The organism is Paenibacillus hunanensis (assembly GCF_014645615.1).
GTDB lineage: Bacteria > Bacillota > Bacilli > Paenibacillales > Paenibacillaceae > Saccharibacillus > Saccharibacillus hunanensis.
The window spans coordinates 288357-346027 of record NZ_BMMB01000002.1 but is presented as its reverse complement, the minus strand read 5'-3'; the positions used below and the strand labels follow the sequence as shown (position 1 = coordinate 346027).

48 protein-coding genes (2 of these 48 cut by a window edge) are annotated in these 57671 nt (G+C 46.6%); 25 read left to right on the top strand and 23 right to left on the bottom strand.

Going from position 1 to position 57671, the window contains the following annotated elements:
• Both IEX62_RS04970 and IEX62_RS04965 read left to right on the top strand, forming a co-directional pair.
• Positions 1–712 carry the final stretch of an ABC transporter ATP-binding protein gene (locus IEX62_RS04970; RefSeq protein ID WP_308422628.1) on the top strand. Its footprint begins 1181 nt before the window's first position, so the window shows 712 of its 1893 coding nt (coding positions 1182–1893); its start codon lies off the left edge, out of view; the stop codon is at positions 710–712.
• 680 nt (positions 713–1392) lie between these two features.
• Positions 1393–1806: a hypothetical protein gene (locus IEX62_RS04965; RefSeq protein WP_188774309.1), complete on the top strand. Its 414-nt coding sequence runs from the start codon at positions 1393–1395 to the stop codon at positions 1804–1806.
• An 82-nt stretch (positions 1807–1888) separates the two neighbouring features.
• Here IEX62_RS04965 and IEX62_RS04960 read toward each other — a convergent pair whose 3' ends face one another.
• A complete protein-coding gene (locus IEX62_RS04960) occupies positions 1889–2635 on the bottom strand; it encodes a DNA-3-methyladenine glycosylase family protein (RefSeq protein ID WP_229685621.1) in 747 nt (248 codons plus the stop codon).
• Positions 2636–3151: 516 nt separating this feature from the next.
• A complete protein-coding gene (locus IEX62_RS04955) occupies positions 3152–4018 on the bottom strand; it encodes a YitT family protein (RefSeq protein ID WP_188774308.1) in 867 nt (288 codons plus the stop codon).
• Between the two features lie 512 nt (positions 4019–4530).
• On the opposite strand from IEX62_RS04955, the gene IEX62_RS04950 reads away from it, so the two are divergent.
• Both IEX62_RS04950 and IEX62_RS04945 read left to right on the top strand, forming a co-directional pair.
• The gene (locus tag IEX62_RS04950; RefSeq protein WP_188774307.1) at positions 4531–5427 is read left to right on the top strand and encodes a diacylglycerol/lipid kinase family protein; all 897 of its coding nucleotides are present in this window, start codon (positions 4531–4533) and stop codon (positions 5425–5427) included.
• 304 nt (positions 5428–5731) lie between these two features.
• Entirely contained in the window at positions 5732–6691 is a 960-nt protein-coding gene (locus tag IEX62_RS04945) for a nucleoside hydrolase (protein WP_188774306.1), read from the top strand.
• 923 nt (positions 6692–7614) lie between these two features.
• Here IEX62_RS04945 and cobA read toward each other — a convergent pair.
• The 3 genes from cobA to nirB all read right to left on the bottom strand — a co-directional run bounded on the left by cobA (position 7615) and on the right by nirB (position 11442).
• Entirely contained in the window at positions 7615–8406 is a 792-nt protein-coding gene (gene cobA, locus IEX62_RS04940) for a uroporphyrinogen-III C-methyltransferase (RefSeq protein ID WP_229685620.1), read from the bottom strand.
• 229 nt (positions 8407–8635) lie between these two features.
• Entirely contained in the window at positions 8636–8968 is a 333-nt protein-coding gene (gene nirD, locus IEX62_RS04935; protein ID WP_188774305.1) for a nitrite reductase small subunit NirD, read from the bottom strand.
• Positions 8969–8985: 17 nt separating this feature from the next.
• Entirely contained in the window at positions 8986–11442 is a 2457-nt protein-coding gene (nirB, locus tag IEX62_RS04930; protein WP_188774304.1) for a nitrite reductase large subunit NirB, read from the bottom strand.
• 610 nt (positions 11443–12052) lie between these two features.
• Here nirB and IEX62_RS04925 point away from each other — a divergent pair.
• Both IEX62_RS04925 and IEX62_RS04920 read left to right on the top strand, forming a co-directional pair.
• The gene (locus IEX62_RS04925; RefSeq protein ID WP_188774303.1) at positions 12053–12658 is read left to right on the top strand and encodes an ANTAR domain-containing response regulator; all 606 of its coding nucleotides are present in this window, start codon (positions 12053–12055) and stop codon (positions 12656–12658) included.
• A gap of 22 nt (positions 12659–12680) precedes the next feature.
• The gene (locus IEX62_RS04920; protein ID WP_188774302.1) at positions 12681–13745 is read left to right on the top strand and encodes an anthranilate phosphoribosyltransferase; all 1065 of its coding nucleotides are present in this window, start codon (positions 12681–12683) and stop codon (positions 13743–13745) included.
• A 576-nt stretch (positions 13746–14321) separates the two neighbouring features.
• Here IEX62_RS04920 and IEX62_RS04915 read toward each other — a convergent pair.
• The 3 genes from IEX62_RS04915 to bacA form a co-directional block, all read right to left on the bottom strand.
• Positions 14322–15689, bottom strand: coding sequence for a hemolysin family protein (locus IEX62_RS04915; RefSeq protein ID WP_188774301.1), 1368 nt, complete (start codon positions 15687–15689; stop codon positions 14322–14324).
• A 113-nt stretch (positions 15690–15802) separates the two neighbouring features.
• Positions 15803–16162: a hypothetical protein gene (locus IEX62_RS04910; RefSeq protein WP_188774300.1), complete on the bottom strand. Its 360-nt coding sequence runs from the start codon at positions 16160–16162 to the stop codon at positions 15803–15805.
• Positions 16163–16636: 474 nt separating this feature from the next.
• Positions 16637–17473 (bottom strand): undecaprenyl-diphosphate phosphatase, encoded by an 837-nt coding sequence (gene bacA, locus IEX62_RS04905; protein ID WP_188774299.1) that lies wholly within the window; start codon positions 17471–17473, stop codon positions 16637–16639.
• 535 nt (positions 17474–18008) lie between these two features.
• Here bacA and IEX62_RS04900 point away from each other — a divergent pair.
• Positions 18009–18776 (top strand): AIM24 family protein, encoded by a 768-nt coding sequence (locus IEX62_RS04900; protein WP_188774298.1) that lies wholly within the window; start codon positions 18009–18011, stop codon positions 18774–18776.
• A gap of 102 nt (positions 18777–18878) precedes the next feature.
• On the top strand, positions 18879–19361 hold the full coding sequence (locus IEX62_RS04895) for a Dps family protein (protein ID WP_188774297.1): 483 nt from the start codon (positions 18879–18881) through the stop codon (positions 19359–19361).
• An 89-nt stretch (positions 19362–19450) separates the two neighbouring features.
• Here IEX62_RS04895 and IEX62_RS04890 read toward each other — a convergent pair whose 3' ends face one another.
• Positions 19451–19993 carry a hypothetical protein gene (locus tag IEX62_RS04890; protein ID WP_188774296.1) on the bottom strand — a complete coding sequence of 181 codons (543 nt, stop codon included), beginning with the start codon at positions 19991–19993 and terminating at the stop codon, positions 19451–19453.
• A gap of 345 nt (positions 19994–20338) precedes the next feature.
• Here IEX62_RS04890 and IEX62_RS04885 point away from each other — a divergent pair, with 345 nt between their 5' ends.
• Positions 20339–21532, top strand: a complete 1194-nt coding sequence (locus tag IEX62_RS04885; protein ID WP_188774295.1) for a nitric oxide synthase oxygenase — start codon at positions 20339–20341, stop codon at positions 21530–21532.
• A gap of 18 nt (positions 21533–21550) precedes the next feature.
• Positions 21551–22927: a TrkH family potassium uptake protein gene (locus IEX62_RS04880; protein WP_188774294.1), complete on the top strand. Its 1377-nt coding sequence runs from the start codon at positions 21551–21553 to the stop codon at positions 22925–22927.
• 365 nt (positions 22928–23292) lie between these two features.
• On the opposite strand, the gene IEX62_RS04875 is transcribed toward IEX62_RS04880, so the two are convergent.
• Both IEX62_RS04875 and IEX62_RS04870 read right to left on the bottom strand, forming a co-directional pair.
• Positions 23293–23961, bottom strand: a complete 669-nt coding sequence (locus IEX62_RS04875) for an amino acid ABC transporter permease (protein ID WP_188774293.1) — start codon at positions 23959–23961, stop codon at positions 23293–23295.
• Positions 23962–23975: 14 nt separating this feature from the next.
• Complete coding sequence (locus IEX62_RS04870) at positions 23976–24833, bottom strand: basic amino acid ABC transporter substrate-binding protein (protein WP_229685618.1); 858 nt, start codon at positions 24831–24833, stop codon at positions 23976–23978.
• Between the two features lie 268 nt (positions 24834–25101).
• On the opposite strand from IEX62_RS04870, the gene IEX62_RS04865 reads away from it, so the two are divergent.
• The 3 genes from IEX62_RS04865 to IEX62_RS04855 all read left to right on the top strand — a co-directional run bounded on the left by IEX62_RS04865 (position 25102) and on the right by IEX62_RS04855 (position 29903).
• On the top strand, positions 25102–26055 hold the full coding sequence (locus tag IEX62_RS04865) for an aminopeptidase (protein WP_188774292.1): 954 nt from the start codon (positions 25102–25104) through the stop codon (positions 26053–26055).
• A 62-nt stretch (positions 26056–26117) separates the two neighbouring features.
• Positions 26118–27656, top strand: a complete 1539-nt coding sequence (locus IEX62_RS04860) for a PucR family transcriptional regulator (RefSeq protein ID WP_188774291.1) — start codon at positions 26118–26120, stop codon at positions 27654–27656.
• A 549-nt stretch (positions 27657–28205) separates the two neighbouring features.
• Complete coding sequence (locus IEX62_RS04855) at positions 28206–29903, top strand: methyl-accepting chemotaxis protein (protein WP_188774290.1); 1698 nt, start codon at positions 28206–28208, stop codon at positions 29901–29903.
• Between the two features lie 286 nt (positions 29904–30189).
• On the opposite strand, the gene IEX62_RS04850 is transcribed toward IEX62_RS04855, so the two are convergent.
• Positions 30190–30789, bottom strand: a complete 600-nt coding sequence (locus IEX62_RS04850) for an LOG family protein (RefSeq protein WP_188774289.1) — start codon at positions 30787–30789, stop codon at positions 30190–30192.
• An 820-nt stretch (positions 30790–31609) separates the two neighbouring features.
• Complete coding sequence (locus IEX62_RS04845; protein ID WP_188774288.1) at positions 31610–32329, bottom strand: 3-ketoacyl-ACP reductase; 720 nt, start codon at positions 32327–32329, stop codon at positions 31610–31612.
• 226 nt (positions 32330–32555) lie between these two features.
• Between IEX62_RS04845 and IEX62_RS04840 the strand changes: the two genes are divergently transcribed.
• Together IEX62_RS04840 and IEX62_RS04835 are read left to right on the top strand one after the other, a co-directional pair.
• Positions 32556–33041 (top strand): hypothetical protein, encoded by a 486-nt coding sequence (locus IEX62_RS04840; protein ID WP_188774287.1) that lies wholly within the window; start codon positions 32556–32558, stop codon positions 33039–33041.
• A 50-nt stretch (positions 33042–33091) separates the two neighbouring features.
• Positions 33092–33553, top strand: a complete 462-nt coding sequence (locus tag IEX62_RS04835) for an NUDIX hydrolase (RefSeq protein ID WP_188774286.1) — start codon at positions 33092–33094, stop codon at positions 33551–33553.
• 210 nt (positions 33554–33763) lie between these two features.
• On the opposite strand, the gene IEX62_RS04830 is transcribed toward IEX62_RS04835, so the two are convergent.
• Positions 33764–35059, bottom strand: coding sequence for a homocysteine synthase (locus tag IEX62_RS04830; RefSeq protein ID WP_188774285.1), 1296 nt, complete (start codon positions 35057–35059; stop codon positions 33764–33766).
• A 587-nt stretch (positions 35060–35646) separates the two neighbouring features.
• Entirely contained in the window at positions 35647–37935 is a 2289-nt protein-coding gene (locus IEX62_RS04825) for a hypothetical protein (protein ID WP_188774284.1), read from the bottom strand.
• 127 nt (positions 37936–38062) lie between these two features.
• Between IEX62_RS04825 and IEX62_RS04820 the strand changes: the two genes are divergently transcribed.
• Positions 38063–38401 (top strand): YrhK family protein, encoded by a 339-nt coding sequence (locus tag IEX62_RS04820; RefSeq protein ID WP_188774283.1) that lies wholly within the window; start codon positions 38063–38065, stop codon positions 38399–38401.
• 161 nt (positions 38402–38562) lie between these two features.
• Here IEX62_RS04820 and IEX62_RS04815 read toward each other — a convergent pair whose 3' ends face one another.
• A complete protein-coding gene (locus IEX62_RS04815; protein WP_229685617.1) occupies positions 38563–39504 on the bottom strand; it encodes an AraC family transcriptional regulator in 942 nt (313 codons plus the stop codon).
• A gap of 172 nt (positions 39505–39676) precedes the next feature.
• Between IEX62_RS04815 and IEX62_RS04810 the strand changes: the two genes are divergently transcribed.
• Positions 39677–39946, top strand: coding sequence for an Atu4866 domain-containing protein (locus tag IEX62_RS04810; protein ID WP_188774282.1), 270 nt, complete (start codon positions 39677–39679; stop codon positions 39944–39946).
• A gap of 61 nt (positions 39947–40007) precedes the next feature.
• Positions 40008–40745, top strand: a complete 738-nt coding sequence (locus tag IEX62_RS04805) for an SDR family oxidoreductase (protein ID WP_188774584.1) — start codon at positions 40008–40010, stop codon at positions 40743–40745.
• Positions 40746–41098: 353 nt separating this feature from the next.
• On the opposite strand, the gene IEX62_RS04800 is transcribed toward IEX62_RS04805, so the two are convergent.
• Complete coding sequence (locus IEX62_RS04800; protein WP_188774281.1) at positions 41099–42661, bottom strand: FAD-dependent oxidoreductase; 1563 nt, start codon at positions 42659–42661, stop codon at positions 41099–41101.
• Between the two features lie 288 nt (positions 42662–42949).
• Here IEX62_RS04800 and IEX62_RS04795 point away from each other — a divergent pair, with 288 nt between their 5' ends.
• Entirely contained in the window at positions 42950–43162 is a 213-nt protein-coding gene (locus IEX62_RS04795) for a hypothetical protein (protein WP_188774280.1), read from the top strand.
• Positions 43163–43401: 239 nt separating this feature from the next.
• Here IEX62_RS04795 and IEX62_RS04790 read toward each other — a convergent pair whose 3' ends face one another.
• Positions 43402–43896 carry a pyridoxamine 5'-phosphate oxidase family protein gene (locus tag IEX62_RS04790; protein ID WP_188774279.1) on the bottom strand — a complete coding sequence of 165 codons (495 nt, stop codon included), beginning with the start codon at positions 43894–43896 and terminating at the stop codon, positions 43402–43404.
• Positions 43897–44472: 576 nt separating this feature from the next.
• Between IEX62_RS04790 and IEX62_RS04785 the strand changes: the two genes are divergently transcribed.
• Complete coding sequence (locus IEX62_RS04785) at positions 44473–45051, top strand: VanZ family protein (RefSeq protein WP_188774278.1); 579 nt, start codon at positions 44473–44475, stop codon at positions 45049–45051.
• A gap of 711 nt (positions 45052–45762) precedes the next feature.
• Complete coding sequence (abc-f, locus tag IEX62_RS04780; protein ID WP_188774277.1) at positions 45763–47397, top strand: ribosomal protection-like ABC-F family protein; 1635 nt, start codon at positions 45763–45765, stop codon at positions 47395–47397.
• 129 nt (positions 47398–47526) lie between these two features.
• Here abc-f and IEX62_RS04775 read toward each other — a convergent pair whose 3' ends face one another.
• The 5 genes from IEX62_RS04775 to IEX62_RS04755 all read right to left on the bottom strand — a co-directional run bounded on the left by IEX62_RS04775 (position 47527) and on the right by IEX62_RS04755 (position 53421).
• Entirely contained in the window at positions 47527–48942 is a 1416-nt protein-coding gene (locus tag IEX62_RS04775) for a DNA-binding protein (protein WP_188774276.1), read from the bottom strand.
• A 297-nt stretch (positions 48943–49239) separates the two neighbouring features.
• Positions 49240–50076 carry a hypothetical protein gene (locus IEX62_RS04770; RefSeq protein WP_188774275.1) on the bottom strand — a complete coding sequence of 279 codons (837 nt, stop codon included), beginning with the start codon at positions 50074–50076 and terminating at the stop codon, positions 49240–49242.
• Between the two features lie 57 nt (positions 50077–50133).
• Positions 50134–50574 carry a hypothetical protein gene (locus tag IEX62_RS04765; protein ID WP_188774274.1) on the bottom strand — a complete coding sequence of 147 codons (441 nt, stop codon included), beginning with the start codon at positions 50572–50574 and terminating at the stop codon, positions 50134–50136.
• Positions 50575–50625: 51 nt separating this feature from the next.
• Positions 50626–51948, bottom strand: coding sequence for a hypothetical protein (locus tag IEX62_RS04760; RefSeq protein ID WP_188774273.1), 1323 nt, complete (start codon positions 51946–51948; stop codon positions 50626–50628).
• 27 nt (positions 51949–51975) lie between these two features.
• Positions 51976–53421, bottom strand: a complete 1446-nt coding sequence (locus tag IEX62_RS04755; RefSeq protein WP_188774272.1) for a hypothetical protein — start codon at positions 53419–53421, stop codon at positions 51976–51978.
• Between the two features lie 1223 nt (positions 53422–54644).
• Here IEX62_RS04755 and IEX62_RS04750 point away from each other — a divergent pair.
• The 4 genes from IEX62_RS04750 to IEX62_RS04735 all read left to right on the top strand — a co-directional run.
• Positions 54645–54872 (top strand): hypothetical protein, encoded by a 228-nt coding sequence (locus IEX62_RS04750; protein ID WP_188774271.1) that lies wholly within the window; start codon positions 54645–54647, stop codon positions 54870–54872.
• Between the two features lie 592 nt (positions 54873–55464).
• Positions 55465–56064 (top strand): TerD family protein, encoded by a 600-nt coding sequence (locus tag IEX62_RS04745; RefSeq protein WP_188774270.1) that lies wholly within the window; start codon positions 55465–55467, stop codon positions 56062–56064.
• A 129-nt stretch (positions 56065–56193) separates the two neighbouring features.
• Positions 56194–56772, top strand: a complete 579-nt coding sequence (locus IEX62_RS04740; protein WP_188774269.1) for a TerD family protein — start codon at positions 56194–56196, stop codon at positions 56770–56772.
• 203 nt (positions 56773–56975) lie between these two features.
• Positions 56976–57671, top strand: partial view of a TerD family protein gene (locus tag IEX62_RS04735; RefSeq protein WP_188774268.1) — the 5' portion only. It continues 588 nt past the right edge of the window; 696 of the gene's 1284 nt are visible here — the first part of the coding sequence; it begins with the start codon at positions 56976–56978; its stop codon lies off the right edge, out of view.

The following is a 57671-nucleotide window of genomic DNA, read 5'->3' as shown; positions in this document are numbered from 1 at the left end:
ATTCGGTTATAAGCCAGATCAACTGCTTATTGGCGATATGAACATTGAGGTACATGCCGGGCAAACCGTTGCTATTGTCGGCCCAACGGGAGCAGGGAAAACAACGCTGATCAATCTGCTTATGCGCTTCTATGAGCTAAACGGTGGCGTCATTCGTATCGATGGACGCGATATTACCGAGATGCCACGAGGCGATCTACGCAGTCTATTCGGGATGGTGCTACAGGATACATGGCTATTTGGCGGTACGATTCGCGATAATATCGCCTATGGACGCGAGGGTGCGACTGAGGAGCAGATCGTGCAGGCTGCGGAAGCGGCACGTGCGGATCATTTTATCCGCACATTGCCAGAGGGCTATGATACGGTGCTGAATGAAGAAGCATCTAACATTTCACAGGGGCAAAAGCAATTGCTCACGATCGCTCGCGCCATTCTCGCTGACCCGTCGATCCTCATTTTGGACGAAGCGACCAGTAGTGTCGATACACGTACCGAGGTGCTGATCCAGCAGGCGATGAATGAACTGATGCGCGACCGCACGAGTTTCGTCATTGCTCACCGCCTGTCTACGATTCGTGGTGCTGATCTGATTCTAGTCATGAATCATGGTGAGGTGATCGAGCAGGGAACGCATGAGCAGCTGCTAGAGCAGAATGGTTTTTATGCTGATTTGTATAATAGTCAGTTTGCTGATGAAGCGGCTGGGTGAGCAGAGCGGTGCTATGCAATGCTATAGTAAGATGAAAATTTCAGTGAGAAAGTTCGATTTGAAAAAGTGCTAGGCTATGGAAGGCATTATAGTTGTTTGGGTTAACTTTGTTAGTGAGCAGGTCTATCACATATTGATGTTGTGCAACAATCACTACGGCAAGGAATAAGGGGACGGACTCAGGTGGAGCCGCGGGAATCTTTTGGAATAGGAAGGAATGAAGATTCCCGCCCCTCCAAAATCGTCCTTTCCCCTTATTTCCTTGCCTTCGTTATGTGCGGCTTGCCTACTAAATATATTTATGCAATATTAATTGAAATATAATGTTCTTTTGTAAGGATGTAGTAATTGAGCTCTATGAGGTGCTATTACATTTATTAGCTGACGCGGCACTCATTGAGAATATTTCGAGCTATTCAGTATATATAAGCTCAATGCATATGAATTAGATGATACGTGTCTAGCACATATGCTCAAATAAGCAAGGAGCGGAAGGCAGAGAACGATGCCAAAAGACCGACCTTTAAGCCGGGATACGCCATCTTTTCCCCCATTCAAAGTATCCCGGCTTAACTGGAGGTCGTTGGCATGTTCTCTGTCTGGAGCGGATGCTGCATTGTCACCATATCATCCAAATCTAGCAAAGCATTTAAATTTAAAGCAAAAAGGAGCGCCAAACCATGAACGAACAAGAGCCATCCAGCAGCACGATTGCATACGGACAGCGGAGGATATATGTATATTCGTTAGGGCATTCGCTGTATCCGTTGGATTGGGAATTGTGTTTTGATGAGGTGGAGGAGTATAAGGAGAAGCTGAAGCGTAAATATGATCGCTTCGAAGAGCGGTATAAGCATATCATTGGTGAGCTGGATGTATTGTATAGAGAGATCGATGGACTGCTTGCTCTAGCGCTTGCAGATGCAGGGATAGAAAGTAGTAATTCTGTGCTGCTGCGTTGTCCGCCGATGATTATGGCTTTGCCGCGTGGAGATGTGAGTGGTGGAGCGGATATTGTGATTATTTTAAAACTGGAAGAGGACGGAGAGACGCTGGTATATTCTCCTTTACCACTGGATTATTTAACGAGGTAAATCGTTGGTTTACCTCGTTATGCGTAGGTGGCACCTTATGAAGTGATTGGGATCGAAGCTTATACGTATTCCATACAATTCGTCATTGCGGCTCATCTGGTTCCTGTGTAGATATAGGTGTATCCGTAGCTTGATCATCATTAGAAAATTCAGCAAACGTTTTCCCCGAATCGACCCAGCCAATATTGATCGCTTCCCATAGATAGATCGATGCAGCAGTTGGATAGGCGCTCCAGTTCAACTCGTGTTGCTGTGTATATTTGCCGTCCTCACGTTCTTCCATCTGATGCAGCCAGCATGCGGCGCGCTGCAAGCCTGCATCGCCATGGGATAAAATGCCCGTGCGTCCCAGGCTGAAAATCAGAAACATTTCCGCCGTCCAGCGTCCAATTCCTTTGACAGCTACAAGCGCTCGCAATACCTCCTCATCCGATAGCTCATCCAAACGATCTAACGGTAATAGCCCCGCCTGTACATGATGACATAGATCGCGAATATAGCGAATTTTGAACATCGATACGCCAACTGCGCGTAGCTCGTCATCCGTATACTTCCCGATCGTCTCAGGACTCATATCCTCCCCACACAGCTCCACTACCCGCTTCCAGATCGTAGCTGCCGCCTTCACTGACAACTGCTGCGAAATAATCGACGACACCAGCGAAATAAACGGATCACTACGAAGCGGAATTTCAAGCGGCCCAATCTGCTCCATCAACCTCCCTAATACCGGATCCCCCTCAGCCAACGCACGCATATTCTCGCTATCTAAAGCCAACCGCAAATGAGTCGGTCGTGAAAAAGAATTGGAATCTAAATTCGACATCATATGTCCCCCCATGTTGATGATATGTACATACCGATTATGCCATACTATTGGCTTTATGGAGTCTTAAAAAGTCTTGAAAATCTCTAAACTGACAAATGTGCTTGTTGGTTTGTGTGTTAAGCGTATGCTGCAAGCAGCACAGAACGGAGGGAAGGGCATAAGGGGAAAGGACTCCTTATAGTGTTAGTGCCTTTTCTAACACGAGGTTCAATGAAAAGTGATTTTTGCGAAGCAAAATATCTTACCTCCCTGGAGGGGCGGGAATCTTCATTTACACCCAATTCCAAAAGATTCCCGCGGCTCCACCCGAGTCCGTCCCCTTATTCCTTCCCGAAGTGATGTATGCCCACCAGCATAATCCAGCTAACACCACCAACCCAATCCAACACTAATAACAAAAGAAGCCCCTTCCCCCTCAGGAGAAAAAGCTTCTTTATCATGAATCAGATGAACCCTTTATTGGGTTATGTGTAATAGATATACCTTATACAGCTCACTCTGCCTTGCTTAGCTGGCTTAGTGAATATTCTTTTTCTCGAAATTACCGCCGATAACTTCGCTCACATGCTCTACTGCGAGGAAGGCGGTTGGGTCAATATCGTTCACAATCGTACGTAGCTTGGCAAGCTCGAGACGACTGACAACGCAATAGATCATTTGCGTATCTTCGCCAGAATAGCCACCTTTGGCGTACATGAAGGTCGTACTGCGACCGAGACGATCCATGATCGCCTGCGAGATTTCATCGTATTCCTGCGAGATGATCGTGACTGACTTGGATTCCTCCAGACCTTCCACGACAATGTCCATTACTTTTGCCGCAATATAGTAGGTGAAAATAGAGAACATCGCGGAATCCCAGCCGAATACGAATCCAGCAGCGGTAAAGATGAACACGTTGATGATCATAACGATCTGACCTACAGGCATATGGAACTTCTTCGCGAGCAAAATAGCGACAATCTCTGTACCATCCAGCGAGCCGCCAAAACGGATAACCAGACCAATCCCGAAGCCGAGAATCACGCCGCCGAACATACTGGCGAGCATTTTATCATCGGTTAGTGCAGGTACATGGTGCAGGTAAGCGGTCATCGAAGACATGACGGCGATTCCGTACAGGGTCGATATGGCAAAAGTTTTCCCGATTTGCTTATAGCCTATAATCAGGAAGGGTACGTTAATCACAAAGATGAAGATACCAAGCTGAATGGTGCTTAGCTCGGACAGGATGATCGAGATACCGGTAATACCGCCATCGATCACGCTGTTGGGGATTAGAAAGATTTCCAGTGCGACCGCCATCAAGACGGCGCCGGTCGTGATGAAGATAAACTTCGCGAGCAACTGGCTCAAGCTCATTTTTCGGTGTTTTCTTGGCATGCACAATCCTCTTTTCCAAAATAGTTTGGGTAGGATTGTTGATTAATTCCATAAGCGCTGCATCAAGCTCCGGCTCCCTGTTGCCGGATTGGACATGGAGACGTGTTACGAATGGTCGTGCAACCATGTGACAGAGGAACAAAGCGGGAGTACGGACCGGTATGACGAAGAGCATTATAGTCAGCAAACGTACCGGATAATCAGTGGGACGACGTGCTTTTTCTATGAACATGCTGAACCGGTAAGCGGCTATATCGAACTATTCAACAAACTTTTATCTTAAATTAATAATGATAATCTACCTATATAAATTATAGCATAAAAACAGCACGCAAACCCAGAAAAGATCAAAATTGTTTCGATTTTTTGCAAAAAAGCCAAATTTCCCGAGCAATTAATAGTATATCGCAACAAGGCAACTGAAATATACGCTAATATCGTAAAATCACAAAAAAATTTGATTTTCATCAGAGCTAGTTGGTTCATTCTATGCTATATACGGAGGGGTTAAGATGTATAAAAAGGGAATGCTTATCTATAACGGAAATGCTGGATCGGTCGATACGACACAGCTTGGCACAGTGCTTGGCGTACTATCGGTAGAGCTGCCGGAGCTGATCGTGAGGCGTACAAGCGAGCCAGGTGAAGCGAAAAAGCTCTGCCGTGAATATGGGGAGCAGGTGGATGTGCTGTATATTTTAGGTGGAGATGGTACAGTGCATGAATGTATTAATGGGCTTGCCGATCTGGAGCGTCCACCAGTGATTGGGGTGCTACCAGGCGGTACCTGTAATGACTTCTCTCGTGCGCTAGCGATGCCGCAGCAGCTAGCACGAGCAGCGGAGGTGCTGAATGAGCGGCAGACACGCACGCTGGATATCGGGACAGCCAACGGACATTTTTTCACCAACTTCTATGGTATTGGTCTGATCTCAGAAACATCGCAAAATATTAATGCGGATATTAAAGGTGCATTTGGAAAGCTGGGCTATTTTCTAAGCACATTGCAAACGGTACGCACAGCGCAGCCATTCACGTTTGAGCTAGAGCACGATGAAGGAACACTGTCTGGTGAAGCGGTCATGATCTATGCGGCAAATGGACGTTTTCTAGGAACGAATCCGCTCCCATTTCCACAGGAAGCGCTACAGGACGGCTTGCTCGATGTGCTGATTATCCGTGAAGCCGGCCTGCCGCTGCTGCGTGAGCTGCTCAGTCGTAAGTCGCCGGAAAACTGGAAGCCGGAAAATAGCAATATCGAATACATTCGCACATCCCGTCTGGAGCTTCGGACAGATCAGCCGATGCCAGCGGATACGGATGGAGAGATTTATTTGCAAACACCAGCGCAGCTCGGCGTGTTGCCGGGTAAGCTGACCTTTTTGATCGGTGATCAGGTAGGTGGATAATCGTGATGCGTGCATAGATGGACGGGATGAGTAGAGTAGCTGATTGGCATAAGTGAATTGAATTGTCAGGGCAGTGGATACTTTATAGATGAACAGAATCTCGGGAAAGTAGACGGATAATAGGTCGCGCGATTTCGTTTTCCAGTAAATGACTGTGGAACATCGCTTCGTATTCCCTCATAATAGAAGATGGAAATGCACGGGCTGTGCTGATCGATGCAGCAGGGTGTCTATTTGCGTAGATGATCCGTATCAATCATAGTCACAGTTAGATAAAGCATATATATTGGGGGAATCGAGCAATATGTCACAGATGAAATCCGTATATTTTAATCATGATGCCGGTGTCGATGATCTGGTATCGCTGTTTATGCTATTGCAAATGGATAATGTGGAGCTTACAGGTGTCTCGGTCATTCCAGCAGACGGTTATTTGGAGCCGGGTGCGGATGCAAGCCGCAAAATTATCGACCGTTTTGGTCATGGTAATCAGGCACCGGAAACGGCAAAATCGAACTCGCGTGGTAAAAATCCATTCCCGCCAGCATGGCGTATGCATACGTTCTATGTGGACGCACTGCCGATTCTGAATGAATCCGGTACGATGGAAGCACCGTTGTCCGATCTGCCTGCTCATCGTCATATGATTCGTCAGCTACTGGCGAATGAAGGCAAAACAACGCTGCTATTTACCGGGCCATTGACAGACCTTGCCCGTGCATTAGATGAAGCGCCAGAGATTGAAGAGAAGATCGAAAAGCTCGTCTGGATGGGCGGAGGCTTCGAACGCGGTAATGTGGACGAGCCAGAGCATGACGGCACAGCCGAATGGAATGTGTTCTGGGATCCGGAAGCGGCATATCGCGTATGGCAAAGCGGCATCGAGATTGACCTGGTTGCTCTTGAAAGCACAATCAAAGTACCGCTGGATCTGAAAATCCGTAAACGCTGGGCAACCGAGCGCCGTTATGAAGGTGTAGATTTCCTCGGTAACTGCTACGCTTGCTGTCCACCGCTCGTGCATATGGAGAACAACTCGACCTATTATTTCTGGGATGTGCTAACGACGCTGTCGATCGGTAAGCCGGAGCTGGTGAGCAAAAAGACGATTAACTGCGTTGTAATCCCAGACGGCAAGTCTCAGGGCAGAACAGTCGAGCAGGCAGATGGTCGTCCGGTGAATCTGGTGTATGATACCGACCCAGAAGCTTTTGCAGATTATATGATTGAGCTGGCGAAAAAGGCGGCACCTGCGCGGTACTAAGTGACGCTCGGTTAAGCGCGTGGTAGCAATTGATATCGTAGCGTAGACGCAGTGTAGATTATGTAATAGGTTATTGTATCGAAGTGTATGTAATCGACAAAAGTATCTTTAACCGATATAAAGGTATATTTAAATGAGGTAGAAGCATCTTTAACAGCTGGGAACTCTATTTTGATTTTAAAATGGAGCGGCTGTTGAAGGTGCTTTTTTGTATTTTAGGATGAAGGACGGATTGGCATTGTTCCCAAATAGTCGATTGGATCGCAAGATCACTCTTAGAACATAGGATCATTCCACCACAGGAGATTGATGCCACTCCTTCTCTAGCTGATGTCCGAAAGTGATCAATTGTTCTTTTTTTGCTTGAATAGTCATGATTGTGTCCTGATCTATAAACTGTAGGATGTAGCTATCATTGGCTTCGTCATTGTTCCATTTGATCTCAAGATGCTTTTCAAAATGAGAGAAGTAGCCTTCGTATTGTGGAAGCGGGAAATGCTGAAGCATATGTATACAGGCGTGAACAGTTCGGTTCGTCCAGCCGAAGTGGAGTTCATGAATGACTTTTTCTAGATGAACATATCGAAAAAAAAGCTGGCTGCCTTCCAGCTCGTCTACGCGATGATCTATTATTCTGCATTCCACATATGTATTCGGCTATATCTTATCCTGTAAAATAGTCATAGATTCAACTCCTTAATCAGAGGTATCGTATAAAATAATATCTGTCCTCCATTACTATTTATACGTATGACTCAGCCAATAGACTTTACAGCAGAGAGGCAGATATCACAGTATTGCAGTCATTCATTTGGAATAGCTTATTACTATACAACTCATTATAGCTATAAATCAAAAGGTAGACCTCTTAATGAAGGTCTACCTTTTAATTTCTTAATTTATAATATTTTAATTGAAGCCGCTCACCCAATCCGCTCATTCAATCCCATCTGCAACGCTGCTTGCTCTCTCATCGCCATCAGCTGCTCGCGTACGTGTACCACCTCACCGACGATAATCAGTGCAGGATTACGCAGCTCTTCCCGTACAGCAATCGCAGCAATATCCGTCAGTGTCCCCGTTAACACGCGCTGAGCTGTCGTTGTGCCGTTCTCAATCAGAGCAACAGGAGTGCTCGCAGGACGACCATGCTGTACTAGCTCACGGCAAATGGAATCCAGCTGACTCACGCCCATATAGATCGCCAGTGTATCGACGCTACTAGCAAGCAAATCCCAGCGAATCGGGTTCGGATTGTCCGCAGACTGGCTCGCGGTTACGCAGGCGAAGGAGGTAGCGATGCCGCGATGGGTGAGCGGAATATCGGCTCCAGCTGCTGCGCCGATCGAAGCGGTAACGCCAGGAATAATCTCATAGCAGATACCGTGCTGTTCGAGAAACAAAGCTTCCTCGCCACCACGTCCAAATACGAGTGGGTCGCCGCCCTTCAAGCGCACGACATGCAGACCGAGTGAAGCTTGCTGGAGCAATGTACGTTGAATGGCTTGCTGGCTCATATGATGCAGGCCGGGCGCTTTGCCGCAATAGATGCGGCGTGCATCTGGACGCGCTTCCAGTAACAATTCCTCGCTTACCAGACGGTCATATACGATTACGTCTGCCTGCTGAATGCGTTGGAGTGCTTTGACGGTGATTAGTTCTGGATCACCGGGGCCTGCACCAACGATACTGACCATTCCCTGTACTGTGCTCATCCACGTGTCCTCCTTTGATTGCTTGGTTTGAGTTAGCTTGTTCATTACCAGATTATATTCATTCCCATGCTTACCAACTGTATTCATTTTAGATCACATAGCTGGATGGAATAAATTGAATGATACATTACCATTTTATCTGAACTCCTGAACTCCTGAACTCCTGAACTCCTGAATGTCGCCTGCGTGGACTAGCTAGTAAAGTGTCTACATGCCATCGTACGCTTGCTCAGGCGAGCTGCTGCGTAGCAGGCAGCATCACATACACACTACCGTTATGTTCGTCCACTTCTACAGCGAATGTCTGCACGCACCCATCGTCCGGGTCTTGTACCTTTCCGCTGCGCAGGTCGATTTTCCAATCATGCAGTGGACAATGGATATTAGAGCCGCATACCATGCCTTCGGAGAGCTTGCCGCCCTTGTGTGGACAGCGATTTTCCACGGCTTGAATCGATCCGTCGCTCAGGCGGAAGAGGGCGATCTCCAGTTCACCTAATGTAAAACGGCGTGCGCCTTTCACATCGATATCTGAAATATGTGCAACCTGATAACGGTTCATATCGAATTCCTCCCTTATTATGGTGCAGATGGCGATGTGCCCGCGAGTGCTGCGGAGTCGTTTAGATCGGTAAAGTTTTTACGCAGCTCATCGTTCTGGATAATATTCTGCCACGGGTCACTGGTGTAGCTAAGTGTGTTTTGTAAACGTGCTACCAGTGCTGCACGTGTATCGCTATCTGCGAGCACCTCCTGTACATGTGCCAGACCGACACGCTCAATCCATGCGGCAGTGCGTTCATTCCAGCGTGCCTGCTCACGGTAGTATTGCAGGAAGGCGGATGTCCATTCCATTACTTCTTCATCGGTTTTGACCGTACAGAGCAATTCGCCGGCGCGAATCTTCACGCCGCCATTACCGCCTACATACAGCTCCCATGCGCCATCCAGCGCGACGATGCCGACATCCTTGATACCGGATTCCGCACAGTTACGCGGACAGCCAGATACAGCGAGCTTCACCTTCGCAGGAGCATCCATACGTTCAAAGGCTTTTTCGAGCTGAATGCCCATGCCCATCGCATCCTTCGTACCGAAGCGACAGAACGTATCGCCAACACAGGTTTTGACCGTACGTAGTGTTTTGCCGTAGGCATGACCGGATGGCATGTCTAGCTCCTCCCAGATATGCGGCAGGTCTTCTTTACGAACACCGAGCAGATCGAGGCGCTGTCCACCGGTGAATTTGACGAGCGGGACGTTATATTTTTCCGCTACATCGGCGATTTTTTTCAGATCGGTAGGTGACGTGACACCCCCATAAATGCGCGGTACAACCGAGTACGTGCCATCCTTCTGGATGTTCGCATGATAACGCTCATTCGTGAAGCGCGATTCCTTCTCGTCCTCGTACTCCCCCGGCCACAGCATGCCGAGATAGTAGTTGAGCGCAGGACGACATTTGGAGCAGCCTTCGGGTTCCGACCAGCCGAGCACGTTCATCGTTTCCTTGACCGTTTTAAGCCCCATGCGCTTGATCTCTGAGACGATCTCGTCACGATCCAGTGAGGTACAGCCGCAGATGCCTTCCTTGACGGCTACGCCTGCATTATCGCCCGCATAGAATTGAAGTAATCCTTCGACGACAGGTGCACAGCCACCACACGATGCAGATGCCTTGGTGCATGCTTTGAGCGACTTCATCGTATTGCAGCCTTTGCCAATGACAGCTTCGCCGATCGCGCCCTTGCTGACGCCATTACAACCACAGACGATCTCATCATCTGCCATCGCTTCAAGGCGCTGTAGAGGCGAGGCAGTCGCACCGCCACCCGCAGGCTGTCCGGTGAGCAGCTCCTTTTCACGACCCTGTACCGATTCGCCGCTCTTAATGAGGGAAAAGAGTGGCGCACCATCGCTAGTATCGCCGAACAATACGGCACCGATCAGGCGTCCATCGCGGATGACTAGCTTTTTGTAAATGCCATCGATATCATCCTGCATGCGCAGTGCTCGTGTGTCCGCGCTATCCTGAAATTCACCTGCGGAAAATACGTCGACGCCGGATACCTTCAGCTTGGTTGATGTGACAGACCCTTCGTAGGGTGGAGTATCAATACCAGCAAGACGCTTGGCAAGAACAGTTCCCTGTTCATACAGTGGAGCAACAAGTCCGTAGCCGATGCCACGGTGCTCAGCGCATTCGCCTACAGCGGAGATGCCAGGTACATTCGTACGCATATAATCATCTACTACGATCCCGCGATTCACCCGCAGACCCGAGGTTGCGGCAAGCTCCACATTTGGACGAATGCCGACCGCCATGACGACCAGATCAGCATCAATTGCAGTGCCATCGGTAAATCGTACACCAGTGACGCGGCGTTTGCCGGTTAGCTCTACCGTGCGTTTACCGAGTAGAAAATTCATTCCTTGTTGTTCCAGCTCCTGCTGTAGCATCAGCCCTGCTGGACGGTCGAGCTGACGATCCATCAGATGCTCGTTAATATGAATGACCGTGACGTCCATACCCAGATTCAGTAAGCCTCGTGCCGCTTCCAGTCCAAGCAGACCGCCACCGATGACGGCAGCTTTTTTGTACTGCTTGGCGGTATCCATCATCGTCTCGCAATCCTTAATATCACGGAAGCCGATGACCCCATCCTTATCTGCTCCTGCAACTGGCAGGATGAAGGCGCTGGAGCCTGTAGCAAGAATTAACTCATCGTAGGCAACCTGCTTACCGGAGGCAGAGTGTACCTGCTTCTGCTGAGTATCGATGGCAGTCACGGCATCGCCTGTATAGAGCTCGATACCCTGCTCACGATACCAGTCCAGATCGTTGATGATAATATCGTTCATGTCTGCGCCACCAGCGAGTACGGACGATAATAGAATCCGGTTATAGTTGGGATGTGGCTCTGCTCCGAAGATCGTAATGTCGTACTTCTGTGGTGCCAGCTTGAGCAAATGCTCTAGCATCCATACACCCGCCATTCCGTTACCTACCAGCACTAGCTTTTTTCGATTCTCCATCTGTATCTCTCCCTCCACGTAATAAGCAGCCTATCCGTTACGATGATTACTCTATGGAATGCTCTGGCAATCATTCGGTATAATCCATAAAAAAAGCCTGTCCCGCACTTGTTCGCAGACAGGTGTGCACATACGTACACATGTCGCGAGCAAGCACGGAACAGGCTTCATTGCCGTCCAGTATGGATACATCATTGTATCCTTTGTCGTTGCTTGAATATGCGCTTAACTATAAAAGAAGTTGATTTACATGTCAATATAAATAACATAAAAATTTTATTTGAAATTGCAAGTTAATTATGTTTACATGAAAAATATCAAAATATTCGAGTAGGAGAATAGCTTTATATTAAGGTTTTCTATACATTTAAGGAATATATAAAGGTGAATATTCGCTATTTTCATCTTTTTTATTCGTAAAAGGCTATCGTATAATTCGAGTTTATATGTTAGATTATATATCATAAAAAGCAATTCAGTTACTAAACTACTCATCTAACTATTAGACATCCAGACTGTACGATATAAAGGTAAACATCGCGCAAACACGTAAATTTAGAGACGTTATCACATGCTGGGGATAGAGATGACAGGAGGGAGCATCTGCATAATGCGTTCGTTACTCATTATCCGAATGGAAAAGAACATCTACGATCCGGATCAGATTGCATCAGGCATGATATACCCTGAGCTGCTGCTGGGCAACAACGGTTATCAGGTGCTGGTCGCCGATGGAGACGACAGCTCGACGGCTGTCTTGAAAATGCTAAGTGAAGCGGATGCTGCCATTTTGGATTTGCCGATTGAAGATATTCCAGATTGGGAGAAGCTATTGTGCCAAGCGAGACCGATCCCGATGCTATGGTGGTGTAGCCCGGACACAGCATCTGAATCTGTAGAGGCATGTGAGACGGAGATCGCGATCGATGGTATTTTGACGCCAACGATGCGTGATCGTGAGCTACACTGGGCGCTGCATTTTGCTGCACGTCAATGTATAGAGCGCCAGCAGTGGATAAGTGAGCGCAAGCAATTGCAGTCCAGGCTGGAGGAGCGTAAATGGATCGATATGGCCAAAGGCATTTTGGCCGATATGAAGCAGATTTCCGAAGCAGAGGCATATGATATCTTACGCAAAAAGGCGATGAACGAACGTAAACGCATGGTCGATGTCGCTACCGCCATCGTCAAAGCGCATCAGCTACTGCAATCGTAGAGCAGGGAGGAAGAAACCAGACATGAACATGACCGAGATACTGAAGGAAGTTGGACGCGGCAAGCGCGGTTCACGAGACCTGACCTATGAAGAGTCACTTCATGTGGCGAGCATGATTATGAATCGCGAAGCGACCGATGTGCAGATCGGTGCCTTTTTTATGGCAGAGCGTATGAAAATGGAAAACGTAGACGAGATGCAGGCATTTGTGGACGTATGCCGACAGATGGCGCTGCGTAGCTCGTTTAAAAAGGGCGGTATAGACTGCGCTGGCCCCTATGATGGTCGACTCAAATCCTTTATCGCTGGCTTTGCGACCTCGTTTGTACTGGCAGCAGCAGGCGTTCCGGTAACCCTGCATGGGAGCGAGCCATTACCACCAAAATGGGGAGTGACGCTTCCTGTACTGCTGCGCCAGATGGGAGTAGATACCGCTTCACTCACACGTGAACAGGCATTACATGCTGGCAACGAAACGGGACTGCTATTCGTTGCTGCCGAGCAATGGTGTCCGTCACTGGGCGAGTTACGAGAGCTGCGAGAGCAGATCGGTGTGCGTACCGTGTTAAATACCGCAGAGAAGCTGATGAATTACAGCTATTCGCCGTATCTCGTATATGGCGTATTTCACAATACATTTTTCGAGCGCATGTCTCGTCTGTTATTGCGGCTTGATTATGAGCGTGCTTTTATCGTACAGGGGCCGGAAGGATCCGAGGATTTGTTTATTGATCGTCCGACACGTACGTACGCGGTAGAGCATGGGGAGGCGCGACTGGAAATTATTGATCCCGAGGCCTATTACCTTGATATGTCTGTACCAGAGATGGAGTGGACAGCAGAGACACAGATTCGTGTGACCGAGCAGGTACTGTCAGGGCAGGCGGACAGAGCCTTTTATAATCAGGTGCTGCTGAACAGCGCCTATCGTCTATATCTGGCAGGGCGTTCTGGCTCGATTGAAGAGGGTGTATATGATGCGAAGGCATTACTGGATAGTGGGGCTGCGTATCGATTGTATGTAAAATGGGGCAGTCTGATGCGAGGCGAGCAGCCGAATGTGTTGCAAAGTAATAGTCTATATTAATCGTTTTTCAATTAGTATTGAGCAATATATCCAACAAAAAGGAAAGTTGCTTTTACAACTTTCCTTTTTGTTATTAAGTATTTGAATTTCAGTTTTATAAATTTAAAACTCAATATAGCTGTGTAGTATTTAATTAATACGTGTTGTTCTAAAATCAATACCATCAAATTTGTATATTGTTACTACTTGTGTATCAGCAATTTTTTGTCCACCTGCCTTATCATACTAGGTAATGAAATGGAGGTGAATAGTTGTTGTGGGAAGAATAGGCATATATTTTTTTATTACAAGTATGGTTATGTTTTTTTTAATACAATTACTTACAGAATATCGATTGCTTTTAATTGAGAGTGGACGTATGAATGGAGATTATACTTTTACTTATTTTGCTTCGAGTTTAGTCGTGATCCCTTTGATATTATTTATTATTTCTTTAGTATTGATTTGGTCGTATTATAAAAAGAAATAACAGTAAATTGATTGGGGTAAAATACCAAATCAAAAAAAGTATCCATAGATATTGGATACTTTTTTTGATTTATTTTAAGTTCGTTTCGTATTACTTTGTTATTTTATTTACTCGTCTTCGTTTTCTGCCAATTCTGAATCAGACAGATGACGTGTGATTTCCAGTTTGCGGTAACGACGTACACCACGGCGTAGGACACGAATCGTCAGATTCTCAAACTCGTATACAGCGCCAACTGGAAGGTCTGGACGCTGTCCATACAACCAGCCACCAATCGTATCCAGCTCATCATCATTCAGCTCGATATTCAAAATATCGTTCACGCGATTGATGAACACTTTACCATCGACGATTAGGCGATTTTCCTCTACACGCTGAATCTCATCTTCTTCATCCGCATCGAACTCATCGCGAATCTCACCGACGATCTCCTCTAGAATGTCCTCGATCGTGACCAGACCGGATGTACCGCCATATTCATCGACCAGAATCGCGATATGTGTACCTTCACGTTGCATCCGTTTGAGCAGGTCTTTGACTGGAATCGTCTCGGATACTGACATCACCGGATGAATGAGGGAAGCGATATGCAGATCCTTCTTTTCCTCAGCGGCAAGGAAGAATTGCTTCGTATTCACCATACCGACGATATTATCCTTGCTGCCCTCAGCAACCGGAAAGCGCGTATATTGCTCACGGCGAATAATTTCGCGGTTTTCCTCCGGTGTCTTATCGGTAAACAGGCAGACCATATCGGTACGCGGCACCATCAGCTCCTTGGCGATCATCTCATCAAAGGCGAAGATACGGCTAACGTAGCCATATTCACTCTGGTTGATTTTACCGCTCTCATAGCTTTCATTCAGCAGAATATGCAGCTCTTCCTCACTATGTGCTTCGTCACCCTCGCTTGCTGGACGCAAACCGATCAGCTTGAGCAGCAGGTTGGCAGAACCGTTCAATATCCAGATAAACGGATACATTACACGGTTAAATAGAATGATCGGACGCGCGGTGTACAGCGTGACCATTTCTGCTTTACGCAGCGCAATTGTCTTCGGTGTCAATTCACCAACAACCACGTGGAAATACGTGACCAGAATCAAGGCAATCGCATAGGATAGCACATGAGACAGTGCAGCCGGCACATTCATATCGTGGAATAACGGCTCCAGCGCTGCTTCAACCGTCGGTTCCCCGAGCATACCCAGACCGAGCGCGGTAATCGTAATTCCGAGCTGACACGTAGACAGATAACCATCCAGATTAGAGATTACCTGCTTGGCATAACGAGCATTTTTGTTGCCTTCTGCGATCAGCTGATCGATGCGACTACTACGTACCTTTACAATCGCAAATTCCACCACAACGAAAAATGCCGTCATAATAATCAAAATAATAAATAATGTTAAATTCAAGCCTATATTAATACCACTGTCCGTCAAAAAAATTCTCTCCCTCCGCGCACAGTCCATGTATCAATTGTCCTTACGGTGAAGCAAGGAACAGATACGGCTGTACGCACCGATTCATTATATGGATAATGCAACACTAGCAGGTGTCATAAGCGTTCCAACAGAGTAAGACATCAGGTGTGTATCATCTGTGGAGCCTCCATATAATTCGACCGGTACTTGAGCGCTGCCAGCAGCAGACGCTTGAGCAAGAGAGGTATACAGGAAAGCAGATGAGTGCGATCTAATGCAGATAACAGAACGAGGCTGAATATCACGCTAAGCGAGATCCCGCCGCTCGGTTCCGGCGTATCCCCACCATCGTGCACAAAGCGTGCATGACCGGATAGCAAGGAGCCTGGAGCGATTCCGTTCGTTACAGCAAAATCATAGTCTGTTTCGTCTGCCGACTGAAACGGCACACAAAACAAAAACATGATTAGACCGAAGGCAAACGCACTCATCTGCCGCCTTCGTGAAGGTAAATTGTCCAATGAGCATCTCCCATTTAAATGACGGTATGTCCGTCCTTTGATAGTCCTGTCTGCCGATTCGTTAGCGATGATCGCAGACAAGCTGTACAGCGATTATCCATCTGCCGATGCTTGAAAGAGCCGACAAATGAAGAACCGACAAAAATAAACGTTCCAAACGTCCATCTCTGTCGGAAAACACGCATCGATCAACGCCGAATGCGCAGCTAATCGTGTATACGTATTGTAACGCAGCAGGTTTCAAAAGCACATCAATTTTTTATATTCATGTTGGTATATGAATGATTATGCGATTGGATAGGCGGTAATGAGGATGATCAAAAACGAAAAGACACAAATACGCAAAAAAAGCCCACCACAGAGGGCAGGCATTTCTTCTCATTTAATATAGAGTTAGATATGCTAATGACATCATAATCAGCTAGCTTCTAACCGATACAGCGGTAAACATCGACCGTTTGCCTGTCCTCGTTATTATGAAGCAAGCAAAATGAAGAAAACGATCGCCAGTACAAAGCGATACACTGCAAATACAGTCAGTGACAGGCGTTTCAGCAAGCTCAGGAAGGTTTTAATCGCAACCATCGCAACGATAAAGGCAGCGATAAAGCCAGCTGCAAAGAAGCCAAAGTCGTCCATGCTCAAGTACTGCGCACTTTTATACAGATCCAAGCCTGTTGCGCCGAACATAACCGGTACAGACACAAGGAATGTAAATTCCGCTGCTGCGGTATGCGATACGCCAAGCAGGATACCACCGGAGATCGTCGAGCCAGAACGCGAGAAGCCCGGCCATAGTGCGAGACACTGGAATAGACCGATACCAAATGCCTGCTTGTACGTAATATCGTCGACCGTCATTTCGCCGGCGCTACGACCTTTACGCCATTCCGCATAGATCATCAGCAAGCCGCCGACCACGAGGCTGTATACAACTGTTTGTGGGCCGAACAGATACTTTTTGATCACATCGTGCAGTAGCAGACCAACAACGACTGCTGGCAGCATCGCAAGAGCAATATGTAAAATGTTCAGGCGGCGGGGTGCTGCAATACCATTGCCTTGCTTGACCCTTCCCCGAAACACGTCCGGAATCGTCATCAGAATATCGATAAACTTGCGCCAGTAGAGTACAACAACGGCGAGTACGGCACCGAGCTGAACGACAATTTCGAAGGTTTTGACCTGTTCGGAGTTCTCGTTAAGCCCGAGCAGATAAGCAGTCAGGATCATATGCCCTGTACTGGATACCGGCAGGAACTCGGTAAGCCCCTCAATAATACCCATAATAATGGCTGAAATAATATCCACGAATGGACCTCCTTTGGATGTGTGTCTGCGAATAGGCAAACACGATTGGACTGAATTGATAATGATCGAATGAGTAACCATCCTATACATGCTGCTTCGTCCAAGATGAACTCGCTTCTATATAGTATGAGAAAAGATAGATGCTCGTCAATTTACGCTTTTTGCACGGAACGACGTCGCTTTTAGGGCTAATGGCAAGGTTCTGAATCGAAAGCGCTAGACAAAAGCCTGCCCCTGTATAAAGTAATCGCTTTCAATAGAAGAAACACGATTTGGATACACATCTAACGGTCGAACGCTGTCGATGTAATTAGGGCTAAAAATGTATATTTCCCTGACTGGCAAGTTTGGTTAAGATAAGGATAGCTGCCATGTCAGTGCAGCCGCCATGCCATCTTCGATGGTGCTATGAACTTGTTGTGTAGCGATGTTGTCCTATCACGATGTATTGTGCCAGTGCTTTTCCAACATGCTATTCAATGAAGAATGATGTTGCAGAGTCAAAAAGTGTACAACGACCAAAGGAGGCTTTCAAATGGGGTTTAGAATAAACAATCTAACAGACAACAGTAACACGGTGATTCGTGAGAAGCTGGGTGGCTTTACCGTACTGGAATACATAAAGGATCTGAGCTGTACATCGGTTATGGACGCAACCGCTCAATATTATATGTCTCAGAGCAATATGCGACGCAAGCAGCTGATGATCGAGCTGAACAATAGCGAGATTATGATGAAGGCAGGCGCGATGCAATATACGATTGGACGGATGGAAATGACGACAGGGATCAATGGCCTGGGCGGTCTGGTAAGCGGCATGTTCAAATCAGCAGCGAGCGGCACAGGTACTGTTAAACCACATTATCGCGGTACAGGCATGATTATGCTGGAGCCAACGTATAACTACATCTGGCTGATCGATGTGGACAATGATGAAGTTGTGATCGAGGATGGACTGTTCCTTGCTTGCGATACCTCGCTCAATATCGGCGTAACCGCACGTAGCAATTTCTCCTCCGCCGCACTGGGGGGCGAAGGGTTATTCAATATGACGGCCAAGGGGAAGGGCGTACTGGCACTGGAAGCACCTGTACCCGCAGAGGAAACGGTCGTGGTCGAGCTTGAAAATGACGAGCTGAAGGTAGACGGCAACTTTGCAATGATGTGGTCGAACACGCTCAAATTTACCGTCGAGAAGTCTGGTAAGACCAAAATTGGCTCTGCCGCTTCTGGTGAAGGGCTTGTGAACGTGTATCGCGGCACAGGAACCGTATGGTTGTCTCCGCTGGCATCGTACAGCTAAATTTTTTTAAAATTAGACTTTTCAAATTCAATCCCATCTGCTATGATTAAATCAAGAATTAGAATAAGTCTAAATTTAAAATAAAGAAAAGAGGAACCTAACATGACAACAGTAAATAACCAATCCCATACATCTGAGACTACACAACTGGAAGCCCTCTATAACGCCCTGAACGTACAAATTGCGAACTGGTCTGTTCTTTACACGAAGCTGCACAACTTCCACTGGTATGTAAAAGGCGAGAACTTCTACACCCTGCATGCCAAATTCGAAGAGCTGTACGATGCAGCAACACTGCATATGGATGATGTAGCAGAGCGCCTGCTGGCAATCGGTGGTCGTCCAGTAGCGACACTGAAAGAACAACTGGAAACCGCTACACTGCTGGAAGCTACAGGTAGCGAATCTGCAAGTGCAATGGTAAGTGCAATCGTAGAAGACTATGCAACACTGTCCGGCGAAATGAGCGAAGCGATCGGTCTGGCTGAGCAGCTGAGCGACCATCCAACAGCTGATCTGCTGACAGGAATCCGCGCAGACGTTGAAAAAGCGGCTTGGATGCTGAACGCATACCTGGGACGTTAATTCATCATACTAAAATGAATATAGCACGATAAAAAAAGCACCGATCCGTCTTGATGCAAGATGGATTGGTGCTTTTTGGGTACATATGCTTAATCATTATATGCGTATAGCGATTTGCCAGAGCTATTTTTAATCTGTACCTGAGTTAGAGCCGTATAAGAGTTTGGATGCTCTTTATCTATAAACACATGAGCGTTGGTATGAGCTAAGGAAATTTTTTCCGTATAACCATTCGCCAATTGTACCGATAGTATGTTAGAGGGCTGGAGCAAGCTTTGATCATTGACTACAACGGCTGTGTACGGGTAGCCTGTCGTTCTGCCTAAATGCTTAACTGTAGATATTTTGTCACGATTGGTTTCTATTTCTTTTTGGAATTGTAGCTTATCATTTTTAGTTGTAACGATTCCTGTTCCCATCTTATCGCTCGATTCATATAAGATAATAGCGAACGGCTCCGGCAGATCGTTGGCAATCGTGTGAGTGATAAGATGTAGCTTTTCAGCTTTAACGAGAGCTTGCACATCTTCATCATTAATCCAGACCGGTGCAGTAGCGGTCTGAGAGCTGGCAACGTAGATACCGATACCTAGCAACAGAGATACAGCGATATAGACATGTATTTTATTCATTTTAAGCCTACCTTTCCTCATGATGCGTTCATTCATATCATGATGTAGTCGTTCATAATGGATTGCGCGACCATTCCTGATTGATCAGGCGGTCATCACACAGGAGAAGAAGCGATATGTATCGTAGAAGCCTAGTGACGCTCCTATTATCATCGCGTAATTTTAGGAAAAAGTAAAATAATATAAGAAATTGATTTATCTGGTACATATAGGCTGTTTTCAATAGCTATATGCTTTGCTCATAGCTGATAATGTGAGTTCAAAGAGGATGTAGAAGTCTTAATGAGGATATAAAAGTCTTCATAGGGTTAAAGTTATCTATATTGTATGAAGGAAGTGGACGTAATGGCGGTAACCTATCCGCTGCTGCAAAAGGCAGAACCATTCATCCGCCAGTGCTACGAGGAGCTGGGCAAACGTGCAGACGAGACGGAGCAGCGACTGATGGAGATTAACGAAGCGATTCAAACTACAGGAACCTATACACACACGATCGAAGAGCTAGAGCATGGCGCGAAGATGGCGTGGCGCAACAGCAATCGCTGCATTGGGCGTCTATTCTGGGATAAGCTGGACGTGCGTGATGCACGTCATGTGCATGGAACAGACGCGATCGCAGAGGAGCTACTGGAGCATATCCGCTACGCGACCAATGACGGTAAGATTCGCCCGACAATTACGATCTTCCGTCCGCGTGATCCGCAGGGCAATGAAGTGCGCATCTGGAACCATCAGCTGATCCGATATGCTGGATATGAGACGGAAAATGGAATTGTTGGCGATCCCGCATCGCTTGCGTTTACGAAGCAATGTCAGGAGCTTGGCTGGACGGGCGGCCAGGGTTCCTTTGACGTGCTGCCGCTGGTGATTAGTGAATATGGCGGCAAGCCACAGCTGTACGATATTCCGGCAGAGGATGTGCTGGAGGTGCCGATGGAGCATGCGGATTATCCGGCATTTACAGAGCTGGAATTGAAATGGTATGCTGTTCCCATTGTGTCAGAAATGCGGCTGAATATCGGTGGGATTCAGTATACGGCGGCGCCATTCAATGGCTGGTACATGGGTACTGAAATTGGAGCGCGCAACTTTGCAGATGAGGATCGGTATAATCTGCTACCGGATATGGCGCGTCTTATGGGGCTGGATACGTCCAGCAAGTCCACGCTATGGCAGGATCGAGCACTGGTCGAGCTGAATGCGGCTGTGTTATACTCCTACAAAAAAGCGGGTGTTAGCATTGTCGATCACCATACCGCGGCTACCCAGTTCCGCAAATTCGAGGAACGAGAGGAAGCGGCAGGGCGTGAGGTGACGGGCAACTGGACATGGCTGATTCCGCCCATGTCTCCAGCGACAACACATATTTTCCATCGTCCGTATCCGAATCGAATCGTCACACCGAACTTCTTTTATCAGGAGCGGTTGTACGAGCAGAGCACGGTGGACATGGATTCCTATACGCATGACGATCAGCAGAATCGGAGCGAAATCAATCAAAGTAAACAAATGGGCGGTGGGAAATGTCCGTTCCATTGAGAGGATGAAATGTAAAACATGCTAGGCATTGGTAGAAACGCAGCCGTGCGCCGGATGAACCGGCAAATGCAGAGCTTTGTCCATCCGACAAGGCTCATTCCAATGGGCTTTGCCATTCTGATTGCAATCGGCACGGTGCTGCTGATGCTTCCCATCTCAGGTGCACATGGACATTCGGTCGGCTGGCTGAACGCATTGTTCATGGCAACATCGGCGGTATGTGTGACCGGGCTGGCGGTCATCGATACCGGTACGGCGTTTTCGGTTTTTGGACAGGTTGTGATTATGGTATTGATTCAGATCGGGGGTCTGGGCTTTATGACCTTCGGGATTTTGTTTGCCGTTTTGCTGGGCAAGCAGATTGGCTTGAAGCAGCGTCTGCTCATTCAGCAGGCGACCAATGCGGTATCCACGCAGGGGCTGGTTAAGCTGTCACTGAATATTTTCTCGATCGCTTTTGTATTGGAATCGGTCGCGATGATTACGCTGGCACTCCACTGGACACCAGAGCTTGGCTGGAAAAAGGCGTGGTATTATGGAGCATTTTATGCGATTTCCTCGTTTAATAATGCTGGCTTTGCCTTGAAGCCAGATAGTCTATCCGAGCATGTAGGCGATCCGATTGTGAATACAGTTGTGATCACGCTGTTTGTTATCGGTGGTCTTGGATTTATTGTAGTAACGGATATTTTACGTAAGCGGCGCTGGCATAAATTTTCCTTGAATACGAAGCTCGTACTCGTCTCCTCGCTTATTGCGACGGTGTTCGGCTTTATGTTTGTAATGATTGTAGAATGGAACAATCCAGCCACACTGGCACCGCTCAGCCTGGGCGACAAAATCTGGGCTGCCCTATTTCAGGGCGTCATGCCGCGGTCGGCAGGTTATAATACGGTCGATATTGGCGGGCTGATGGCAGCGACACAGTTTGTGTTTATTATGTTGATGTTCATCGGTGCAGCGAGCGGATCGACTGGTGGCGGCATCAAGATTAACACGTTTGCGATTTTGCTGCTCTGTCTGTATAGCGTGGTGCGTGGACGTTCGGAGATTCATGCGTTTCGCCGCAAAATCAGCTTTGATACGGCATTTCGAGCGCTGGCGATTATTATGATCTCGCTTGGAATCGTCGTCGTGTTAACGATCATGCTGACGATCACAGAGCAGGGCTCCAGCGCGACGTTTCTGGAGGTCTTTTATGAGGCGGTATCGGCGTTCGGTACAGTAGGCTCCTCGATGGGACTGACACCACATCTGTCGCCAGAAGGTAAGATCGTCGTGGTCATTACGATGTATATTGGACGTCTGGGACCGCTGGCACTCGCCTTTGCACTGGCGCGTAATAATAAGCCGACCAAGTACAGCTATCCAGAGGAGAAGGTACTGATCGGTTGATGAGATCGTGTAATAGATCTGGTCGTATCCTAAATAATGATCCAACGTAAACAATAACGCTCGAAAGTGGAGTATTAAGAGCTGCATAGCCAAGCTGATGGTAAAAGATAAGCACTATGCTTTAAGTCCTAAAAGCTAATTTGTTCACTGATTTTTATATAGAAGGAATAAACTCAAAAGCTCCAACCCATCGTTGCAGGCACAGGAACATGCCGCAAAACGAATGTGTTGGAGCTTTTTTATGATGACTATTCTGGAGCTGATCTAAAGCCTGTCTAAAGCCCGTCTAAAGCTCATCGCCCATCATCACAATGCATCTACAATGGAACGTACACGATACTTGAACTCTATCTAATCCATCCGACTCAATGCTGCTCCGATTGATTCATCCGCCGCTCCCACCAGCCCAGTAGCTTGCTCAAGGAATAAGTGAGGATCAGATAAATAAGCGCGGCGGTCAGATACGGCTCCCAGATGCGTAGATATTGCCCGCGCATCAGGTTGGCATAATACATCAGTTCCTTGGCGGCAATAATCGTTAGCAGGGAGGAGTCCTTGATCAGCACGATAAACTCATTACCGAATGCAGGGATCATACGTTTAATCGCTTGAGGCAAAATGATATAGCGCATCGTCTGACGGCGATTCATACCCAGCGACAGCGCGGCTTCCGTTTGCCCCTTTTCTACCGATTGAATACCCGCACGGAAAATCTCGGCGCTGTACCCGGCAGAATTGAGGGTTAGTGAAAGAATCGCTGCCACGAGCACGTCTGTCCGATCAATCAGCAGCGGAACAACGCCAAAGTGCACCAGCAAAATCTGCACAAGCAGCGGTGTACCACGGAAAAAGTTAATATAACACGCCGCTGGCAACCGCAGGTACGCATGCCTCGACATGCGCCCAAAGCCAACGATTAGTCCAAGCACCGAGCCTAGCAAAATGCTGACAATGGACACGCCAATTGTCAGCAATGTGCCTTTGAGCAGGAGCGGTATATAGTACAGAATAATATCAATCCGAAAATCGCTCATCGTTGCTGCTCCTTTTAGCCTTTAGCCATCTCTGCTTTCAGATTCGTCAGATCCGGCTCAGTGCCAAACCATTTTTTGTAGATTTCAGCATAGGTGCCATTGTCGATAATCGCCTGAATCGCCGGATCAAGTTTGGCTTTCAGCTCGCTGTCTTTTGGATATAGAATGCCATAGTATTCAGAATTAAAGTTCTTGGAATCGCTGATGCTGACCAGCTTCTTATCCGGGTTGTTTTTAATATATTCGTTAACGATTGCGATGTCCGCAACTACGGCGTCTGCTCCACCATTGTCCAGCTCCAGCAGAGCCAGTGCATTGCTCTCAAAGCGGCTCAGATTGCTGTTGTCCTTGCCCATAATACCGGACATGAGAATATCTGCGGTCGTTCCGTTTTGTACAGCGACTTTTTTATTTTTCAGATCAAGTGCGGATTTGATATCGCTACCTTCTTTGACCATAATCACATTGGTCGATTCAAAATAAGGCAGGGAGAAGGAGTAGCTTTCTTTACGATCAGCAGTAATCGATACCGAGGAAATGCCAGCTTTGTACTCTGTGCCCTGACGTACACTTTCCAGCATCGTATCCCAGCCCGTATTGGTTACTTCATATTTCATCCCCGCTTGCTTCATAACGGCATCCAGGAAATCAATATCAAAGCCCTTCACCTGATCCAGATCCATGAACTCCATCGGTGCATACGAAGCATCTGTAGCAAACTTGATCGGTGTATCATCTGTTGCTGCTGTTTCTGTGCTGCTGCTTTCTCCGCTGGTTGCTGCGGCTGGTGTATCCTGTGGCGGTGGTGCTCCACAGCCAGCTAGCATCGCGAAAATGAGTGTGAACAATAATAACATGAATGGCTTTTTCAAAGTGGTTCCCCCGTTTACTGGATTTTTATAGTCGTAATTTTAACAGCAAATGATAGTAACTACAATGTATATTTATACTTTATGTTATATTATTTAACTTTAATTGTTGTATTTAAATGAAATGAGATTGTATAAAGATACTTATATCGGAAATTTACGTCAGTAAAGTTTACGTTGATCTGGTATTGGAAACTGCTGGACAGCGAAGCATGGACGGTTATGATACACTTAAGAAATGACCTAACCTGAATGTAAAGGATGGAGAACGATGAACGAACAACGAATTGAGATCAGTAAAAATGTGCTGATTGATTGTCTGGGCTTGCAGGCGGGCGAATCGCTTGTCGTGGTGACTGATGATAGTCGTAAGGAGCTGGCAGAGGCGCTGTATGAGGGCGGCAAGCGTCTGGGCGCAGAATCGATGCTGGTTGTAATGCAGGAGCGTAGTCGCTCCGGTGAAGAGCCACCAGCATCCGTTGCTGTCGCAATGATGAACGCTTCGGTGGTCGTATGCGTGACACGTTATTCCTTAACCCATACCGCAGCCCGTAAGCAGGCGGCAGCGGCAGGTGCACGAGTAGCGACGATGCCGGGAATTACCGAGGATATGTTCACTCATGGTGCGATTACGGCAGATTATGCGGAAGTGAAAAGGCTGACAGAGCGGGTAACGGGCTTACTTACAGAAGCTTCCACGGTGCGGATCGAGAAGGGCGGCTACCAGTTTACCTTTTCTATTGAAAATCGGGAAGGTGTACCAAGCACAGGTCTGTATTTGAATCCTGGAGAATCGGGGAATCTGCCTTCAGGTGAAGCCTATATTGCACCGCTGGAAGGCACAGCCTCCGGTCAATTGCTGGCAGACGGCTCTGTAGCAGGTCTGGGTGCGCTGGAACAGCCACTACTGCTGACAGTCGAGCATGGACGACTGGTCGCTGCGGAGGGTGGACTTGGTACTGAGCTGCTAAATATGCTAGGTGATGAGCAGGGACGGATGCTGGGTGAGTTTGGCATCGGGACGAATGATAAGGCGCGTATTACCGGCGTGGTGCTGGAGGATGAGAAGGTGTATGGTACGATCCATGTTGCCTTTGGCAGCAATAATACGTTTGGCGGAACGATTGCCGCAGGCGTACATATCGATATCGTTGTGAAGCAACCGGATGTGTATCTGGATGATCGTCTGATCATGCGTGCTGGAGAATTAGTTGAAGGAAAATAAGTCTGCATCGTGTACTGGATAGCGCAGACTGTAATGAATGGATGTAATGGCGGTGAACCGAAATGACAACAATAGAAATGACCGTACGTGAATTGCTACAGCTGCCGATTATGCAGGGGGCGTCCGTGATTAGCGGTGCACAGGGGCTGAAGCGCGCTGTACAGGGAATCGATATACTAGAGCTGCCCGAACCGGAGCAGGGCGTGAAGCCGGGCATGCTGCTTATGACGAGCGGATATAGCTTACGTGATCAGCCTTCATGGCTAGCACATATGATCCGAACACTGGCTGGACTTGGAGCGGCAGGTCTGGCGATCAAGCCAGATGGCTATTTACCTGTGCTGCCGATGGAGGCGGTTCAGGCGAGTGAGCAATACGGCTTCCCTGTGCTGGAGCTACCGGATGGCACGAATTATGCGGCAATTATTCAAGCGGTGTCAGCGCGTATTGTGAGCCGACAGGCGGTGGCAGAGCAGCATTCAGATGATGTCTACCGTAAGCTGACCGCCATGGTGCTTGAAAATATCGGTATTCAGGCGGTAAATGATCATGTGTCCGGCTTGCTGAAAGCCCCGGTTGCAGTGATTGATAATAGTGGCGCAACGATTGTGGCTTCTCCAGCTGGCTGGGATTATCGTCATGCAATCCATCCGCTACGTCGAACGATTCAGGTGGATCGTCGGAATGTAGCCACCTTGATCGTAGATAAGGAAACGCTCGATACGCTGGAGGAAACGGGCATCGAGCAGGCACGGCTTGTACTGGCACTGGAGCTGATGCGTAACCGAATTATTATGGACACCGGGCATCGGCTGCGGGGCAACTTTATCGACGAGCTGATGACACCACCTACACCACCGCGTCATGAGGTCGAGCAGCGCGGTCGTCAGCTTGGTATGGACCCATCTCAGCTATGGGAGGTTGCCGTAATTGAGGGGCAGACTGCACCAGAAGAAGAATGGATCAGTCAATTGCTGGAGCCGGAAGCAGCTCGCTATGGAGTCCGTCCGCATGTGGAGTTTCGCAGTAATCGTGCGATTCTGTTCCTCCCCACGCCTGCTGCTGCCGATGAGCATGAGGCACGGCGTAAGCAGGAGCTTATTCCGTGGACAACGATTGTAGGCGGCTGGCTGGAGGATCGTCAGGGGATGCTCACTGGATATCGCGCGGGCATTGGACGTCCGACCTGGCTGTGGGATATTCACGAGAGCTACAGTGAGGCAAGGCACTCGCTATCTATTTCCAGCCGCTTGAGTGGCGGTGGTGCGATGACAGCATACAAGGATATTGAGATTTATCATTTGCTGCGTGCAACGGTGGATGAGCGTGGCTTTGGTGAGCTATTTGATCGTAAGCTTGGTAAACTCAAGCAATACGATGAGGAGCATAATAGTGATCTGCTGCGAACGCTATTCTTTTACTTAGAAAGTCGTGGCAGTCTGATGGATACAGCGGCACAGCTATTCATTCATCGCAATTCGGTCAAATATCGGCTGGAGCGTATTCGCGAGATTGCGGGCTTTGATCTGAATGATGCGCATGAGCAGTTTGTATGTCATCTGTGTCTGATCTATTATTATTTGCTAGAGCGTCCGGATTGAGCATTAGATAAGGGCTGTCTAGCTTTAAGCGATTAGATTATACGAACAACAGTAAAGATATGATAGTGAGCGTATGTAATATAGATCGTATGTAATAGGATCAACAGGTCGAATTTTCATGGAGCTTGAAGCATGAAGTTTTCAATGGAATACCAAGATGTACAAAGCAAGAATTTCTAAATAGCGTAGAGAAATGCAACTACGTGATGAACCAGCCTGAACGCCGAGTGATCGGAGGTTTGGGCTTTTTTGTATGTATGTAATTGTACATAGAGCAAGAGAATGGACATACTGGATATGTAGAGGGAGGATTTGCTGAAAATAAATAAATTATTTCATGAAAAAAATCAAAATTTTAACTAAATATATTAACTTAGCGACCACTCTCGTCCGATAAATGAACAGTCAGTCACTTTTACGAACTTATTCAGGCATACATGATGACTGAGGCGATCTGATCGGTCCGCAAAGTGTATTATCGTTCTTCTGCGGCATGCAATCATGATATAGCATTAATAAGACAGGAGAGTTATCGAAGAGATGGGAAAGATGAGTTTTAAGGCTAAGATTATATTATCAGTCTGTCTGGTGATCCTGCTAGGAAGTGGATTGCTGGGCTATTATGCTGTGCAACAGGCAAGTACACAGCTACAACAGGCAGCGCAGAAAAAGCTACAAGGCGATTTGGATACCGGATTGCTGCTATTGGATGCCCTGTATCCCGGGGAATGGTCGATTCAGGGAGAAAAGCTGTATAAAGGCACAACCATAATGAATAATAATATGGAATGGCTGGATACATTCGGTCAAAAGACAGGTGATACCGCCACGCTATTCCAAAATGATACACGCATTGCAACCAATGTAGTGAAGGAAGATGGCAGCCGTGCAGTCGGAACGCAAATTTCCGAAAAGGTCGGTAACATCGTATTGAAGCAGGGTCAATCGTATATGGGCGTAGCTGAAGTGGTCGGTCATACGAATCAGGCAGCCTATGTTCCACTCCAAGATGCATCCGGCCAGATCATTGGGATCTGGTATGTTGGCGTGCCTAATGCACCGTATGAGCAGGCCACTGCACACTTCCGTAATAACATTATGGTGTTCATTGCGATTGAGGTCATTGCTGCGATTCTGGTGATCTGGCTGCTGACCCGTCGCCTGTTGCGTCCGCTCGTTATGATCACCCGTGCAGCAGAGCAGGTTGCAGGCGGTAGCTTGCAGGTGGAATTGCCCAAAGTACAGAGTCGGGACGAGATTGGACGTCTGTCTACTGCCATTCAGGGGATGATGGAAAATCTGGGTTCACTTATGCAGGATATCCGTCAAAATATGTACACAACAGCTAATAGTATTAGTGCGTCTTCGGAGCAGTTCTCACGCTCGCTGGAGGAGATGAGCAGCTCCTACAGTCAGGTCGTGCTGAGTAATAAGGAAATGAACGACAATGCACGTACCGGTCATACGGTCGTCCAGCAATCCGTTCATACCGTGAACTTACTGTCTACTCTGATCTCACAGGCAGCACTGCGAGTAGATGGTGCTGTGCAGGATTCGCAATATACGCAGGAAACGGCGCTGCGTGGTAAAGAAACGATGGAGCAGACGATTCAGGCACTGGAAACCTTCGCTCAGACATCACAGCAAAATGCACAGATCGTAGGTAAGCTACAGGAGTACTCCCAGGAGATTCGCCAGATTGCGGCAACGATCTCTGGTATTGCCCGCTCGACCAATCTGCTTGCCCTTAATGCTTCGATCGAGGCAGCTCGTGCAGGCGAGGCAGGCCGCGGCTTTGCTGTCGTCGCTTCCGAGGTACGTATACTGGCTGAGCAAGCGAGTGAGGGTGCAGGCGCTGTAGAAGATTTTACAAGCAAAATCAGTGATTCCCTCACACAGGCCATCGATATGCTGAATAATGGCCGTACCCAGCTAGAAGAAGGCAGAATTGCTGCCAAATCGTCAGAAGAAGCATTGGAAGCGATCTGGGGCGCGATTGGTACGACATCGGCAAGTATTCAGGAAGTATCGGTAATCGCCAAGCAAAAGGTCGAACATGCGCGCGAGGTGAAGCAGATGCTGAATCAGCTGGAAAGCACAATGGAGCATACGTTAAGTGCTTCGCGTCAGGTGCTGGAGGTATCGGAGACAGCTGCTGGAGAGTTGGAAAATCTGGCAGCAGGCTCAGAGGAGCTGGATGCGATGTCGTCGCAGCTACAGCATGCTGTGTCTCGTGTGCTGACATAATCTATCTTCGCATGACTGCTAGCTATCAATCATGACTGCTGACCATCAATGATGATCAGTTGCTGTGAATGGCGAGGAATGATATCGAAACGCACTCAAAGTACATGATATGCAGGAACAACGATAGGACAGTAATAGATATAGGATAGTAACAGATGATTCAGCATAGAGGGATCATATCATAGCGAAAAAGCGGGCTTCCTCATCATATGAGATGGGGAAGCCCGCTTTATTTTTCAAACGGATGTAGTGCTGAGTCGGCATCAAGGTACAACCTACCGCTGGGCTATTCTAGCTGATCGGCTTGATCGTCCGCTGCTTTCCAGCGCAGATCGGCAGTAGGCGGCAGTTCGTGACTAACCGCCTGAATTAGCTCCTTCGGATCGGTCGATATGAATAAACGCTGCATGCAGCTGGCACCGGTAAAGCCCTCCTGCACACTATGCTGAAGCATCTGGAGCAGTGGCTCATAATACCCGCGAATATTGTACAGGCCAAGCGGCTTATTATGGATGCCAATTTGTGACCAGCACAGCACCTCGAATAGCTCTTCTAATGTGCCCAGACCACCGGGTAACGAGATAAACGCGTCTGCGGTTTGCTGCATCATCGCTTTACGTTCATGCATGCTGCCTACACGAATGAGCTCGGTTAATCCCTGATGCGCACGCTCGCCATGCAACAGACCCTCTGGCATAATACCTATTACCTTACCGCCAGAAGCGAGCGCCGCATCGGCTACTGCACCCATCAAACCTAAGCGTGATCCACCATAGATTAGCTGATAGCCAAGTCCAGCGATATGACTGCCCAGACGTGCAGCCTGCTCCATATAGTCGGGATGATGTCCTGTGCCGGAACCGGCGAATACGCAGATTGATCTCATGCTGTACACTCCTCATCAGGAAATAAATTACAGTAACTTCTACTATACCTGAATTGTGTTTGGAGAGGTAGCTTGGAAGTGATGAATTGTGCAAATTTTAAAGTTTTGCTGGGTGGAGGGAGGGACAGAGTGGTGTTGTGCAATGTTTTGTGGGGGTGTTTGGAAGTATAGAGGCAGGGGCTGAAATACAAAGACATAAGCATATAAAAGAGATGAGAATGTCCAAAGGATATAGTAGGTTTCTTGAATGATTTTAATGTGAAATGGGGGCACCACTCCGGCAAGGAATAAGGGAACGGACTCGGGTGGAGCCGCGGGAATCTTTTGGAATGGGGTGTAAATGAAGATTCCCGCGGCTCCAAAGCTGTAAGATATTTTGCTTCGCAAAAATCACTCTTCATTGAACCCCGTGTTAGAAAATCGCTAACACTGTAAGTCGTCCTTTTCCCTTATTTCCTTGCCTCCGTTCTGTGGTGCTTGCATCATGCTCGTTAATAATTAATACATAACACGGGGGTCAATGGAAAGTGATTTTTATGGGGCAAAATATCTTACTGCTCAAGTATAGTGTTTTTTTAGTAATGACTTCTTTTTTAATCAATTTAGCTATTAAATTGATCTAGCTAGCTATTTAAATAATTCTGTTATATGTAAGCTCTAGCTGAGTTTTTGCTTTCGCAAACGCTCAGCTAGAGCGAAAATACATCGGATTAATTCAGGATCAATCTCATTTGGTAGCTCATATGCCACGAGCGCAAAACTTTAAACTTTTGAGGGGGAGTAGCCGTTAAGTAACAACCTTATAGCTTTTTGATTTTTCTTACTGCGGGTTGTTTGTCCAGATGCCGGCAGATTTTAAGACGACGCGGGAAGGGAGCTTTAAGCCTGCGAGTACGAGCTGGGCTACGTCTTCGGCTTGCATCATGCGGTCTTCATCACCGATCGGTAGACCTGCGTTGACTGCCAGTGGGGTGTTGACGGTGCTTGGTGTTAGGGCAGTTACGCGGATGTTGGATTTGCGTACTTCTTGCATGAGGGCTTCGGTCATGCCGAGCAGGGCGAATTTGGATGCGCAGTAAGCGGAGCCTGTGGCAAAGCCGCGTTCGCCAGCGGTTGAAGCGATATTCACGATATCACCGCTTTGTTGCTCTAGCATACCTGGCAGCAACTCGTGAGTAACATAATACGCGCCCATCAGGTTGACGCGGATGATTTGCTCCCATTGTTCAGGGTCCATGTCGACCATTTTGGCAAATGCGCCTGTACCGGCGTTATTGATCAGAATGTCTACGCGCCCAAGTGAGCTTGCTAGCGAGGAGACAGCAGCACGAACCTCTGTGGAATTGGCGACATCAGCTGTAGCAGTGAATACTTTCACACCGTAACGGCTGCTCAGATCCTGCTGGAGCTGCTCCAGATCGCTAGCCGTACGAGCGAGTAGACCGAGCTGTACGCCCTCGGCAGCGAGTGCTTCTGCGGTTGCTTTACCGATTCCTTTACCTGCACCTGTAATAATTGCGGTCTTGTTTGTCAGTTCCATATGATAAATGCCTCCTGAATATATAAGTTCGCAAACGGGTCATGCCCGCGCCTGATTATTATACTACTTATCCGGATTGCAAAAAATGGTTTCGTTTTCTGAACAAAAGGGTAAACTATTAGGTTACATAATCCGACATATTCCTGTATAATGGTTTGAATGTTGTTCTGTTGAGAAGTGTTACAAACATGAATAACGCAGAACCAAATTTCAGGAAAGTGTAGGGATGCCCGTGAACCAGCGTCATGTTAAAACCACCATTGAGACCTTGCTTCATCGTGCCAGCAGTGATGTTCGGGTTCGCACCAGAAAGAAATTTCCCGGTTCGCGTTCAGTCGGCGGCAAATTTTCAATGGGCAGCCGGATGATTACCCTGTACTTGCAAGAGATCGAAGAGCAATGCTTTCAGATTTTCGGCTCACTTCGTTCGGTAGATGACTATGTGATGATTATTTTGGCGCACGAGATGGGTCATGCGCACGATCCGTTGCTTGAGGAGCTATCGGATGAGCTGGATGGCTGTGAAGAGCCACTGGCGGCGGCACGACTCGCTCTGCGAATTGAACAAAATGCTTGGGATTATGCGTCCGAGCTAATTCCTGAGGTCGATCGCTTTGTATTTGAGAAAATTGTAGAATGCTCGCTCGAAGCCTACCATGAACGAATCCAAGCAGCAACAACCGCCAGCGGCGAGCTTGAAGTGATTGCTTGAATCGCCTACAATGACCGTATGATGACTCGTATAACGAACGGGAGGTACGGATGGCTAACTATATCGGATGGATACGTTCCAAAACAGGCACCGCCAAAATTTTCACGAATTTTGCCGGTGCCCTTATTGTAAATGAGCAGGGACAGCTTTTATTGCAAAAGCGTCAGGATAACGGACAATGGGGCTTCCCCGGCGGCGCTATGGAGCTAGGCGAATCCGCTGAGCAAACTGTACTGCGCGAGGTGCTGGAGGAAACAGGCTATATCGTCGAGGTTGATTATTTACAGGGCGTATACACGCGCTATGACTATACATATCCCAATGGGGATGAAGCACAAACGATGCTGACCGCCTTTGTCTGCCAGATCGTCGGTGGCGAACCGCTGACTGCGAACGAGGAGACAAAGGAGCTGCGCTTTTTCGCACCGGAAGATGCACCGCCCTTATTTAATCAGCAAAATGTCGATATGCTGGCTGATTTTGTAGCAGGGCGACGCGGTGTATATCGTTGATAATGAATAAGTTCGATGTTTGATAGCAGAAGGATCACAGCCAAGCTGCTTTTTTATTAAGGCCAGCCGTATATAGATAATCTCAACATAAAAAGGCGCTGATATCACATCAGCGCCTTTTTTTCGTTTCCAGCAATTCTAGAAAGTATTCTCTCGCTATCATGTCTGAAAAGTACAGGCTCGAATCAGAGCATCAAGCTATTCCATAGTTCACCCCTGCTGACTCGCAGCAATCGCCTGCTCCAGATCGCCAAGCAGATCACGAATATTCTCCGTCCCTACCGACAAACGAATCAGCTCTGGATTCACGCCAGCGGTCAGCTGCTGCTCTTCCGTCAGCTGCTGATGTGTCGTGCTGGCAGGATGGATAATTAGCGACTTGGAATCTCCGACATTGGCAAGGTGAGAGAACAGCTTCACATTACCGATCAGCTTACGTCCAGCCTCAGCACCGCCACGAATACCAAATGTTAAAATGGCACCTGTCCCCTTAGGCAGATACTTTTGTGCCAGCTCATGCGATGCATGACTGCTCAGTCCCGGATAGCTCACCCACTCCACATCGGCATGCTGCTCCAAATATTGCGCCACCTGCAAAGCATTTTCACTATGACGCTCCATACGCAGATGCAGTGTCTCCAGCCCTTGTAGCAATAGCCATGCGTTGAATGGAGAGATCGGTGCGCCCAGATCGCGCATGAGCTGCACGCGCGCTTTGATAATATACGCTAGTGGTCCAAGTGCATCCGTGTACACCAGACCGTGATAGCTTGGATCAGGCTGTGTCAGACCTGGGAATTTATCATTTTGTGTCCAGTCAAATGTACCGCCATCGACGATAATACCACCGATTGATGTACCATGACCACCGATGAATTTGGTAGCTGAATGTACGACGATATCTGCACCATGCTCAATCGGACGCAGCAAGTATGGACTTGGGAACGTGTTGTCGACGATCAGTGGAATACCATGCTCATGCGCGATGGCAGCAACCGCTTCAATATCCAGCACGTTACCGCCCGGATTGCCTACCGTTTCGGCATATAATGCTTTGGTGCGCTCATTAATCGCTGCACGGAAATTCTCAGGTTGATCTGAATTGACGAAGGCGACTTCAATGCCCAGCTTGGGTAATGTATTCGCAAATAAATTATATGTACCACCATACAGGCTTGATGCCGATACGATATGATCGCCTGCGCCTGCAATGTTGAGAATGGAAAACGTAATCGCTGCCTGACCAGATGCTGTTGCCAGTGCGCCTACGCCACCTTCCAGTGCAGCAAGACGTTTTTCCAGTACGTCTGTCGTCGGATTCATCAGACGCGTATAAATATTGCCAAATTCCTTCAGTGCAAATAGATTCGCTGCATGCTCACTATCTCGAAAGCCATAAGAGGACGTTTGATACAACGGTACAGCACGAGAAAAGGTCGTCGGATCAATCTCCTGTCCAGCATGAATTGCGAGCGTTTCCAGTAAATAAGGGTTAGGTTCAGTCATCGTCATTCTCCTTTGTATGGGTCAAAATCATAGCGCCATGTATGACATGATCCAACCGGTTATATGGTGATGCTGTCATGTGGTGTCAGCGGTTGAATTGAAACTATTCTCGCACGAGCGAATCGACTATTCAATAACTAAATTGGGATTTGTGGAATATTCTATAACTGATAGAAAATCCAAATGGTTGGGGGGAGCTTCTATATCCAGGGTGTATGCGCAGATTTATGGGATGGAGCAGGTACCACTCCGGGAAGGAATAAGGGAGCGGGCTCCGGTCTCGCACAGAAATCTACTGGATAAGGAGTGAATGTAGATTCCCGTGCTCAAAAGTCGCCCTTATCCCTTATTTCCTTCCCCTCGTTCCGTGCTGCTGATATACATAAGTGGTGTACATGCTTTGGATATAAAAGCGTTGGTGGAAGAAGTAATGGGAATATGTAAGATAGATACATAAAGCGAATGTATAAAATAAATATACAAAATAAATACGCAGCCGGTTTATCAGGATACCGGCTGCGTATGGAGAGTTGAATGATATAGATGAGTACATTCTGTGTTGCTAATTGCCTGGAAAAGGGATGGTTTTAATCATTTTTCTTTGCAGGTTCTGCGTATTCAGCAAATGCTTTTTGTAGGATGTCGTAGCTTTTCTTTTTGCGTTCATGGGTTACGGGCTCATTCCAGGATTGCCAGGTGTAGCTGCCGAATTGTGGGGCCTGGGCAGTGGCGGAGCTGGATTTGGCGACTACAACTGGGCTGGCTTTGACGGCATCGACGGTCTGTGGAGCGATGCCCTTGGCTTTGTATGGATTCTCCCATGCCATATGACTGCTTGGGTCCATGAAGCCGAGCAGCATCCAGGGAATTGCCATCTCGATCACATTGTCTTTGACATAAAAGTCGGACAGATTGTTGAAGTCCGGGCTGTTCGGATCGTTGATGCCATAATGCAGCTTGCCCACTTCAAGCTCCTCGAACGGCATCGTTACTTTCGTTTGTGGCAGATATAATTGGCGATTGAGCGCGAGCTTCCACGGAAGGAAGTAGCCTTTCGTGCCGTCTGCATATTTCGCATCATACGGAATCTCCTTGCGGCTATATCCATACAGGTACGTATGCTGATCGTAGGCGCTATTGATATAGATATGACCGCCTTTATCTGAGGCTTCCCCAATACTTAGCAGGAATCCGATCGGACCAGGGAAGGTGATGGCTGGTGCTTTGTCCGCAGTCACACTACCATCGCCAGTTGTCTGGAAGCCGACATACAATTGATCCTTATCTAGATCCCAATTGCCGTTTTTCTTTTCCAGCTTCACGTACAGATTCGCGGCATCGTGAGACATCTGCATCGTCATATCTGGATAATCGGTCGTGGCTACATCCGGGCGCTTTGCCCAATCCTCGGTTTTGCCATCCAGATGAATCATATCGTCTACACTGGCGTCGGGCTCTACGGCAATGACACCGAAGTGCTCCTCATTTGTCAGACGATTACGCCACATTGCGCGGCGGTCGGCAGGCTCCATATCGATCGTATTCCAGGTGAATTTGAACCATTCATCCTGCCACTCGAATAATAGCGCGCCATCCAGACCTTCATCATAAATGTCCTTGAGCAGTCCAGCATCCAGCGTGCCCTGTTCCTGCTCGGTATGCATGCCCTGATTACGTCCGTTCGGGCCATAATGCGCCATCCCGCGCGAGCTTGGCATTCCGTACTCGGCAACGATTAGCGGTATCCCTTTATGATGCTTACGCATTGCATTTAGATAGCCTGCGTAGGCGCTGCTTGTACCATCGGCTTTTTTGAATGTTTTGTATTCCGGCTGCTGACGCAGTAGATCTGGATAATACGGATAAATATGATACGAAGAGAAATACCCGGCTGTCCAGCTATCCTTAACTGGCTGAATATTCATCGGATCAACGGATACCAGATCCTCTTGCTCCAGCGGTTCATTAGGATGAGAGAGCGGATCAGTTGTTACCCAGTTTGTAAAGGACATCGGATGCTGCCATCCGTATTTCATATCCGCCTCAGCAGCTACGTCCAGCATACTGGCAACCCAGCTTTCAAAGGCGGTAGCGTCCGATGCTGCACTAAAATATTTACCCTTATACGGAGGCTGATTCGGATGCGCCTTATCTGTCACATCAACAGCAAATGGGTACCACTCCGTTCCGACTACCCAGCCCAGTAGGTAGGGAGAGACATCGGCTGTAAATGTACCATGTGCATGGCCTTGCTTGTCCGCAATGGTTACTTTGCCATGGATTGCGCCGACAGCGTCCTGAATCTCCTGCTTGAATGCCGCGGTGATCTCGGGCGTGTACGCATCGCGTCCTTTGCCATCCTCACCGATGAGTTCTTCCTCTGGCGACCACACACCCTGCATCAGGTACAATGGCTCTTTTTGCGTTGCATTGAATTCCTGCAAGGCTTCATAGAAATAAGGTGGCAAAATCGTATAAATACGCAGCACACGAATATTCATCGCCTTCATCTCAGGAAACCAGCGTAAATAATCTTCCTTCGTTGGGCTCAGCTCACCTGGATAATGTCCGGGTGTGGTCGCGCCCAGGTTCATGCCTGCCCAGAAGGACGGCTGCCAGCTTTTGCCGTCATACGTTGCCAGCTGTTCGCCTACGACGGCGGACGTGCGCTTGATGCCGTCCTTTTCTGCAATCGGCAGCGTATATGCAGGTGCTTCTGTCGCGGAGCCACCTGGCTTATTTGCTAACGAGAACCATCCTCCTATACTTCCGCGTACTAGCAAAAACGAACCGATAGCGATTACAACAACAGCAATGATAATGGTAACAATAAGGGGGACACGAGAGCGTCGATGGGCTTGTCTTCGGGATCGCATAGCTTCATCCTTTTTCATGTTATGGGATAAATAGTATATTCATAGATTAAACAGTTATTACTAATTTGACAAATGCTGTTATAGCTTCGCTTATAGCGGGTAAGTGCCACAAAGGGAGGGCTGCATCATGAATAAACAACAACTAGAAGCGAAACCAACTCCAGAAAAGAAACGGAAAATCTGTATTCGTCGTCCAGATTCCTATAAGCTCGCCATCGAATTCAAGCGTCGCCGGATCGTAGCAAGTAACCGCTATGAGATGGTAAGTGTGCTGAACGATATCATTACAACGATCTGTTTTCTGATCGGCAGTTATTTCTTTTTTCATAAGCAAACGGAAACGGGAACGATCATGTTTATTATCGGTAATGCCAACACGCTATTTAGAGCAATCATTCGATTGGTACGCAAAATTCATATCGAATGGATTCAAAATGAATCCTCAGAAACTGTGCATTTGAAGTGACATGTCACATCATACAGCTCGAAACGAAGTGATACAGCAATCACACTACATGTAGAATCAATAAAGAATGGAAACGCAGGGGGTAAAGCCCCTATTTTTTGGACAGTTAAAAAAGCCCTATCCAGTAAACTGACGTCGGTACTCTATCGGCGTCAGTTTCTTTAATTTTCCACGGCTACTTGAGCTTCGGTTCGTGTTCGTAATTGACGAATATCGCTCAGTGGCGGACGTCCGAATAAACGTGCATATTCCCGATTGAATTGCGACGGGCTTTCATATCCGACACGAAAAGCAGCTTCTGCTGCCTGAACCGGCTCGCTGAGTAGTATCTGGCGCGCCTCCTGCAACCGGATTTGCTTTTGAAATTGTAGTGGGCTCATCGCTGTGACCTCACGGAAGTGACGATGCAGGGAGGAGGAGCTCATGCCTGCTTCGCTTGCCAGCTCCTCGATCCGTAGCGGTTCATGATAGCTTTCGCGTATGCGGCGAATCACCTCAGCGATCGAAGCGGCATGCCCTGCACCCGGTGCCATCTGCCTCAGCACAGCGCCCTGACCATCCTGTAGGGCACGATATAGAATCTCGCGTGCTGCCATCGGAGCTAATACGTCTATATCCTCTGGCGTGTCCAGCAGGCGCACAAGGCGCAGAAACGCATCCAGCATGCCCGGTGTTGCCTGGCTCACATATAAGCCGCGTGCCGCCGTTCCTCGAGCTGTACGCTCATGCTCCTTGTTCTGAATAAACTCCACCACCTGCTGAGGATCGATCTGTAGCCGAACAGCAAGATAGGGATGCTCCTCTAACGCCTCGCTCACCTGACCCGAGATCGGCAGATCCACTGATACGGCAAAATATTGAGAAGGCCCATAGCGATAAGCCTCATCGCCTAACATCACAAGCTTGCTGCCTTGGGCAACAAGACAGATGGACGGTTCATAGACAGTATAGACGGGAACAGCAACCTCCGTATTGCGAATGAGTGATAATGGGGTGAAGTCGGTTGAGTACGTACCATCACTTGTACAGAATTGGGCAATCAACCTAGCAAGCTCATCCAGCTGCTCCATCGTTCGTTTATCCGCTGTAGCTGTTGATTTCACAGGAATCCTCCTTTAATAGATCGCATTCCACTTTTCCCTTATTATATATCCCTCATGTGTCGCTGCGAATAGACTTGCGCGAAATAGGCAATTTTTTGCGTCGATCGTTCTACCTCCTTATACGGCATAGGGGTCATACTGAATAAGAACCCGAACAAGAGGAGGAATCAGCATGAATGCAGGACAGAAGCCGAATGGACTTGAAGCAGCACACGACTATGTAGGGATGTGGGTGACCGCAGATGGCGTCATAAGGCAGGAGCTGCTACCGAATGGACGTTATGATGAAGCCCGTGGCCATCGTGCCAGTGCGTATACAGGAAGCTATAGCATCAAGGGCAATCATATTGATTATGTGGATGATACAGGCTTTACCGCAGATGGGGAGTTTCAGGGCGATGTGTTATACCACGGCGGCATGATTTTTTACCGACAAAAATAATTCAGGCTTTGTTGATAACTAAACCTTTAGAGGAGGAACAAGTATGAATACACAACAACCTATGCATGGAATGGAAGGCAAAGTAGTCTTGATTACAGGAGCAAGCAGCGGGATCGGAGAAGCAACTGCACGCTTGCTAGCAGCGCGCGGAGCAAAGGTTATGCTTGGCGCAAGACGGGTGGAACGGCTGGAGGCGCTAACGACGCAGATTCGTGAGGAGGGTGGAACAGCCGAATATCTTGCGCTGGATGTAACGGATTGCGATCAGATGGAAGCCTTTGTACAGACGGCAGTAGAGAAGCTAGGGCGTGTCGATGTGATCGTGAATAATGCAGGTGTGATGCCGTTATCCAATCTGGAGGAACGCAAGATCGATGAATGGAATCGGATGATCGATGTGAATATTCGCGGTGTGCTACACGGGATCGCAGCATGTCTGCCTGTGATGCGCAGTCAGGGAGGCGGACAATTCATTAATGTCGCGTCCATCGGTGCATATGAGGTGACACCAACTGCCTCTGTATACTGTGCAACCAAATACGCAGTACGAGCGATCTCTGAGGGATTGCGTTTGGAAACCGAACGTGAAATTCGCGTAACCCTCATCTCGCCAGGCGTAACGGAATCTGAGTTGGCAGATACGATCTCAGATGAGCATGCTCGTGCAGCGATGCGAGAATATCGCCGTATTGCCTTGCCTTCTCAAGCGATCGCTGAAGCAATTGCCTATGCGATTGCCCAGCCTGAGGGTGTCGATGTGAACGAAATGGTGGTACGTCCTGCGAAGGCGAGTAGCTAAACATAGAGACAAAATGCACTCGATGATAAGTATACAAATAGCCCGGCAACATAGCACAAAAAGCTCGGACACATGCATCGTACATGTCCGAGCTTTTCGTTTACGACAGGCTCTGTAGCAAGCCGCCCTGTATTTCGCAGTTTGGCGAGATCAGGATGGTTATTGTACATCATGATCTAGCAATAGTACCTATCACATGCGAATGCTATGTTCTACAGACGCTGTGCATGATGCATTCCATGCAGGAGCTCAAGCTCATACAATGCACCTATAGGAAGGCGATAAGCAGGTGAGCAGGGTACCCTACTTTATGTAGAGCTACCCTACGATTCATAAATAGAATTCCTGCTTAATCAGCGCTTTTTTAGCGGCTCCGTAGGCGGCCCTTCTAGCACCTCACCTTTATAATCGAATCGTCCACCGTGACAGGGGCAGTCCCATGAGCGCTCAGCCTCATTCCACTGTACCTCACAGCCCATATGCGTACAGGTTGTATCTACCAGATGCAGATTGCCCTGGGGATCACGGTAAGCTCCGGTACGCTTACCACGCTGCCAGACCACTGCACCCTGATCAGGCTTGAGATCCTCCGCCTTATGCCGATTGAAATCGAGCTTGCCGGTAACCAGCTCCTTCGCTACCGTCATATTGTGCTCGACTGCTGTTTGCATTCGTTTGAGAAACGGAACTTTACGAGCAGGGTCGAATAGCTCTGCATACCGATTGTCGCGTCCCATGGCCTGATCGGTGAGCATGATCGCAGCGAGCGTCCCTGTAGTCATGCCCCATTTGGCATAAGCGGTACCGACAAGAATATTAGGCGTATCCGAGGTGAGCGGTCCAATACAGGGTAGCTTATCCAGAGAATACAGGTCTTGAGACGACCAGCGATAGGGAATATCATGCAGCCCGAATAGATTCCCTGCGAACATCTTCAGCTCCGCATAATGCATAATCGTATCGCCTTCCTGCCCGGTGCGGTGACCTTTACCACCAACAATAATATACTGCTGGTCGTCAAACGTCGCCGAGCGCAGTGAATGCTTTGGCTCGTCTGCACTAATATACATGCCACCTTCAAATGGCGTTTCCGCACGAATCGCCAGCGTGTACGAGCGCTCTGGCTGTAAGCGGGCAAAATAAAAGCCATTCTGGTCAGTTACCGGATAATGCGAGCCAGAGATCACCGTATCGCAGCGTATACCAAAGTCACGATCCTGCACGAGCAGGCGCGGACGCTCATCATTCTCGACCTCGCTGATCATCGTATTTTCATAGATCGTGCCACCGAGACGCAAGAACTCCAGTAGCAGAAATTTCAAATATTGTAGCGGATGAAAACGTGCCTGTCCCGGTAAAGCAATTGCACCTTCGATCGACAGCGGGATCGGTAGAGACTCCACCCATTCACCTGGCAAACCCAGCTCACGATAAGCGTCCATTTCTTTTTTGAGCTGCTTGAATCCGCTATCCTCATTCTCGGCATATATATAGGCTGTTTCCTCCTGCCAATCGCAGTCGATGCCGTTATCCTGAACGAGCTGCTGCATAAATGCCTTTGCTTCTTCTGCGCCCTCATAATAGAGCCGTGCCTGCTCATCGCTAAAATGGCTACGCAGATGATCATAGATCAGTCCATGCTGCGAGGTGACTTTCGCAGTGGTATGACCTGTCGTACCATTGAGCACCCGATCGCCCTCTACCAGCACAACCTTGCGTCCTTCCAAAACAAGCAAATAGGCCGCCGTGATTCCGGTAATGCCTGCTCCCACGACAGCAATCTCAGTATCCAGCTCCTGTTCCAGCGTGGGAAAGGTAGGGAACTCGGTTGTTGCTCGCCAGAAGGAATAAGGCTTCTCAGGCAACTCTGTTTCTGCTGTCTTGCGTGTGAGATCGCGATTCGAATCGTATTTCATAAAAGTCCTCCTTATTGTGGGTGATAGGTCGTTTTCGCTACCCCTCATTACCACTTTCAGGAAGAAGTCTAACCAGATCCAGCTTCGTACATGGTCAGCCCGTTGTTGAATGAGGTGATATCGTTCATATATCCAACACATCTATATACCGTAGCAGCATGTAGGAGGAGGCTGGAACATGTATAATAACAGCACATAGTCACCGATGCGCTGTTCTCTAGCTTGAGCGGCGACAGCAAGCCGATATCGGTGAAAATCAGAAGACTATAGAACAGGAGCTATTTCCCTATGAACATGAGAACGATGCTAATTATACGAGGCATTACCTGCCTTGCTATCATCGTGATTGCCTTTTCGATTATTTTGCGTAATCCTTCCAGCCCGGATCGGATCTATGCTTATGCACTGATGGTTGTCGCTGTGCTCGCTTTTGTACTGCCAATTCTGATTCAAAAGTTCATTCGCCGTACGATGCAAAAGCGCGGCAATGATCGGAAATAAGCCAGCGAATCGCAATGTGAGGAATGGAAGATAGCGCAATAAAAACACTAAAAGCCGTCATTCTCCAGTAGCCAGCTAGCTGCTCGAAAATGACGGCTTTTTTAGTGATGCAACATTCAAAATAACGAGCGATAGTGCGCGCATCGGTAGTAAAACGTGCTAGCCTAACCGCAACCGCAACCGCAACCGCAACCGCAACCGCAACCGCAACCGCAACCGCAACCGCAACCCAATTCCCCTTATCGCCGCAGCTCTTCCAGCGTCATCCGCCAGCGTTCGAGCACCTGCTCTGGCTCATGCAAACGATACGTTACGCCAGTTAATAGCTCAGCATATTTCGCTATATCCTCACGTATATGCTGGATTCTCGCCTGGAATCGTGCGCGTGGATAGGCTGCATCCGGTAGCTCAGGCAATGCTTCTGCCTGTAAACGTAACGCGTAGGACACGCCATCCACGACTACTGTCAGCAATGCCTTGCCATCTCGCAGCAGATGAGCTGTCGTATTCGTGCCTGTCCACAGTGCAATACGCAGGGTCTGCTTATCTATCGCCAGCACCTCACCTGCACTCACCATCGCCTGATGCGGATAGCCATCCTCGCTAATCGTAAGCAGTGGCATAGCTAGATGCTGCTTATGCTCCAGCTCCTGCCCATTCCAGAGCGATTGTAGCGTTGTTGGCAGTGAAGCAGGGGGCTGCTGTGAATCGGTATGAATCGTCTGATTATTCATGTTCGTAACCTCCAGTGCTGTAGCCTCTATTTTTGTACGTTGTATAACGTGATCTTATAGAATCTTGCAAAATATTGAATCGTATAGAGTAGGGTAATCAAGGGGAGAGCAAGGGCGATTATTCAGATGCTCTACTATGGTTACTAAGCCGAGCCGCTATATTGTTCTATTTACACTATGTTACCTCCGCTATAGGCCTGCCCCATTACACTATGTACACGATACATAGCTATCGTACAGGGAGCAACGACATTTTGCACATGGGAGCGCCAGCCTTTACAATAGCTCATAAGCTTAGAGCCACTCATAAGCTTAGAGCCACTCATAAGCTCAGAGTTGCTCATTAGGTTCGGGGTTACGTATTCGGTTATCGTTAGATCATCTTCATCAGTATTGCCTATATGTTTATAAACCAGCTTGCCAATTGTAGTCCATTGCATGTAACCGTTAAGAGTCCATGCTTCACAATATAACGGATCATATAACGAATACACCTGTACAGCTTCAACCGGGCTACTCACCCGATGGTCAATATATAGAACATAAAGTACAAATGTACAGAACAGGAGAGAGAGCATGCTCACATTTAATGCTTTTATCTGGGTAATTGGCTTGATGATCGTCGCAGCCTGCTTGCTGATTGCACAATCGGTCTACCGCAAGCCGGTATCATGGCTACTTGTCGCCGGATTATTCGGTATCTATATGCTTAATGTCATTCGATACACGTTTTTCCCTTTTCCGATTCATTCGCAATTGATCGAACTGATGCGTACAGCGATGGGGGAGCAGGGGATGGTGCGACTCAACCTGATTCCTTTCCATTCTCAGTATTACAGCTCGATCTTTCAGGATAAGTCCAATTATTTGAACATTGTGATGACCGTTCCGTATGGCATTCTGTTGCCGCTTTTAATACCGATGAATCGCAAGCGAATGCTGCTCTATGCGCTTGGTATTGGTATGACGATTGAGGTGCTACAGGGACTGCTTAATCTGGTGCTGGGCTACACGTATCGTACGGTAGATATTAACGATGTGATCTTTAATTTTATCGGAGCTATGATCGGCTGGGAGCTGCTGCGATTACTTTGCCAGACCACCTTTGGTAAAAAAAGGCTTGCCAGATGGCTTCCAGTCATGGTAAAAAAGTAATAACAACGACGTGTGAATCAGTCCATCGTTCCCGGGAAGGAACATGGGGTGCTGGATCAGACGTTATACCAAGGAGGTGAGGCAGGATGTTGAATTTCCCATTTTCTATGACGCTAGATTGCAGAGTGCAAGGCGTTTTTAGTATTTCAAACACATTTTACGAAGACGGGAGAAGTCTGTCCAAAAATGAATACTACAAAAATGGCGAAATGCCGCTCCTGCCTTCAGCCTCGGTCGGGTTATTTGAGTAACTGTTCAGCGTAATTGGGATACACCGCGAGTGTGTCGCACTGCGATAGTTTGCTGTACCTTTGTTGTACACCACTATTACAGATTGATGATCGCTGTTCGTCTGTGTTACAGACAACCACCGAATTGCTATGATTTAAGCCGCAGGTATGATTACCTGTGGCTTTTTTATATGTTTGCCGATGCTGACGCTAGTCTTGGATCATAGACGTCGCTAGAGTAAGGTTATCCGCTTGTTGTCCTTTTCGAGAAGCGATCTGATATCGTTACGATGCAGAGTCGAGGATCAAGCAAGCATATCCGGCAATCACAGCAAGCCTATGCCTATCGGCTGACAGGCGGTAGCGTGCATTTCTCCATCATCCACCATTACAAATAATTGGCACATTCCTGCCCATCTAACAATACCTTTGCAAAAGGCATATCGAGATGGTGGTATGCTGCCCGATGAGGAGAATATACATGTCTATTATGATCGCCTGTCATCAGGTACAACAATATTACGGAGCACAGCAGGTGCTATCCAGCGTTACATTAGAAATTCACAGCGGCCGCAAGGTGGGTCTAATCGGAATGAACGGAGCAGGGAAAACAACACTATTTCGCCTGCTATCCGGTCAGGAACGTCCCTATCAGGGCAATGTACACATTCAAAAGGGTGCCAGGGTCGGCTATCTCGCACAGGTGCCAGACTATGCCGCAGGCACGACCGTCATGACAATTCTGCGTAGCAGCTTCAGCGATCTGCTGGCACTACAGGAGCGGATGGAGCAGCTTGCGCTGCGTATGAGCGATGCAGATCAGAGCGAGCAAGCACTGGACAAAGCAATTCGCGATTATGGCGATGCCCTGGAGCGCTTCGAGCAAGCAGGCGGCTACGAAATGTCCGCCCGTATCGATAGCATTGCCAACGGTCTCGGCATTCCAGCTAAATATTACGACGAGCCTGTCGATAAGCTGTCCGGTGGCGAAAAGACGAGAGTGGCGCTAGCCGCCATGCTGCTGACCAACCCGGATATTTTACTACTGGACGAACCGACCAACCATCTGGATATGGAAGCCGTCGTCTGGCTGGAGAACTTTATCGCGCATTCCAGTGCAACGGTCGTCGTGATCTCACACGACCGCTATTTCCTCGATCGAATCGTACAGGAAATTATCGAGCTGGAGGATGGAGAAGCGACCGCCTACCCGATGAACTATTCAGCTTATCGAGATGAAAAGCAGCGCCGACTCGTGCGCCAATTCGAGGATTATCAGGAGCAGCAAAAGGAAATCAAGCGCATCAAGGAATCGATCAAGCGCCTGATCGATTGGGGCAATCGCTCCAATCCACCGAACCCCGGCTTCCACCGCCGTGCTGCATCGATGCAAAAAGCATTGGATCGCATGGAAAAGGTCAAACGCCCGGTCATGGATCAGGCTCGTATGGATCTGGAATGGCGTCAAAAGGGACGTTCGGGTGAACGTGTACTCGTACTGGAGCAAGTATGGAAAAGTCACGGCGAGCGCATGCTGCTTCAGGAAGCGAGCGCACTGCTACGCTATGGCGAGCACGCCACGATTATCGGCGGAAACGGAGCAGGGAAAACGACACTGCTGCGCATGATTCTCGGCGAGGATCAAACCGATGCCGGTACGATCCGAATCGGCTCTCGCGCCGATGTCGGCTATCTAGCACAGGAGGCAGCACCACCCGATGCAGGTGAAACCGTGCTGGAATGGTTCAAAGTACACGCCCGCATGGAAGAAGGCGCCGCCCGCGGACAGCTTGCCAAGTTCCTATTTTACGGCCCCGACGTCTTCAAAAAAGTATCCGGCCTATCCGGCGGCGAATGGAGCCGCCTACGCTTGGCGATCCTAATGCACCAGCGTCCGAATCTACTGATTCTGGACGAGCCAACGAACCACCTGGACATTTCTGCACGCGAGGCGCTGGAAGAAGCGCTGGAGGAGTTCCCAGGCACGATTCTCGCTGTATCGCACGATCGGTATTTTATTAATCGGATCGCGGAGCAGGTGTGGAATTTGCAGGATGGGGAGTTGAAGGTGACGATTGGGAATTATGAGGATTATAAAGAACATGAGTTGGTTTAAATGACAAAAGCCTGATCACTTAATTAAGTGATCAGGCTTTTGTCAGGTATAAATGAGAATTATGCACCAAGTCCATTACTTTGAGTAGTAATAACTGGACTTTGATGAATATTTCCAGAAGGAATTAGACTAATCAAACCTACTACTAGTACTAACGTATAAACTAGCTTTTTCATATTGGTTAGCCTCCTTTATAATTTGATTAAATAACTCTAATTGGTCTGAATTGGCTACATGTCTAAACTGTTCAAAGAGTAATACACGTTCCAGTGTTTTAGTTCTATTCGAAATATTGAAGGAGATACTTAAACTTTCGAGTAAATGATTTATGCCTTTAGTATAATTCTCTCGTCTAAATTCGTATACTGCTAATTGATAATAAAGATCTACATAGCGATTTATTGAATTAGTCTGGGAATAATAATTTTTATCAGAATGATCATAAGTTAGAAGGTTTTCTAGTAGCTTATTTACTACATTATCAATTTCAATATTATGTTCATTAGCGGATTGCAGTATTATGCTTAAACTTGGAAGAATTTCCAAGGGATTGGCATGAAGAAAATCAACGTACTCATTTAAATAAGAGAAGTCTCCAGAAAGTAAGTTTAAGTTGTGCATATTAGCTGTTGCAAAAAGTTTAAACTTCTCAACTTCTTTTATGCCTGTTTCATCAAGAATCTCAAACCAACTTAGGTCTGAGTATGAAGAAATTAATTTTTTTGCTTCGTCGTATCTTTTTAAATATTCTAATGCCAATGCTTTAATGAGATAACCTTGTCCATAATATACTACTAACCTACGCTCTGTATTGAGTTCGGGATAGTTACCAGTTTCTTGCTTATACTTTTTTTGTTCATTATAAACAGCATGACTCAAGCGAATTAGTTCGTCGCCACATCTTTCTAGGTAATACCAATTTTCCATTGTGTAATAGACACTAGCAAGTCTTAATAATCCATCTAACATGAATCTTTCAGGAAGTCTATCTCTAAAAGGTTCAAATCTAATCGTTGCTCTAAAGTTCTCTTCTGTATTTTCGCCAATCGAAGCCCGAAACACTCGATAATGCGCAATAGCGAGCCTCTCCGAATGCTGATGCTTCTCATTTTCGATAACGCATTCATAAAAAGGAATAGCTTCCTTCACTTTTCCTTCTTCATATAACTCTTCTGCCAATCCAAATACAGAAATCGTATTCGACAAATCCTCCATCAAACGATCAAGAACCGCCTGAATACAATCATAGCGCCCAATCTCTGTACATCGCAGTAAGAACGCTTTAATCCGACGCCAATCTGCTTTTTCGTTAATAAAACATTCATCCACATAATATTCATACATCCAGCCTTCTTCATGACCGAGTGCTTCAGCCATCAGATCGAGCTGGCGGATGGAAATGGATTTTGGCGGATTACCATTTAAAATACCGCTAATAATCCCGCGATTAATCCCGGCAAGCTTGCCGAAACTGCTAAGGGAGTGTCCTCGTTGACGTATTCCCTTTTCAATCTCCAAACGTATGGTTGTGGTGTTGGTAATCATAACCGAACACACCCCTTTAAGGTAAAAGTTTCCCGTGTATAGCGCCCCAGTTAACCCATGATTTCAAATTTATTACATTATATATTAGAGCTTGAACCATGGTCAATTACTTTTAATTGTGAAAAGGGAAAATAGGTATCGAAAATAGGAAACATCATATAGAGCTTTTCGATAAAGGTAAGTATATAAATTGCCAGATAAAAATATGATTCCATGCAAAAATAAGAATCACCACCGAAGTAGTAATTCTTATTTTAAGTAATTAATAATATGTCAAACATATTCAAATCTATCGCTTTAAGCTAAATAGAACTTGGAAATCTTCTCAAATAATTGAGTACTATCAAATGAATAGAGGCGATTATATTTTTCAATATTAGACTTTAATACAGATAATATATGCTCTAAATCATCCTTATTTTTTTTACGTTCAAAATAATATAAAGCTAATTCGTAATAAATATTAATATACCTATTTATTTCTACAATCATAGAGTAGCTTGTTATCCTTTGTAAATAATCTAAAATATTAGAAGGATAGATGATATGATGGTACTTTTCTAAAATTTCATCTATATCCCATTTATGCATATTGCTTGCCTTTATTATAATTGTCAAACTAGCTGGATGTTCTTCAGGGAAAAACTCAAGGTAGTCTACATAAGGCTTGAGGGCACTATAATTTCCTTGTAAGAGTTCCAGATTGTACCGATTACATTTGGCATAGATAGCATGTTTTTCTACAGAAATCCTACTCTCAGTATCTAAGGGATCTACTTTAGTTACCCAACTTAAGTCCTCATAATAAGGAATTAATTTTTTTGCTTCTTCATAATTGCCATTATGTTCCCATTTTATAAATTGAGCAGTATAACCCTTTCCAAAATAAACGATCAAAGGACGCTCATGTTTTTTTGTACTTATATGTGATTGTTTCGACTTTTCTTTATAAGCTAGATTTGCAGTGTTCACGAGTTCTTTTCCATACTTGTTTAGGACTTCCCAATCTTTAAGAGCATAAGATACATGTATCAATTGCGCCAGCGCGTCTAACTTCAAATACAGAGGCAATGTGTGGCGATAAGGGGCAAACTGAATCATGGCTTTAAAATTTTGTTGTAAATCTAATCCCAAATTCGCACGAAATAAACGATATTGACTTACTGCAAATCGCTCTGTATGCGGATTAGATTAATAATCTAGTACATATTGATAAAACATTTGCAAGTCAGCTTGAGATCCCTGCTCTATAAGTTCTTCTGCTAACTCAAAAATATAATTTACATATGCTGTTTTATCCTTCAAGGCGTCCAACATCATTTTAATCAAACTAACTTTATTCAATATGAGACAATGAGTGAGTAAATCTTTTACTTTCCGCCAACTCACATGCTCAATATCTTTTATCAACTCTTCTGCATATTGCTTATACAACCATCCTACGGGAAGATGAAGTGCTTCGCTCATCTGATTAAGCTGATTCATAGATAATGATTTGGTAGGAGGATCACTTAACGTGGAACTCAGTACGCCACGATTTACACCCGATATTTTGCTGAAACTACTTAATGTATATCCTTGGCGAATCAGCTCCGTTTTTAATTCATATCGCACACTTCGTAGATTTGTCATAGAACTACGCTCCTTTAATAATCTGTGCAGTTAGCGAGTGTTCCCTACAGATTAAAAGTAGAACTTATACAGCTTTTCAAATAATTCTGTACTATCAAAAGTATGAATTCGATCATATTTCTCAATATGTGATTTGAGAGTTGATAGTACGTGTTCTAGTTGTTCTGTACTTCCTTTGCGTTCAAAGTAATATAAAGCCAGATCATGATAGATAGTAGTGTAGCGGTTGAGTTCGATAAATATAGAATAATACGTTGTTGTCTGAAGGTACTGGGAAATATCAGGAGGATAAATCACATCATGATATTTTTCTAAGATATCATCAATATCCCAACCGTACATAATACTGGTTTTTATAATCACCTCTATGCTAGCAGGTTGCTCCTCTGGAAAGAACTCCAAATAATCTATATACGATTTAAGCACGCTGTTATTCCCTAGATAAAGTTCCGTATTATATCGATTACATTTAGCGATAATATAGAATTTTTCTAACTGAATTTTATCAGTAGGATCTGTGAACTCAAACCAACTTAAGTCTTCGTAATAAGAGATCATCTTTTGTGCTTCCTCGTAGTTACCGCTGTATTCCCAGCCAGCAGCTTGAGCAATATGACCTTTTCCATAATAAACCAGCAAAGAACGCTCTGCTTTCTTGATGCAAGAATACTTATATTCTGGCGGTGAATTGTATATCATCATAGTAGTAGCAACAAGTTCTTCACCATATTGTCTTAATTCCTCCCATTCTTTGAATGCAAATGCTACGTTACTTAATTGTGCCAAAGCATCAAGTTTCAGATGAAATGGCAAGGAATGTCTTTGGGGAGCGAATTGAATCTTCCATTTTAAAATTTTATGCACGTCTAAACCTAGACTAATTCGAAATAAACGATACTGACTTATCGCGAATCGTTCTGCATGTAAATTTGATTCGTGATCTAGAATGTATTGATAAAACATACTTAATTGGGTATCCTCACCTTGTTCTATGAGTTCCTCGGCCAAGTCGAAAATGTAGTTCATGTATGTCGCTGTGTCTTTCAGTGCATCAAGAACTGTTTGAATCAGATTCATTTTTTTGATTTGTATACAGTGAGTTAGCAAATCTTTGATTTTTCTCCAGCTGACAGTCTCTATATCAGCAATAAGTTCTTGCGCATATTCTTCATAGAGCCAACCTACAGGGAAATTAAGAGCTTGATTCATTTGATTAATCTGATTCATAGATAACGGCCTGGTGGGGGGATCATTTAAAGTTGAACTGAGTACTCCACGATTAATGCCAGATAACTTACTAAAGCTACTTAAAGTGTAGCCCTGGCGAACCAGCTCCATTTTTAGTTTATAACTCACACTTTGCTGATTCGTCATGCGACTACACGCTCCAATACTCTAATATTATTCAGTACTATTTTGATTGTCTCTCTTTACTTTGTGCAGTTTCATTGGTTCGCTCAATTCACGCAATTTTTTGAATAATTGCAAGCAATCGAGTATACGACCACGATTATATTTTACAATTGTAGTTTCCAGAGCAATCAATATGTTTTCTAATCGAGTGTCATAAACTTTATGATTGCAATAATATATTGCTAACTCATAATACATACTTACATAACGACTAATGATAATCGATTCGTCTCTGAAGCCTTGAAAAATAGCTGTATGAGTCAGGTCAGTATCGAGATCACCAACAATTTCGGCAGGATAAAGTAGACCTTCATGATCTGCTAAAACAAAATCTACATTCCAATGATGCTTATTCGCGGCTTCTAAAATGGTATGTAGACCAGTTAGTGCTTCTTCAGGATGGGCACGCAACAGAGCAGAATAGTCAGCTAAAACTTCTATATTTCCAGATAGTAGCTCGATGCTAAAGCGATTCAGTGAAGTAAAGAAACGAAAGCGTTCAATTTGCATTTGGTTCTGTGGATGATCATCTTCAAACCAGTCTAGATTTTCTAATTGATTCAATAAAGGTTTAGCCTCATCGTATCTTTCAGTGTATTCAAACGAACTAAATTGTATTGTCAATCCTTGTCCATAGTAATACACCAGCGGATGTTCGAGTAGAAGTGACCTTGGTGTATAGCCTTTCTTTATTGAAGATTGTCGGTAATCGTAAATTTGTTTGGCAAAGGTATATAGCTCGGTTCCATATTGATAGGTCGATTCCCAATCCTGAACTGTATAAAATACATTGCCAAGCTTTAATAAAGCTTCTAGTTTTAGAGGCACAGGCAACTGATTACGAAAAGGCTCAAAAGCAATAGCAGCTTTAAGATTATTCTCAATATTATGGCTGAGCGAGTTAGAAAATATACGATATTGACTAACAGCCAGTCGCTCAGAATGATAATTCCGTTCATTCTCAATAACACAGCGATACAGCACGATCGCAGAGCTATCCTGTCCCGCAGCTGAGAGCTCCTCCGCTAATTCAAACACATGACTAATATGGTTCGGGTCCTCCATCAGCAGCCCCAGTGTACGGCTGATCAAATCGTTTCGATCCAGCTCGATACAGCGCAGTAGTAAAGGACGAACGCGGCGCCAGTTCGTTTTGCCAGACTCGTTGAAGCATTCCTGGGCGAACTTTTCATACAGCCAGCCTTGGGGTTTATTCAGTGTTTGTACCATTTTATCCAATTGGTTAATGGACATCGGTTTGGGTGGAGAGCCGTTCAGGGTGGAGCTAAGGATGCCCCGATTAATACCGGATGCCTTGCTAAAGCTACTCAGGGAATAGCCCTGACGTGCGATTTCGGCTTCTAGCTCGTGGCGTAGTGTGGTGAAATGTTTTTGCAAGTGAATCACCTCTTTATGGTCATGCATAAACTTCATGCGGATGAAGCACCGGTGCAATACGTTGTCGACTTACTCATCTACTACGTAGCAATATAGCCTGCACGTTTCACAATTTTGTAAAATTTTTATAATCAAAGGGACATAACCCATACGTCAACATTTCCGTTTAACACATTTTGATTGCCATATCTTTATATCGACCCTGTACTCTATAAAGAAACGATAGTGCTCGAATACAAGACGTGATTTATTTTGCCAAAAAATGATAATTTTTATTATTATATAGGTTACCCAAAATCTCTAATGTACGTTTTTGGTAACTTGTTATATGGGATTTTTCGAATTCCAGTCAATTCACATTGATTCAAAAAAAAGGATGTGATTACAAAAAAAATAAGTCCGATTTTCGCAAACTGCTGTAATAATAGAAATTGTAAGACATGCAGGTCGGTACTTGTTGACTTGCACATTCTATTGCCTGGTCGTAACGTTTCACCAAAGCATGAATAAGGACGGATCACACGCGGCGGGGAAGGAACAGACTAACACATGCAGCGATAGAGAAGATGCATGTGTGGCTGTACTGGCAGCGTCCCGATCCAGTCTGGGAACAGTAGCTTTACCTATATCATAAGTACGTGTTTTTTATATCATAGAATACCCATAGCAATTCCGGTAGCCATATGGCTACATAGCTTTACGTGATAGCGTACGCTTAATGGAGTACGCGTAGCAACACATCATGTACATGCATGATGGTAAGATTACAGCGCATACACGCTGTAACACCTAGCTTCATGAGCAAGAACGCCTGAGCCAGGCACAGGCGAACGAGAGTGGCCCAGTACCGAATTGGTTGGGCTTTTTTTTACATGAATATCTTAAAATGAAGTCATTGTTTATGAAAGTTTTGCTGTATGTTTTTTGCAAACTGCTGTCATACTGAGAAATGTATAGTGATGCTATACATGGAGAAAAAATCTGCTCTACCCGTGGAAGCGCCCCAGCTTCTGGTGCAGGTTTGTCTCTTTGTCGTGGCCATGATGATGGTCTGTTTGCTCATTGATAATTTTCGACAAAAATGTAATGACTTAATTAGTCAATTATACACTGTTCGTGGTGTGGTAAATGTATAATAATGAGTTTCTGTGAGCGAAGATATGCATGTTCATAGACTGTCATTGGTTTTACCGTTTATGTCCTTCCGACTATGGGTATATCACACTCGGAAGTCTATTACATCTTTTGGAGGGTCCACCATGAACAGGCTTTTAGTAGCCTTTGTTATGTTTGTCCGGCAGCGGCTGATTGGTAACATCATTCCCGCCGTTATTATCTATTTGTTCTGGCTATACGGTCTGCAAAATAGTGCCGGTGAAGCGCTCGGTACAGCCATTGTGGCATTTGTACTGCTGTCGCTGGGGGATATGATCGCACTCTATTTTTTCAAAGGCAATGCGGTTAACCATAAGAAGCATGCCCGATAAATAAGGCTGTGGATGATCGTAGCTCTGTACAGCTCTCGATAACAGCACAACGTCTGTTAGTGATTGCTGTTACACTCTTATTCTAACGATTATGTCTCTATTCACTTCTACTAATTCTAGCTATCGAAGCTTATAGATCCCTGAACATCTTCATTATGAAGCGTCTGATTCCTGTAATCGGGCGCTTTTTACATACTGGGGAGCTCAGCTTTACATACTGACTCGCCTGGGTTTACATGCTGTTGATGCTTGCCGTTATCTAAAAGGGACGGCTTGTTTTTTTACTAACGTGTGAGAAAATAAAGATGGATTGACTGCCATTAATGATACATATTACCTGAATATTCCACGATGACGGAAGCTCTGTATGGCGAAATTTTCCTTTGCCCCTGTTGCTCTGCTAAGATGGAGATAGGGGATGATCGATGCTTGTACGAGCGATCATTTTCCCGCAGGACAGGAGCCGTCATCGGCGGCAGGCTAGCCCTGGATCAGCTGGGTCTGTTCTGCCTGATTTGAAAAAAATGAAACGATTGCTCAACCTGCACAGTATTATGTACCATTACGTGCAAAAAGGAGGCCTATCTCATTCATGACAATCAATCTCGTTAAGGGACAAAAGATTGACCTGACCAAAGGCCGCAGTGATCTGACAAAGCTGCTGGTTGGACTCGGCTGGGACCCTGCCGAAGAAAAATCCCGTGGATTGTTCGGCTTCAAAAAGTCTACGCCTAATATCGACTGTGATGCATCGGCGCTGATGCTTAGTGAAGACGACAAACTGCTGCGCAAGGAAAATCTGGTCTGCTTTTACAATCTGACCAGCGCTTGCGGTTCTGTAAAACATAGTGGCGATAATCTGACAGGCGAAGGTGCAGGTGACGATGAGCAAATCTCTATCGACCTGTCCAAAGTGCCGGCAGATGTGCATAAGATTCTAGTTGTGGTGAACATCTACCAGGCAGAGCAGCGTCGTCAGGACTTCGGTATGATCGCATCGGCTTATATCCGTGTAGCCAATGAGCAAACGGGTGAAGAGCTGGCGCGTTACAATCTGACAGATAATTATGCAGGTATGACCGCTCTCGTGACCGGCGAAATTTATCGCAGCGGCTCGGAGTGGAAATTCAATGCCATCGGTCAGGGTAAGCATGCGGCACATGTCGATATCCTTGCTCGTGAATACGTGTAAGTAACAAGGCTTGTGTTTTGCAATATCCGCAATAAGCTTAGGAAACAAGGCAAAACCTCTACCGTACATTAGCAATAACAGCAAATGGAATCACCTATACTTATATATTGAGAAAAGAGGGAACTTATTATGCCAATCAACTTGAGCAAAGGCCAAAAAATCGATCTGACGAAAACAAATCCAGGACTTTCCAAAATCACTGTAGGTCTGGGCTGGGATACGAATAAATATGATGGCGGCGGCGAGTTTGACCTTGACGTATCTGTATTCTGCACAAACGGCGCAGGTAAAGTAGCAAGCGACAAGGACTTCATTTTCTTCAATAACCCACAAAACGAGAACGGTTCTGTTATCCATAGCGGTGACAACCGTACAGGTGCTGGTGATGGCGATGATGAGCAGATCAAGGTAGACCTGCAAAGCGTACCAGCAACAACAGAGAAGATTGCTTTTACCATCACGATCTATGAAGCAGATACTCGCAACCAGAACTTCGGTCAAGTATCGAACGCTTATGTACGTATCGTAAACGATGCAACCAATGAAGAGCTGATCCGCTTCGATCTGGGTGAAGACTTCTCGATCGAGACAGGCGTAGTTGTAGGCGAGCTGTACCGTCACGGTGCAGAGTGGAAATTCAGCGCAATCGGTAGCGGCTATCGCGACGGTCTGGCTGGTCTGGTACGCGACTACGGTCTGCAAGCGTAATTACCATTCCATGGGCATGGCGAGGGGGTTATCCCCACGATATCGTCATGCGATAGGAGTATAATCGGATAATAACAGATATGAATATGTAGCGATTGTTCAGCCTAACCGCTCGCCATCGTTACAGAATAACCAATGACATACAGGGTACGTCCCTGTATGTCATTTTAACATCAGGCGATATCGTTGCAGGAGGTGGAAGCATGAGTAGTACGATCGTCAGAGGACAAAAAACAGATGTAACGAAAAATCGACCGGGGCTGTCACAGTTTAGCTTGTTGTTAGGCTGGCAGGCACCAGATGCGATGGAGCTGGATACATCGGCTTTTTTGCTACAGGCGAATGGACGTGTAGCGAGTGATGATGATCTGATCTTTTACGGTAATGCGGGCAATGGCTTTATTCGATACATTGAGCAGGGGAGCGGAACCGATCGTCGCCGCTTTGATATTCAAATTTCTTCAATTCCACAGCAGATCGATAAAATTGCGATAACATTGACGATTTATAATGCGGAGATACCCGGTCATACATTTAGCCGCATGCAGCAGATGTACATACGAGGTGTAGTCGATTCGGGACAGACCGAGGTGTTCCGATACAATCTGGAAGCTGGCTTTTCCAATGAAACGGCGATTGTGATTGGGGAGCTATATCGGTATCAGGGAGAATGGAAGTTTGCGGCTGTAGGGGCAGGATATTTTGGTGGATTACAGGAGCTATGTGGTAGCTACGGTGTGGAGGTTGAAGCACCAGCGGAGCCGCAGAGTACGTCTCCACCACCGCCACCGGCTCCGCCAGTTCAGCAGACCCCACCTCCTGTACCGCCATCCGCACCACCTGCTGCTCCTTCGCCGCCGCCCGCTCCACTGAATCTATCGAAGATTGAGCTGAAGAAA

What these genes read in the sequence shown, in the direction of transcription:
- IEX62_RS04965 (WP_188774309.1), top strand. Translation starts at nt 1,393, where the DNA reads ATGAACGAACAAGAGCCATCCAGCAGCACGATTGCATACGGACAGCGG.
- IEX62_RS04960 (WP_229685621.1), bottom strand. Translation starts at nt 2,635, where the DNA reads ATGATGTCGAATTTAGATTCCAATTCTTTTTCACGACCGACTCATTTG.
- IEX62_RS04955 (WP_188774308.1), bottom strand. Translation starts at nt 4,018, where the DNA reads ATGCCAAGAAAACACCGAAAAATGAGCTTGAGCCAGTTGCTCGCGAAG.
- IEX62_RS04950 (WP_188774307.1), top strand. Translation starts at nt 4,531, where the DNA reads ATGTATAAAAAGGGAATGCTTATCTATAACGGAAATGCTGGATCGGTC.
- IEX62_RS04945 (WP_188774306.1), top strand. Translation starts at nt 5,732, where the DNA reads ATGTCACAGATGAAATCCGTATATTTTAATCATGATGCCGGTGTCGAT.
- cobA (WP_229685620.1), bottom strand. Translation starts at nt 8,406, where the DNA reads ATGAGCACAGTACAGGGAATGGTCAGTATCGTTGGTGCAGGCCCCGGT.
- nirD (WP_188774305.1), bottom strand. Translation starts at nt 8,968, where the DNA reads ATGAACCGTTATCAGGTTGCACATATTTCAGATATCGATGTGAAAGGC.
- nirB (WP_188774304.1), bottom strand. Translation starts at nt 11,442, where the DNA reads ATGGAGAATCGAAAAAAGCTAGTGCTGGTAGGTAACGGAATGGCGGGT.
- IEX62_RS04925 (WP_188774303.1), top strand. Translation starts at nt 12,053, where the DNA reads ATGCGTTCGTTACTCATTATCCGAATGGAAAAGAACATCTACGATCCG.
- IEX62_RS04920 (WP_188774302.1), top strand. Translation starts at nt 12,681, where the DNA reads ATGAACATGACCGAGATACTGAAGGAAGTTGGACGCGGCAAGCGCGGT.
- IEX62_RS04915 (WP_188774301.1), bottom strand. Translation starts at nt 15,689, where the DNA reads ATGGACTGTGCGCGGAGGGAGAGAATTTTTTTGACGGACAGTGGTATT.
- IEX62_RS04900 (WP_188774298.1), top strand. Translation starts at nt 18,009, where the DNA reads ATGGGGTTTAGAATAAACAATCTAACAGACAACAGTAACACGGTGATT.
- IEX62_RS04895 (WP_188774297.1), top strand. Translation starts at nt 18,879, where the DNA reads ATGACAACAGTAAATAACCAATCCCATACATCTGAGACTACACAACTG.
- IEX62_RS04890 (WP_188774296.1), bottom strand. Translation starts at nt 19,993, where the DNA reads ATGAATAAAATACATGTCTATATCGCTGTATCTCTGTTGCTAGGTATC.
- IEX62_RS04885 (WP_188774295.1), top strand. Translation starts at nt 20,339, where the DNA reads ATGGCGGTAACCTATCCGCTGCTGCAAAAGGCAGAACCATTCATCCGC.
- IEX62_RS04880 (WP_188774294.1), top strand. Translation starts at nt 21,551, where the DNA reads ATGCTAGGCATTGGTAGAAACGCAGCCGTGCGCCGGATGAACCGGCAA.
- IEX62_RS04875 (WP_188774293.1), bottom strand. Translation starts at nt 23,961, where the DNA reads ATGAGCGATTTTCGGATTGATATTATTCTGTACTATATACCGCTCCTG.
- IEX62_RS04865 (WP_188774292.1), top strand. Translation starts at nt 25,102, where the DNA reads ATGAACGAACAACGAATTGAGATCAGTAAAAATGTGCTGATTGATTGT.
- IEX62_RS04860 (WP_188774291.1), top strand. Translation starts at nt 26,118, where the DNA reads ATGACAACAATAGAAATGACCGTACGTGAATTGCTACAGCTGCCGATT.
- IEX62_RS04855 (WP_188774290.1), top strand. Translation starts at nt 28,206, where the DNA reads ATGAGTTTTAAGGCTAAGATTATATTATCAGTCTGTCTGGTGATCCTG.
- IEX62_RS04850 (WP_188774289.1), bottom strand. Translation starts at nt 30,789, where the DNA reads ATGAGATCAATCTGCGTATTCGCCGGTTCCGGCACAGGACATCATCCC.
- IEX62_RS04845 (WP_188774288.1), bottom strand. Translation starts at nt 32,329, where the DNA reads ATGGAACTGACAAACAAGACCGCAATTATTACAGGTGCAGGTAAAGGA.
- IEX62_RS04840 (WP_188774287.1), top strand. Translation starts at nt 32,556, where the DNA reads ATGCCCGTGAACCAGCGTCATGTTAAAACCACCATTGAGACCTTGCTT.
- IEX62_RS04835 (WP_188774286.1), top strand. Translation starts at nt 33,092, where the DNA reads ATGGCTAACTATATCGGATGGATACGTTCCAAAACAGGCACCGCCAAA.
- IEX62_RS04830 (WP_188774285.1), bottom strand. Translation starts at nt 35,059, where the DNA reads ATGACTGAACCTAACCCTTATTTACTGGAAACGCTCGCAATTCATGCT.
- IEX62_RS04825 (WP_188774284.1), bottom strand. Translation starts at nt 37,935, where the DNA reads ATGCGATCCCGAAGACAAGCCCATCGACGCTCTCGTGTCCCCCTTATT.
- IEX62_RS04820 (WP_188774283.1), top strand. Translation starts at nt 38,063, where the DNA reads ATGAATAAACAACAACTAGAAGCGAAACCAACTCCAGAAAAGAAACGG.
- IEX62_RS04810 (WP_188774282.1), top strand. Translation starts at nt 39,677, where the DNA reads ATGAATGCAGGACAGAAGCCGAATGGACTTGAAGCAGCACACGACTAT.
- IEX62_RS04805 (WP_188774584.1), top strand. Translation starts at nt 40,008, where the DNA reads ATGCATGGAATGGAAGGCAAAGTAGTCTTGATTACAGGAGCAAGCAGC.
- IEX62_RS04800 (WP_188774281.1), bottom strand. Translation starts at nt 42,661, where the DNA reads ATGAAATACGATTCGAATCGCGATCTCACACGCAAGACAGCAGAAACA.
- IEX62_RS04795 (WP_188774280.1), top strand. Translation starts at nt 42,950, where the DNA reads ATGAACATGAGAACGATGCTAATTATACGAGGCATTACCTGCCTTGCT.
- IEX62_RS04790 (WP_188774279.1), bottom strand. Translation starts at nt 43,896, where the DNA reads ATGAATAATCAGACGATTCATACCGATTCACAGCAGCCCCCTGCTTCA.
- IEX62_RS04785 (WP_188774278.1), top strand. Translation starts at nt 44,473, where the DNA reads ATGCTCACATTTAATGCTTTTATCTGGGTAATTGGCTTGATGATCGTC.
- abc-f (WP_188774277.1), top strand. Translation starts at nt 45,763, where the DNA reads ATGTCTATTATGATCGCCTGTCATCAGGTACAACAATATTACGGAGCA.
- IEX62_RS04775 (WP_188774276.1), bottom strand. Translation starts at nt 48,942, where the DNA reads ATGATTACCAACACCACAACCATACGTTTGGAGATTGAAAAGGGAATA.
- IEX62_RS04765 (WP_188774274.1), bottom strand. Translation starts at nt 50,574, where the DNA reads ATGACAAATCTACGAAGTGTGCGATATGAATTAAAAACGGAGCTGATT.
- IEX62_RS04760 (WP_188774273.1), bottom strand. Translation starts at nt 51,948, where the DNA reads ATGACGAATCAGCAAAGTGTGAGTTATAAACTAAAAATGGAGCTGGTT.
- IEX62_RS04755 (WP_188774272.1), bottom strand. Translation starts at nt 53,421, where the DNA reads ATGAAGTTTATGCATGACCATAAAGAGGTGATTCACTTGCAAAAACAT.
- IEX62_RS04750 (WP_188774271.1), top strand. Translation starts at nt 54,645, where the DNA reads ATGAACAGGCTTTTAGTAGCCTTTGTTATGTTTGTCCGGCAGCGGCTG.
- IEX62_RS04745 (WP_188774270.1), top strand. Translation starts at nt 55,465, where the DNA reads ATGACAATCAATCTCGTTAAGGGACAAAAGATTGACCTGACCAAAGGC.
- IEX62_RS04740 (WP_188774269.1), top strand. Translation starts at nt 56,194, where the DNA reads ATGCCAATCAACTTGAGCAAAGGCCAAAAAATCGATCTGACGAAAACA.